Source organism: Streptococcus sp. 2018WUSS126 (assembly GCF_044427425.1).
Classification (GTDB): Bacteria; Bacillota; Bacilli; order Lactobacillales; family Streptococcaceae; genus Streptococcus; species Streptococcus hashimotonensis.
The window spans coordinates 1-57,671 of record NZ_JAOTGB010000013.1; the positions used below are offsets into that span (position 1 = coordinate 1).

At 42.2% G+C, this 57,671-nt stretch carries 56 protein-coding genes and 1 pseudogene (1 of these 57 running past the window's edge); 45 read left to right on the forward strand and 12 right to left on the reverse strand.

What is annotated here, in order from left to right; genetic code table 11:
- Positions 1–280 precede the first annotated feature (280 nt).
- A complete protein-coding gene (locus ODU34_RS05965; protein WP_398578410.1) occupies positions 281–1,549 on the forward strand; it encodes an MFS transporter in 1,269 nt (422 codons plus the stop codon).
- A gap of 10 nt (positions 1,550–1,559) precedes the next feature.
- Positions 1,560–2,600, forward strand: coding sequence for a helix-turn-helix transcriptional regulator (locus tag ODU34_RS05970; protein ID WP_136671350.1), 1,041 nt, complete (start codon positions 1,560–1,562; stop codon positions 2,598–2,600).
- A 682-nt stretch (positions 2,601–3,282) separates the two neighbouring features.
- Here the strand turns inward: ODU34_RS05970 and ODU34_RS05975 are convergent.
- The gene (locus ODU34_RS05975; protein ID WP_398578411.1) at positions 3,283–3,783 is read right to left on the reverse strand and encodes an acyltransferase family protein; all 501 of its coding nucleotides are present in this window, start codon (positions 3,781–3,783) and stop codon (positions 3,283–3,285) included.
- A gap of 188 nt (positions 3,784–3,971) precedes the next feature.
- On the opposite strand from ODU34_RS05975, the gene rnc reads away from it, so the two are divergent.
- From rnc to ftsY, 5 genes are read left to right on the forward strand one after another with little or no spacing between them, the layout of a single operon-like run.
- Entirely contained in the window at positions 3,972–4,658 is a 687-nt protein-coding gene (gene rnc, locus ODU34_RS05980; protein WP_012028264.1) for a ribonuclease III, read from the forward strand.
- 2 nt (positions 4,659–4,660) lie between these two features.
- The gene (gene smc / locus ODU34_RS05985) at positions 4,661–8,194 is read left to right on the forward strand and encodes a chromosome segregation protein SMC (RefSeq protein WP_398578412.1); all 3,534 of its coding nucleotides are present in this window, start codon (positions 4,661–4,663) and stop codon (positions 8,192–8,194) included.
- Positions 8,191–9,000 (forward strand): Cof-type HAD-IIB family hydrolase, encoded by an 810-nt coding sequence (locus tag ODU34_RS05990; RefSeq protein ID WP_398578413.1) that lies wholly within the window; start codon positions 8,191–8,193, stop codon positions 8,998–9,000. The genes smc and ODU34_RS05990 overlap by 4 nt, the downstream gene beginning before the upstream one ends.
- Positions 8,990–9,802: a Cof-type HAD-IIB family hydrolase gene (locus ODU34_RS05995; protein ID WP_398578414.1), complete on the forward strand. Its 813-nt coding sequence runs from the start codon at positions 8,990–8,992 to the stop codon at positions 9,800–9,802. Before ODU34_RS05990 ends, ODU34_RS05995 begins: the two co-directional genes overlap by 11 nt.
- Position 9,803: 1 nt before the next feature.
- Complete coding sequence (gene ftsY / locus ODU34_RS06000; protein WP_398578415.1) at positions 9,804–11,078, forward strand: signal recognition particle-docking protein FtsY; 1,275 nt, start codon at positions 9,804–9,806, stop codon at positions 11,076–11,078.
- Positions 11,079–11,120: 42 nt separating this feature from the next.
- Here the strand turns inward: ftsY and ODU34_RS06005 are convergent, their stop codons facing one another.
- The 5 genes from ODU34_RS06005 to ODU34_RS06025 form a co-directional block, all read right to left on the reverse strand.
- A complete protein-coding gene (locus tag ODU34_RS06005; RefSeq protein WP_136646952.1) occupies positions 11,121–11,795 on the reverse strand; it encodes a DNA alkylation repair protein in 675 nt (224 codons plus the stop codon).
- Positions 11,796–11,838: 43 nt separating this feature from the next.
- Positions 11,839–13,326, reverse strand: coding sequence for a glucose-6-phosphate dehydrogenase (gene zwf, locus ODU34_RS06010; RefSeq protein WP_044668739.1), 1,488 nt, complete (start codon positions 13,324–13,326; stop codon positions 11,839–11,841).
- A 78-nt stretch (positions 13,327–13,404) separates the two neighbouring features.
- Positions 13,405–14,220, reverse strand: coding sequence for a TIGR03943 family putative permease subunit (locus tag ODU34_RS06015; RefSeq protein WP_136646951.1), 816 nt, complete (start codon positions 14,218–14,220; stop codon positions 13,405–13,407).
- Positions 14,217–15,122: a permease gene (locus ODU34_RS06020; protein WP_136646950.1), complete on the reverse strand. Its 906-nt coding sequence runs from the start codon at positions 15,120–15,122 to the stop codon at positions 14,217–14,219. Before ODU34_RS06020 ends, ODU34_RS06015 begins: the two co-directional genes overlap by 4 nt.
- 1 nt (position 15,123) lies before the next feature.
- Positions 15,124–15,270 (reverse strand): SPJ_0845 family protein, encoded by a 147-nt coding sequence (locus tag ODU34_RS06025; protein ID WP_002936026.1) that lies wholly within the window; start codon positions 15,268–15,270, stop codon positions 15,124–15,126.
- A 122-nt stretch (positions 15,271–15,392) separates the two neighbouring features.
- Here ODU34_RS06025 and ligA point away from each other — a divergent pair, with 122 nt between their 5' ends.
- From ligA to ODU34_RS06170, 29 genes and pseudogenes are all read left to right on the forward strand, one after another.
- Positions 15,393–17,351 (forward strand): NAD-dependent DNA ligase LigA, encoded by a 1,959-nt coding sequence (ligA, locus tag ODU34_RS06030; protein WP_136646949.1) that lies wholly within the window; start codon positions 15,393–15,395, stop codon positions 17,349–17,351.
- 10 nt (positions 17,352–17,361) lie between these two features.
- The gene (locus ODU34_RS06035) at positions 17,362–18,405 is read left to right on the forward strand and encodes a diacylglycerol kinase family lipid kinase (RefSeq protein ID WP_136646948.1); all 1,044 of its coding nucleotides are present in this window, start codon (positions 17,362–17,364) and stop codon (positions 18,403–18,405) included.
- A 136-nt stretch (positions 18,406–18,541) separates the two neighbouring features.
- Complete coding sequence (locus tag ODU34_RS06040; protein ID WP_105106247.1) at positions 18,542–18,742, forward strand: F0F1 ATP synthase subunit C; 201 nt, start codon at positions 18,542–18,544, stop codon at positions 18,740–18,742.
- Between the two features lie 36 nt (positions 18,743–18,778).
- Entirely contained in the window at positions 18,779–19,495 is a 717-nt protein-coding gene (atpB, locus tag ODU34_RS06045) for a F0F1 ATP synthase subunit A (protein WP_136646947.1), read from the forward strand.
- 17 nt (positions 19,496–19,512) lie between these two features.
- The gene (gene atpF / locus ODU34_RS06050; protein WP_024407434.1) at positions 19,513–20,019 is read left to right on the forward strand and encodes a F0F1 ATP synthase subunit B; all 507 of its coding nucleotides are present in this window, start codon (positions 19,513–19,515) and stop codon (positions 20,017–20,019) included.
- A complete protein-coding gene (locus tag ODU34_RS06055; RefSeq protein ID WP_024400742.1) occupies positions 20,020–20,553 on the forward strand; it encodes a F0F1 ATP synthase subunit delta in 534 nt (177 codons plus the stop codon).
- 3 nt (positions 20,554–20,556) lie between these two features.
- Positions 20,557–22,077 (forward strand): F0F1 ATP synthase subunit alpha, encoded by a 1,521-nt coding sequence (gene atpA, locus ODU34_RS06060; RefSeq protein ID WP_044761584.1) that lies wholly within the window; start codon positions 20,557–20,559, stop codon positions 22,075–22,077.
- Positions 22,078–22,088: 11 nt separating this feature from the next.
- Positions 22,089–22,967, forward strand: coding sequence for a F0F1 ATP synthase subunit gamma (locus ODU34_RS06065; protein WP_002936012.1), 879 nt, complete (start codon positions 22,089–22,091; stop codon positions 22,965–22,967).
- A 19-nt stretch (positions 22,968–22,986) separates the two neighbouring features.
- On the forward strand, positions 22,987–24,393 hold the full coding sequence (gene atpD / locus ODU34_RS06070) for a F0F1 ATP synthase subunit beta (protein ID WP_024407431.1): 1,407 nt from the start codon (positions 22,987–22,989) through the stop codon (positions 24,391–24,393).
- 9 nt (positions 24,394–24,402) lie between these two features.
- Positions 24,403–24,819: a F0F1 ATP synthase subunit epsilon gene (locus ODU34_RS06075; RefSeq protein WP_002936007.1), complete on the forward strand. Its 417-nt coding sequence runs from the start codon at positions 24,403–24,405 to the stop codon at positions 24,817–24,819.
- 59 nt (positions 24,820–24,878) lie between these two features.
- Positions 24,879–25,103: a DUF1146 family protein gene (locus ODU34_RS06080; protein ID WP_012775178.1), complete on the forward strand. Its 225-nt coding sequence runs from the start codon at positions 24,879–24,881 to the stop codon at positions 25,101–25,103.
- Positions 25,104–25,126: 23 nt separating this feature from the next.
- Entirely contained in the window at positions 25,127–26,410 is a 1,284-nt protein-coding gene (murA, locus tag ODU34_RS06085) for a UDP-N-acetylglucosamine 1-carboxyvinyltransferase (RefSeq protein WP_398578416.1), read from the forward strand.
- The gene (locus tag ODU34_RS06090; protein ID WP_012775177.1) at positions 26,403–26,594 is read left to right on the forward strand and encodes a DNA-directed RNA polymerase subunit beta; all 192 of its coding nucleotides are present in this window, start codon (positions 26,403–26,405) and stop codon (positions 26,592–26,594) included. The genes murA and ODU34_RS06090 overlap by 8 nt, the downstream gene beginning before the upstream one ends.
- 29 nt (positions 26,595–26,623) lie before the next feature.
- The gene (locus tag ODU34_RS06095) at positions 26,624–27,463 is read left to right on the forward strand and encodes a DNA/RNA non-specific endonuclease (RefSeq protein ID WP_105179488.1); all 840 of its coding nucleotides are present in this window, start codon (positions 26,624–26,626) and stop codon (positions 27,461–27,463) included.
- 186 nt (positions 27,464–27,649) lie between these two features.
- On the forward strand, positions 27,650–29,203 hold the full coding sequence (locus tag ODU34_RS06100; RefSeq protein ID WP_205014981.1) for an MFS transporter: 1,554 nt from the start codon (positions 27,650–27,652) through the stop codon (positions 29,201–29,203).
- A 69-nt stretch (positions 29,204–29,272) separates the two neighbouring features.
- A complete protein-coding gene (locus tag ODU34_RS06105; protein WP_105179490.1) occupies positions 29,273–30,301 on the forward strand; it encodes a sugar kinase in 1,029 nt (342 codons plus the stop codon).
- Between the two features lie 15 nt (positions 30,302–30,316).
- Positions 30,317–32,116 carry a beta-glucuronidase gene (gene uidA / locus ODU34_RS06110; protein WP_105179491.1) on the forward strand — a complete coding sequence of 600 codons (1,800 nt, stop codon included), beginning with the start codon at positions 30,317–30,319 and terminating at the stop codon, positions 32,114–32,116.
- Between the two features lie 45 nt (positions 32,117–32,161).
- Complete coding sequence (locus ODU34_RS06115; protein WP_002938037.1) at positions 32,162–32,878, forward strand: FadR/GntR family transcriptional regulator; 717 nt, start codon at positions 32,162–32,164, stop codon at positions 32,876–32,878.
- A 122-nt stretch (positions 32,879–33,000) separates the two neighbouring features.
- Positions 33,001–33,621, forward strand: a complete 621-nt coding sequence (locus ODU34_RS06120) for a bifunctional 4-hydroxy-2-oxoglutarate aldolase/2-dehydro-3-deoxy-phosphogluconate aldolase (protein ID WP_105179492.1) — start codon at positions 33,001–33,003, stop codon at positions 33,619–33,621.
- A 1-nt stretch (position 33,622) separates the two neighbouring features.
- On the forward strand, positions 33,623–35,023 hold the full coding sequence (uxaC, locus tag ODU34_RS06125) for a glucuronate isomerase (RefSeq protein ID WP_105179493.1): 1,401 nt from the start codon (positions 33,623–33,625) through the stop codon (positions 35,021–35,023).
- Between the two features lie 13 nt (positions 35,024–35,036).
- Entirely contained in the window at positions 35,037–36,137 is a 1,101-nt protein-coding gene (locus tag ODU34_RS06130) for a mannonate dehydratase (protein ID WP_136646911.1), read from the forward strand.
- A 1-nt stretch (position 36,138) separates the two neighbouring features.
- Positions 36,139–36,978 carry an SDR family oxidoreductase gene (locus ODU34_RS06135; protein WP_136646910.1) on the forward strand — a complete coding sequence of 280 codons (840 nt, stop codon included), beginning with the start codon at positions 36,139–36,141 and terminating at the stop codon, positions 36,976–36,978.
- A complete protein-coding gene (locus tag ODU34_RS06140) occupies positions 36,978–37,778 on the forward strand; it encodes an HAD family hydrolase (RefSeq protein ID WP_136646909.1) in 801 nt (266 codons plus the stop codon). Before ODU34_RS06135 ends, ODU34_RS06140 begins: the two co-directional genes overlap by 1 nt.
- 310 nt (positions 37,779–38,088) lie before the next feature.
- A complete protein-coding gene (locus tag ODU34_RS06145; protein WP_136646908.1) occupies positions 38,089–39,879 on the forward strand; it encodes a glycoside hydrolase family 3 protein in 1,791 nt (596 codons plus the stop codon).
- A gap of 10 nt (positions 39,880–39,889) precedes the next feature.
- On the forward strand, positions 39,890–41,614 hold the full coding sequence (locus ODU34_RS06150; protein WP_136646907.1) for a glycoside hydrolase family 3 protein: 1,725 nt from the start codon (positions 39,890–39,892) through the stop codon (positions 41,612–41,614).
- A 481-nt stretch (positions 41,615–42,095) separates the two neighbouring features.
- Positions 42,096–43,139 (forward strand): phenylalanine--tRNA ligase subunit alpha, encoded by a 1,044-nt coding sequence (gene pheS / locus ODU34_RS06155; RefSeq protein WP_002939760.1) that lies wholly within the window; start codon positions 42,096–42,098, stop codon positions 43,137–43,139.
- Positions 43,140–43,582: 443 nt separating this feature from the next.
- Positions 43,583–44,104 (forward strand): GNAT family N-acetyltransferase, encoded by a 522-nt coding sequence (locus ODU34_RS06160; RefSeq protein ID WP_105179518.1) that lies wholly within the window; start codon positions 43,583–43,585, stop codon positions 44,102–44,104.
- A gap of 1 nt (position 44,105) precedes the next feature.
- Positions 44,106–46,505 (forward strand): phenylalanine--tRNA ligase subunit beta, encoded by a 2,400-nt coding sequence (gene pheT, locus ODU34_RS06165; RefSeq protein WP_105179497.1) that lies wholly within the window; start codon positions 44,106–44,108, stop codon positions 46,503–46,505.
- A 199-nt stretch (positions 46,506–46,704) separates the two neighbouring features.
- Positions 46,705–46,878, forward strand: a pseudogene (locus ODU34_RS06170) (DUF2087 domain-containing protein); the annotation flags it as partial.
- Positions 46,879–46,898: 20 nt separating this feature from the next.
- On the opposite strand, the gene ODU34_RS06175 reads toward ODU34_RS06170, so the two are convergent.
- Entirely contained in the window at positions 46,899–47,201 is a 303-nt protein-coding gene (locus tag ODU34_RS06175; RefSeq protein WP_023369992.1) for a hypothetical protein, read from the reverse strand.
- Positions 47,202–47,388: 187 nt separating this feature from the next.
- Between ODU34_RS06175 and ODU34_RS06180 the strand changes: the two genes are divergently transcribed.
- On the forward strand, positions 47,389–48,132 hold the full coding sequence (locus ODU34_RS06180) for a polyphosphate polymerase domain-containing protein (protein WP_398578417.1): 744 nt from the start codon (positions 47,389–47,391) through the stop codon (positions 48,130–48,132).
- Positions 48,119–48,796: a DUF4956 domain-containing protein gene (locus ODU34_RS06185; RefSeq protein ID WP_398578418.1), complete on the forward strand. Its 678-nt coding sequence runs from the start codon at positions 48,119–48,121 to the stop codon at positions 48,794–48,796. Before ODU34_RS06180 ends, ODU34_RS06185 begins: the two co-directional genes overlap by 14 nt.
- 47 nt (positions 48,797–48,843) lie before the next feature.
- Here the strand turns inward: ODU34_RS06185 and ODU34_RS06190 are convergent, their stop codons facing one another.
- Positions 48,844–49,326 (reverse strand): 8-oxo-dGTP diphosphatase, encoded by a 483-nt coding sequence (locus ODU34_RS06190; RefSeq protein WP_044754615.1) that lies wholly within the window; start codon positions 49,324–49,326, stop codon positions 48,844–48,846.
- A gap of 157 nt (positions 49,327–49,483) precedes the next feature.
- Between ODU34_RS06190 and folE the strand changes: the two genes are divergently transcribed.
- The 5 genes from folE to ODU34_RS06215 are packed head-to-tail and all read left to right on the forward strand — an operon-like array spanning position 49,484 to position 53,069.
- Positions 49,484–50,047 carry a GTP cyclohydrolase I FolE gene (gene folE, locus ODU34_RS06195; RefSeq protein ID WP_002938082.1) on the forward strand — a complete coding sequence of 188 codons (564 nt, stop codon included), beginning with the start codon at positions 49,484–49,486 and terminating at the stop codon, positions 50,045–50,047.
- 8 nt (positions 50,048–50,055) lie between these two features.
- Positions 50,056–50,868 carry a dihydropteroate synthase gene (folP, locus tag ODU34_RS06200; protein ID WP_398578419.1) on the forward strand — a complete coding sequence of 271 codons (813 nt, stop codon included), beginning with the start codon at positions 50,056–50,058 and terminating at the stop codon, positions 50,866–50,868.
- Positions 50,861–51,223: a dihydroneopterin aldolase gene (gene folB, locus ODU34_RS06205; protein ID WP_002938086.1), complete on the forward strand. Its 363-nt coding sequence runs from the start codon at positions 50,861–50,863 to the stop codon at positions 51,221–51,223. The genes folP and folB overlap by 8 nt, the downstream gene beginning before the upstream one ends.
- Positions 51,220–51,708, forward strand: coding sequence for a 2-amino-4-hydroxy-6-hydroxymethyldihydropteridine diphosphokinase (gene folK / locus ODU34_RS06210; RefSeq protein ID WP_318806767.1), 489 nt, complete (start codon positions 51,220–51,222; stop codon positions 51,706–51,708). Before folB ends, folK begins: the two co-directional genes overlap by 4 nt.
- Positions 51,709–51,758: 50 nt before the next feature.
- Complete coding sequence (locus ODU34_RS06215) at positions 51,759–53,069, forward strand: GntP family permease (RefSeq protein ID WP_398578420.1); 1,311 nt, start codon at positions 51,759–51,761, stop codon at positions 53,067–53,069.
- Positions 53,070–53,351: 282 nt separating this feature from the next.
- Here ODU34_RS06215 and ODU34_RS06220 read toward each other — a convergent pair whose 3' ends face one another.
- From ODU34_RS06220 to ODU34_RS06230, 3 genes are read right to left on the reverse strand one after another with little or no spacing between them, the layout of a single operon-like run.
- A complete protein-coding gene (locus ODU34_RS06220) occupies positions 53,352–54,590 on the reverse strand; it encodes a cation diffusion facilitator family transporter (protein WP_398578421.1) in 1,239 nt (412 codons plus the stop codon).
- 56 nt (positions 54,591–54,646) lie between these two features.
- Entirely contained in the window at positions 54,647–55,099 is a 453-nt protein-coding gene (locus tag ODU34_RS06225; protein ID WP_002937711.1) for a threonine/serine exporter family protein, read from the reverse strand.
- A gap of 3 nt (positions 55,100–55,102) precedes the next feature.
- Positions 55,103–55,861, reverse strand: coding sequence for a threonine/serine exporter family protein (locus ODU34_RS06230; protein WP_105140219.1), 759 nt, complete (start codon positions 55,859–55,861; stop codon positions 55,103–55,105).
- Between the two features lie 161 nt (positions 55,862–56,022).
- On the opposite strand from ODU34_RS06230, the gene ODU34_RS06235 reads away from it, so the two are divergent.
- On the forward strand, positions 56,023–56,448 hold the full coding sequence (locus ODU34_RS06235; protein ID WP_002937706.1) for a MarR family winged helix-turn-helix transcriptional regulator: 426 nt from the start codon (positions 56,023–56,025) through the stop codon (positions 56,446–56,448).
- Positions 56,449–56,467: 19 nt separating this feature from the next.
- Positions 56,468–56,827, forward strand: coding sequence for a DUF1304 domain-containing protein (locus ODU34_RS06240; protein ID WP_023369971.1), 360 nt, complete (start codon positions 56,468–56,470; stop codon positions 56,825–56,827).
- A gap of 35 nt (positions 56,828–56,862) precedes the next feature.
- Here the strand turns inward: ODU34_RS06240 and ODU34_RS06245 are convergent, their stop codons facing one another.
- Positions 56,863–57,671, reverse strand: partial view of a DUF4097 family beta strand repeat-containing protein gene (locus tag ODU34_RS06245; RefSeq protein ID WP_172011240.1) — the 3' portion only. The gene runs 46 nt beyond the window's last position; 809 of the gene's 855 nt are visible here — the last part of the coding sequence; its start codon lies beyond the right edge, outside the window; it ends in the stop codon at positions 56,863–56,865.

Here is a 57,671-nt window from a genome sequence, read left to right on the forward strand (position 1 = left end):
GCCAGTAACTTTAGTGTACTCTTTTTTTCAACATTTTCAACCCTAAAAATTCCTTGAATCTGCAGCTTTAGGCAAAAACAGAACTTAGTCTGAGACTAAATTCTGTTGGTGTTATGCAGTTTTCTCAGAGTAACTTCTGGAAGGACGGGAACTAGAACTTACTTTGAGAATTTACCGTTTAAAAAATATTTAATTTTTATAAAATTAAGTATTGACTTTATCAAAATAAAGTGTAAAATAATATTAAACAAATATTTAATCTATGTTTAAGGAGATGTTTATGAAAAAACTAGTCAACAATAAATTATTTCTATCTAGCTTTGTGGCAGACTTGATTTCCAACTTTGGAGATACGCTTTACTATCTAGCTTTGATGAACTATGTCCTGTTTCTACCAGATACCAAGTTTGCCTTGGCTATGATTACGGCTTCTGAAACTTTGCCGATTTTGGCAGGTCTCTTTATCGGGATTTGGGCAGATAAGACGAAAAATAAATTGGATACCATTCTTGCAACCCTGCTGGTTCGTGTCGGCCTGTATGCCCTTGTTGGCTTCCTAATGGGATTTGCCCCAGCCCTCTGGATTGTAGCAGTCGTATGTGTCATCAATTTCCTGTCTGATTTGGCAGGTCAATATGAAAATGGTCTTTATCTGCCTGTCAGCCTGCGGGTTGTGGCAGCAGAGGATCGCGAAACAGCCATGGCCTTCAAAATGACAGTCAAATCGCTCTTGCAAATTGCCTTTCAAGCCAGCGGAGCCATCCTGATTGGTTTTATGTCCTATCAACAACTTGCCTTCTTAAACGCTGGGACCTTCTTGGCTAGTCTTGCTATTATGCTAGTGATTCGTCCTGCTATCGCTAAACTATTGAAGGAAAATCCAATCCAGCAGGCCGAGCAAGTAGAAACTGAAGCTGGGATTATCAAGGGAATGCGTCAAAGTATAAAAGAATCTTATAAGGTTATCCAAAATATTCCTGTACTAAAGGCTTCTATCATTACCATTGCCAGCTTGAATGCGATTTTTACCGCCCTCTCACCATTAGCGATTCTTAATATGAAGGAGTTTCCAGATTTTGTTATCGCCAATGCGGGGACAACGGTGGCTTTGATTTCCATTCTCTTCTCAGTTGGGAGCATTCTTGGTTCCAGTCTAGGGATGGCTCTTTTCAAAAATGTTAGCTTGGTCAACCTCCTCAAGTTTTCGACTCTTATGCCTGTTTTACTTTTCCTAGGATTCTTTCTCCACAATATCTATGTGGTATTGACAGTTCTTTTTGTGACGGCTATGACTTTGGGCGTTTTTAATCCGAAAATGAATGCCTTGGTCTTAAATGAATTGCCAGAAGATAAATTGGCAACAGTTGGAGGGGGAATTGATAGTTTTTGCCAGATTGGTATGGTAGCTGGTCAAGCCTTGGTAGCTCTGCTGGTGACTGTGCTTTCTGCGACAAGTATTTCTCTCATCTTCCTCTTGCTTTCTGTAGGGTTGTTGGGCTATACTGTTCTTACAGGGATTAAGCCTGTAAAGTCATTAGTGAATACTTAGAAAGAAAACTATGAAATTAGATTACCGAGATTATAGAAGCGAGATTGTTGAAAAGTTTTTTATTCCTTTAATTGTCACGGAACGTGAGGAACCGATTGAGGCGGATTTTTCACAGAAAGAAAAAGACATTCTCAAAGATGCTTTGGAAATTCGAGATGAAATAGAGGAAAAACTGGCCGATTTTCGTCAGGAAGTCAACGAGGTCTTTGTTTGGGGGCATATCTTTAACATTTTGCATAGTCTTTATTTCTATCTCTTGAATGATGGGCAGGATCCAAAGACGGTTGAAGAAGCCTGTCAAATGATTGTAAAGCTGTCTCAAGAAGAAGTAGAAGAGACCATGCGGACCATGTTGGCATCAGAAAATGAAGGTCATCGCGAGAAGGACCTCAGCCTCATGGAACTTTTGGAAAAAATGGATAAAAAGCCAGCAGATAAGTGGTACTGGTCACTGGCTATTCGCAATCCTTTGGAAACTGTTGAGCGGTCTGTCCATCTCTTGGATAAGATGCTTCCAATCTATCAACCTTATTTTGAGCAGGCAAGAGCGGAGCGTGAAGCCTTTGCGCAAGAGTTTGATATTGAAAAACTCTATCGAGAATCCAAGCAGTTAGCCATGACCAGCCTGGATACTCTGGGTGTGGAAAATGCCCCATTCTTCGTCCTCAGTCCTTGGAATTATTGGTTTGCCTATTACGGCAATGAGCAGTTTGACACTATGAAAGTCGCTCTTTTGGCTTCCTGTCGAATTGATCAGATTATGCTGTCAAATGACGAGCTGGATCTGGATGATTTGACAACGGTTCTCAAGGTTATCAGCGATAGTACGCGTTATCAGGTCTTGGTGGAGTTGACCAAGCCCCATGCCAAGAGCAAGGATATTGCAGAACGTCTGGCTATTACAGGGGCAGCGGTATCCTTCCACACCCAAAAGCTGATTAACGGCGACCTGCTTCTCTTTAATGCCAAAGACAAGAATGTCAAATACAGTGTCAATCGGGATTTACTCCAACAGGTGATTGATAAGTTGAAAGAGGATTTTGATTTGTAAAAAAGCCTTGTAAGTTAGATCTTACAAGGTTCTTTTGTGCTTATACTCTTCGAAAATCAAAATCAGACGTTGTTGACTTGATTTGATGAACTTCAGATCTATCCGCATCTTACGGTCACGAACCAAGTTCGTCTAATTTCCGACCTCCAACAGTCTATTCCCAGACTGTTGGAGCTAGTCTGTTTTTGATTTTCATTGAGTATTAATGATTAACCAGCTGAGCAGTTGGCAAGTGATGATGGTGATAAGGAAGACTAACCAACCTTGCTGTATTTTGGTCAGGGCACTAGTTTCTAGGAAGAAAAAGCTGATTTCGACTGGGATAACATGGATAAAATAATAATAGCTGGCGTATTCTTTGAGAAATTGGAATTTTTTTTGGCGGAAGAGGTCTGTGGTCAGGGTCCAGGCGACTAGATAGGCTGTGAATGGAATCAGGCTAAATAGAAAGTTCTTATCGTAGCCCTGATTGAGATAGATGATTGTAGCCTCAACAGTTAAAAGAGCTATGCAGACAAGTAGTTTGTTTTTTTTGTCTGTATTGGAAAATGGGTTGATTGAGTTTGTCGGCTAGATAAAAGCCTGTCAGGACAAAAATCGGTGCGTAGAAGAGGCCGTTGCGGCTGGTGAAAAAGAAGGTTTTGTAGCTGTCAAATGCGGTCAGGAAAATCGATTCTGCCAGTTAGGAGGAGTAGGTTTCGACTGAGCCTAGAAGATATAGAAGGCAGGCTAGACAAGCTGTGATGCGCCAGCCCCATTTCTCCAAGGAAAAATGAACGAGGACAAGACCTAGCAAGAAGGCGGGCATGTACCAGAGTTGGTAGCTGGTGCCGGTGTAGGTTAGTCCGACTAGGAGTGCGAGGGGATAGTAGGGGAAGGGGATTTCTTGGAGTGTTAGGTAGATGAGGTAGAAGGGGAGGTAGAGGATGGACCAGGTCAGGTATTGCTTGCTGTAGCGGATCAGGTATTGTTTGGAGAGGCTAGGGTAGTTGCGTCGGAGGAAGAAGCTGGCTGTGACCATGAAGTAGGGAACGACTATGCGGCTAAAGATGGATTTTTGGATAAAGTGGAGCTGGTCTGCTTCAAATAGTCTGCGACAATGGAGGGCGATGACTAAAATAGCTCCGATGAACTGGATGAGGGAGAGCAGGGATGTATTGAGTGGTTTTGTCTTATTTTGCATGTTAATATTTTTCTTTTTTCTTTCATTTTATCGAAATCTGATGAATATGTAAATGTTTGCAAAAAGATGTGGAGAGGTGCTGGCTGAAACTTAGTTGACAAGAGAAGTCCAGTGGAAAATATGGTATAATGTTAGGACGGAGTAAATGTAAACCATCTATTTCGTTTAAGTTAGAAAGGAGCATATAGATGAAAGATTTACATGCAAAATTATTGGCTGATTTTGGGATTGATTTTTCGGATTTGAATTTATTAGAAACGGCTTTTACCCATACTTCTTATGCCAATGAGCATCGCCTTCTAAAAATTTCACATAATGAGCGCTTGGAATTTTTAGGAGACGCTGTTCTCCAGTTGATGATTTCCAAATATCTCTATCAAAAATATCCTGATAGACCCGAAGGTGAGATGTCCAAGTTGCGTTCGACCTTTGTACGTGAGGAGTCTTTGGCTGGTTTTTCACGTGCTTGTGGTTTTGATCGGTTTCTTCGTCTTGGTAAGGGGGAAGAGAAGTCTGGAGGGCGAAATCGCGATACTATTTTAGGAGATGCTTTCGAGGCGTTCTTAGGAGCTCTGCTATTGGACAAGGGTGAAAAGACCGTGGAGGAATTTATCCATAAGGTCATGATTCCTCGCTTGGAAAAAGGAAACTTTGAGCGCGTGACCGACTATAAGACTGCTTTGCAGGAAATTTTGCAGGTCAATGGTGAGATTGCTATTTCGTATCAAGTAATAGCTGAGTCTGGTCCTGCCCATGATAAGACCTTTGAAGTGGAGGTATCTGCTGATCAGCGTGTGATTGGTCGTGGTCGTGGTCGCTCTAAGAAATTAGCTGAACAAGCCGCCGCCAAAAATGCTGTGGAGGCTAGAGGATAGGTATGTATCTAAAATCAATTGAAATGCAGGGCTTTAAGTCCTTTGCGGATAAGACCAAAGTCGTCTTTGACCGTGGAGTGACTGCTGTTGTAGGGCCGAATGGTTCTGGTAAGTCCAATATTACAGAAAGTCTACGTTGGGCCTTGGGAGAGTCGTCTGCTAAAAGCCTACGTGGAGGTAAGATGCCCGATGTTATCTTTGCAGGAACGGAAAGCCGTAAGGCTCTTAACTATGCCTCGGTAGTGGTGACCTTGGATAATTCTAGCGGATTTATCGCGGATAAGGCTAAGGAAATTAAGGTTGAACGCCACATTTATCGATCTGGTGATAGTGAGTACCTGATTGATGGGAAAAAGGTTCGCTTACGGGATATTCATGACCTTTTCATGGATACTGGCTTGGGTCGGGATTCTTTCTCTATTATTTCTCAAGGGCGGGTTGAGGCCATTTTTAATTCCAAACCTGAGGAACGCCGTGCAATTTTTGAAGAGGCGGCAGGGGTCTTAAAATACAAGACTCGTAAGAAAGAAACAGAAAGTAAGCTGGCTCAGGCTCAAGGGAATTTGGACCGCTTGGATGATATTATCTATGAACTGGATAATCAGGTCAAGCCATTGGAGAAACAGGCACAAACTGCTAAGAAATTTCTAGAATTAGATGGTCAACGTAAGGAATTATACTTAGATGTTTTGGTGGCTCAGTTGTCGCTTGGTAAGGAAAAGTTATCGGAAAAAGAAGCCGAACTAGAGTCTGTCAAAACTGAATTGACTAGCTACTACAAACAGCGTTCTGAGCTGGAGCAAGAAAATCAGAACTTGAAAGAGAAGCGCCACCGCCTGTCAGAACAATTGGAGCGTGAACAGGCAGTTCTGTTGGATTTGACCAAGTTAATCAGTGATTTAGAGCGAAAAATTGAGGTCCATAAACTGGAATCTAGTCAAAACGAATCAAGTCGTCAAGAAGCGCAGGCGCGTTTGGAAAACTTGTTGACTAGACGAGAGCAGTTGACAGAACAGATTGAGCAAAAGCAAGAAACACTTGCGCAATTAGATAGTTCCTTGTCTAGCTTGAAAGAAGATATTGCTGCGGTAGACAAAGAAATTTCCTACTTTTCAGAAGATCCTGATCAGGTTTTAGATCATCTGCGTGAACAGTATGTTGCTCTGATGCAGGAAGAGGCAGAAGCTTCAAACCGTCTGACCAAGATTCAGCAGGATATTGCCAATCAAATCAGTCTTTCTGAGAGTAAATCTGAAGATTTGGCACGCCTGCAGACGGAAAAACAAACAGCTCAAGAAGTACTTGATAAGAGTCGGAAAAGTTTAGAAGAAGCTGATCACGTTTTACGCCAGTTACTTGAGAGCTATCAGACCCAAAAAACAGAATTAGATCAAGCCCAGACTGCTTATCAGGCTGAGCAAGGTCGCTTGTTTGATTTGCTGGATCAGTTGAAAGGCAAACAGGCTCGCCAATCTAGTTTAGAAGCTATCTTGAAAAATCACTCCAATTTCTACGCGGGGGTTAAGGCTGTCTTACAGGCGGCACCAAGCTTAGGAGGAATTATTGGGGCAGTCAGTGAACAACTGACCTTCGATACTCGCTACCAGACAGCCCTGGAAATTGCTCTTGGTGGTGCTAGTCAAAACGTCATTGTTGAAGATGAAGCGACTGCTAAACGAGCTATCGCATTTTTGAAAGAAAAACGGCAAGGGCGGGCAACCTTCTTACCTCTGACAACTATCAAACCACGTCAGCTTTCGGGACAGCAAGTCTCCTTACTAGAATCTTCCGATGGATTTTTGGGGCTTGCAAGTGAATTGGTGACTTATCAGCCAAATTTAGATGCGATTTTCCAAAATTTGCTAGGCACTATCGCGATTTTTGATACCATTGACCATGCCAATCAGGCAGCGCGGGCAACCAAGTTTCAAGTGCGTATGGTGACCATGGATGGAGCGGAAATCCGTCCTGGTGGAGCCTTTGCTGGTGGTAGCAATCGAAATAACAGCACGACCTTTATCAAACCAGAACTCGATGCTCTTTTAGGAGAAATAGCAGAGCTGTCCAGCCAGTTGCAGGAGCAAGAAAGCTTGGTTGCAGCTAAGAAAACTAGCTTAGACCAGACCAGAGAAGCCTTGGAAACGATTAAGGCTGAGGGGGAAGAAGCTAGATTGAACCAGCAGAGCGCAAGGATTCATCAGGATCAGGCAGAAAATAGACTGGCTCAGCTATCAGCCCAGTATGACCTGCAAATGAGTCAGGTTAGTCCGACCATTTTGACTGAGCTAGAAGAGGCTGCTGCTAAGGAAGAAGTAAATGTCCAAGCCTTGAATGAGAAAAAACTAGCCTTGGATCAACAAATCAATCAAGTCCGTGATAATCGCGACAGTATTCAAGAAAGCTTGCAGAAACTACAGACTCAGAAGAGTCAACTAACTTTGGAACAGGCTGAACTCACTAGCCAACTTCGTTTTGAACAGACAGATCTGAGACGCTTGCAAGAAGAAAAAGTGGTTGCAGATAAGGAAATTTCTCTTTTAGAGGATATGATTGACCAGAAGTTAGAAGCTCTTGAAGATACTAGTATTGAGATTCTTGAAGAACAATTGCAGGCCGCATCTGATAAGCAAAACCAGACCAATCAGATTCTAATTCGCTTAAAGTTTGAATTGGAAGATATTGATGGGCAGTTTGAAGACTTGGAAGAAAGATTGCAACAAGCTCGGACTAAGAATGATGATTTGATTCGTAAGCAGGCTAAGTTAGAGGCAGATTGTGAGCAAGCGGGCGATAAATTACGGACTTTACTTGGTAATTTGACTGAGCATTTTAAATTGAGTTTTGAAGCTGCCCAGTCTCAGGCCAAGAAAGTTGAGAATCTTGCAGTTGCTGAACAAAGCCTCAAAGATCTAGAAAGAGCTATTCGTGCTTTGGGGCCAGTCAATTTGGATGCTATTGAGCAGTATGATGAGGTTAATAATCGCCTTACCTTCCTCAATGAGCAACGGACAGATATTTTGTCGGCACGTGATTTACTACTAGATACTATCCATGAGATGGATGATGAAGTCAAAGAGCGCTTCAAGGTTACTTTTGAAGCTATTCGTGAAAGCTTTAAGCAGACATTCAAACAAATGTTTGGCGGTGGTTCAGCGGATTTGATTTTGACAGAAGGTGACCTATTGACTGCGGGTGTGGAGATTTCAGTTCAGCCTCCGGGTAAGAAAATTCAATCTCTCAATCTTATGTCAGGTGGCGAAAAAGCCCTTTCGGCCCTCGCTCTGCTATTTTCCATTATCCGTGTTAAGACCATTCCTTTTGTAATTCTCGATGAGGTGGAGGCAGCCTTGGATGAGGCGAATGTCAAACGTTTTGGTGACTACCTCAACCGTTTTGATAAGGAGAGTCAGTTTATCGTCGTGACCCACCGTAAAGGGACCATGGCGGCAGCGGATGCCATGTATGGGGTGACCATGCAGGAATCTGGCGTGTCCAAGATTGTTTCCGTTAAGCTGAAAGATGTGGAGAAATTATGATTAACAAAATTTACGCCAGTGATATGGATGGTACCTTTTTACGAGAAGACCATAGTTTTGATAAGGACCGGTTTCGTCGTATACTGAATCAGTTTAAAGAAAAAGGTTATTTATTTGTGGCAGCAAGTGGGCGATCTATGCAAAGCCTGAAACTTGTTTTTGAAGATTTTGTAGATGAAATCGGTTTTGTGGCAGAAAATGGTTCAATCGTTGAATATCAGGGGCAGACTATCTTTATGGATGATCCAATTAGTCCTGAAATCTATCTGCCGATTATCGCGGGTATTGATGCAGGTCCCTTTGGTAGCAGTCGGTCCATGGTGCTGTCTGGTCTCGAAAACTTTTATTTATTAAAAAATGCTGAGTCTCAGTTTTTAGAAGCGATGACGAATTATTACGCACATTTTCGATTGGTAGACACATTTGAAGAAGTTGGAGAAGAGATTATAAAAATCAATGCCAAATTTTCTCCTGAGGAAATGGACGATGCCAGACGATGGTTAAATGATACATTTGAAGGTGTAACGGCCATGACAACTGGTTTTGACAATATTGATATAATTCCAAATGGTTCAAATAAATCAGTTGGATTGAGTCATCTCTGTGCTCATTTTGGAATTGCCCGTCAGGATGTAGTGGTATTTGGTGATAATCAAAATGATTTGGATATGTTTGACTTTGCAGGTCTGGCTCTTGCGACAGAAAATGCAAGAGAGGAGGTGAAAGCTCGGGCGGATTTGATGATTGGTCATTGCAATGATGGAGCAGTATTAGCCTATTTAGAGGAGGAAGTAAATGGCAATTAAGTTGATTGCATTAGATTTAGATGGAACGCTTCTGACATCAGATAAACGGATTTCAGAAGCTAATAAAAAGGCCTTGCAGGCAGCGCGTGAGCGTGGAGTTTATGTAGTTCTGACAACAGGGCGTCCTTTACAAGCTATCGGTACTTTTCTAGAAGAACTAGATCTGCTAGGGGAGAATCAATATTCGATTACATTTAACGGTGGTCTAGTCCAGGAAAATACAGGTCGGGTTTTGGATAAGGTTGGCTTCACTATTGAAGATGTGCGCACCATCCGTCGTGTGACAAATGATTTGGACCTGCCTCTGGATGTTCTCTATGGTGGTGATGTCTATTCGCTACCATCAGCTCATGAATCACTTTATCTAACTTGTAATCCATTGCTTAATAAAATTGTGGCAAGTGATGAGGAAATGCCAGAAGATTTTGTCTACAATAAGGCAGTCTCAGCAGTAGATGCAGCATTTCTAGATGGACAAATTCCAAAAATTCCTGCAGAACTTCACGAGCGCTTCGAGATTTTCAAATCGCGTGATATCTTGCTCGAATGGAGTCCAAAAGGTGCCCACAAGGCAAATGGTTTGGCTAAGTTGATTGGACATCTGGGGATTGATCAGTCAGAAGTTATGGCCTGTGGCGATGAAGGAAATGATCTTTCCATGATTGAATGGGCTGGTCTGGGAGTTGCCATGGCTAATGCAACTGATGAGATCAAGTCTGCGGCCAACCTTGTCCTGCCAAAAACCAATGATGAAGATGGCATTGCTTGGGCCATCGAGCACTATGTATTGAATGAGGACTAGTATGGGATTATTTGATCGATTATTTGGACAAGAAAAACAAGAGGAGCAAGTCGCTCTTGTTGAAGAAGTGGAAAGGGAGCAGTCGGCTTCTAGCGAAGATACTGTAACTATTGAGGTTGAGTCAGCTAGTCAAGAAATGGAAGAGATCCAGTCTGAAGTAGTAGAGTCTGAATTGACTGCCGAGCAAGAAGCTCAGAAACAACGGACCTTAGACATGATGGCTCAATATTATGCAGCCAAAGAAGCCGCTGCGGCTCGAGTGAAGGAAGCGCAGGAACAAGGCTTTGACCCTGCTATTCAAACCAAGGTCAAGGAAGAGCCTGTTGAGGAAGTTGTTCCAGTAGAGCAAGAAAGTGAGCAGGACAAGTACCAGCGGACCTTGAAAAAGACCCGTACAGGCTTTGGGGCAAGGCTCAACGAATTCTTTGCCAATTTCCGTTCGGTTGATGAAGAATTTTTCGAAGAGTTGGAAGAAATGCTGATTTTGTCAGACGTAGGTGTGCAGGTTGCTTCTACTCTGACAGAGGAGCTCCGCTATGAAGCCAAGCTACAAAATGCCAAGAAGACAGATGAACTCCGTCGTGTTATCATCGAAAAATTGGTGGATATTTACGAAAAAGATGGTCAATTCAGCGAGCAGATCAATTTCCAGGATGATTTGACGGTCATGCTCTTTGTCGGTGTCAACGGCGTTGGGAAGACGACCTCTATCGGTAAGTTGGCCTACAAATACAAGCAGGCTGGTAAGAAGGTCATGTTGGTCGCAGCGGACACCTTCCGTGCGGGTGCGGTAGCCCAGCTGGTCGAGTGGGGGCGCCGTGTCGATGTGCCTGTGGTCACAGGACCTGAAAAATCAGACCCAGCCAGCGTGGTCTTTGATGGGGTAAAACGTGCCGTGGCAGAAGGCGTGGATATTCTCATGATTGACACAGCAGGTCGTTTGCAAAATAAAGAAAACCTCATGGCAGAGCTGGAAAAAATCGTTCGCATCATTAAACGGACTCTGCCTGATGCACCGCATGAAACCCTCTTAGCATTGGATGCTTCCACAGGTCAAAATGCCCTCAGTCAAGCCAAGGAATTTGCAAAAATTACCCCATTGACAGGCTTGGTCTTGACCAAACTGGACGGTACAGCAAAAGGTGGTGTCGTCCTTGCCATCCGTCAGGAACTGGATATTCCAGTCAAGCTGATTGGTTTCGGTGAGAAAATTGATGACATCGGAGAATTCAAATCCGAAGAGTTCATGCGTGGGCTCTTGGAAGGATTGGTATAGAAAAAAAGTCGTTAGTTCAATGAACTAGCGACTTTTGTGTTTTCATTTTTTCCGCAATAATGCTTCTATCCATTCGGGTGCGTAGGCAGAAGTACAGCCTTTTGGTACTTTCATGTCCACATAGACAGCTAAATCCTGACCGATTGCAAGGCCTTGTTCTAGATAGTCGGGATAGGCAACGGCAATCTCCACCAAGCACTGGTTCATGGTCCATTGGACAAGCGGTTCTGCATTCTGTAAATGCTGGCGAATATGGTCTAGAGTTTCTTCAATTTCTTGGTTTGAGGTCGTTTTCTTCTCAAAGTATTTGGCGCGAAGGAACCAACCAAGTCGCTGAAAAATAGCTTGGTCTTGGATGAGTAAGTATTCTTCCCAGTCTTTGCTATCCTTGCGTTTGCTAAGAATGATGGAAGCCAGCTTATCGAGGACGTTGACCGAAACTTGTTCATTGAGGCAAGTTTCTAAAGCAGTAGAAGTCAGCTGGTCAGGTTTTGTTTTGACAATTTGAATAGCTAAATATTGTGCCTCAAGGACACCTGTTTGCCAGAGTGGAGCAAACAAGTCCAGTCGATTTTTATAGGCCTTGGCGATAGCAGAAATAGCTCCCATCGGAACGCCGTAGTAGGGCTTAGTTTCGCCAATTTTTTCATAACGCTTGAGGGTGCCAGCATGGCTGGCTGCTTCAAGTTGGGTGAGAATAGTGTTTAATTCAGTCATAAATATCTCCGAAAAAAACTGGATTGCTCCAGTTTTCATATTTTTATTTCAACAAACCACGTTCACGATACCAGACGTCTGGAGTCCAAACCCACTTGCAACCGTAGCTTTCTAGCAAATCAAAGGCAGCCTCAGGTCCCATAGTTCCAGCTGGATAGGTGTGGAGTGGGACTTGGTTGCTTGCCCACAAATCAACAATGCGGTCAATCAAGCTCCAGCTTGCTTTAACTTCTTCCCAATGGCTAAAGTTAGTAGAATCACCATTTAGGACATCGAAAAATAGTTTTTCGTAGGCTTCAGGTGAATTTCCAAGAGCAGTTGCATTGTGGCGGAAGTTGAGTTTGGCAGGAGTAAGTGCAAAGTGAGAACCAACTTCCTTACCGTTGATAGAGAGCATGAAGCCTTCAGTTGGTTGGATGAAAATGGTCAAGACATTGGCCTCAGAAGGTTGACCAAAAATATCTTCCGCATGCTTGAAGGTGATGGTCACGCGTGTGCCCTTTTCTGTCAGGCGTTTACCTGTACGGAAGAAGAAAGGGACATCACGGAAACGGTCAGTATCAACGAAGAAGACACCTCCTGCAAAGGTTTCTGTCTGAGAAGCTTCGGCAATATTTGGTTCATCCAAGTAGCTAACGTAGTCTTTTCCGTCGATGGAACCTGCTGCATATTGACCACGGATAAAGTTGCGTTTGAGGTCCTCATCAGAAGGCTGACGAAGGTGTTGGAAGACCTTGATTTTTTCAGCGCGGACATCTTCCTCCTTAAAGCTGGCTGGCTTATCCATTGCTAGAAGGGAAAGAACTTGAAGGGCATGGTTTTGCACCATGTCTTTTAAGGCGCCAGAATGATCGTAGTAGCCCCCACGATCCTCAACACCAATCGCTTCAGCAAATGTAATTTGGACGTTATCAATGTAATCGCGGTTCCAAATATGCTCAAAAATGATATTGGCAAAGCGAACCGCAAAGATATTTTGCACCATTTCCTTGCCTAGGTAATGGTCGATACGATAGATTTGGTCTTCATTGAAGGCTGCTGCCAATTCATCATTGAGTTTGGTAGCTGTAGCAAGGCTAGTTCCGAAAGGTTTTTCAATAATCAAGCGTTCAAAACCTTGTCCATCAACGATTTGCTCAGATTTGAGGTGTTTGGCAATGGTTCCGAAAAATTCAGGTGCCATAGAGAGGAAGAAGACCTTGTTGTGCTGGGTATCGTATTTTTCACACAAGTCGTCCTGTAATTTACGAAGAGCTACATAATGTTCCGTGTCATTGACATCGTGGCTTTGGTAGTAGAAATGACTAGCAAATTCATGAGCTTGACGTGGTGTGTCAGGCAGATCACCCAGTGATTCAATGACGGTTTGCTCAAAAAATTCCTTGGTCCAGGGTCTGCGAGCTGTACCAATGACTGCAAAGTTTTCCTTGATGTGCCCAGCCTTATAGAGGCGGAATAAAGATGGGTAAAGTTTGCGTTTGGCAAGGTCGCCACTAGCACCAAAAATTGTAAACAATACATGTGATGACATAATTTCATTCCTATCTGTTGAGTATAGACACTATTATAGCATAAATTGTCAGAAAATTCACTTTTTGAATTGGAATTATTAGAAAACACGGTAAACATACGGGGAATCTGGCTGTTCAATCTGAACCATCGATTGCAATTCAAGTGTTGGGAGATTTTGTTTCAACGATGTGTGGTAGGAAATCTTGATTGTTCCTCTGGCTTTTACCCAAGTATTGTTAGTAAATTCTGTGGTAGCCCCCGTAGAGAGTAAGCCATATACCCCAGAATCAGCGATGCAGTGAATAATACCAAAGCGGAAAAGGAAAAATTGCTGGCTATTGTCAGGGTCATTGTAGACAAATCCAATCATTTCAATCGTTTTTCCTGAAAATTCCGTAGGATAGTCGTAGATTGCTTCCATCACTTCCATATAGTTTTCATTAGTAACGATAATGGTTTCTTCAGCCAAGTATTTATCAGCAATTTCACGCATCTGGTTTTGATAGGCAGATTTCGTAAAATAAATAGAAGTATCAGGCTTGAGATACTGAACAGTCGTCCCTTCTTGGTTTTGTGTGTTAGCATCGTTTTCTGCTGCTAGTGGGAAATGATAGCCCTTGGCAGCAACAGTTGTTGAATCCAGGCTTACCGTGGGAAAGAGCCAGGCTATAGCAAGAGGAATGAGCAATAGTCCAATGCTTGATAGTTTGGCAATTTTGCTTTTTAAATGGCTATGTATTCGAATTTCTTTTACCCAGACATACAATTGTACGATGGCAAGTATGAAAGATAAAACCATGGATAGATAGGCTAGATAGCTATAGTGCAGATTGATGTATTGGTCTAATTTTCCAGAGACATAAAGATACATGGTCATTTCAAAGTAACCTGCAAGAATTAAAAAACGAATCATACTACACCTCCAAGTATCAGACTATATCCCAAAATAACGAGAGTAATAGTAATGATAAAACCGGCTATAAATTTCCCCTTGAAATAATGTTTCATCATGAGCAAGTTTTTAACATCCACCATGGGTCCGATAACTAAGAAAGCCATTACTGGGGCAAATCCGAAGCTGGATAGTAGTGATGCACCAATAAAGGCATCGGCTTCAGAACATAGGGAAAGAAGAAAGGCCAGCAACATCATCAGTAAAATAGCTGTTAATGGACTGTGACCGATGGTAGTCAGGACAGCAGTTGGAATATAGACTTGTACGAGACTTGCAAAGAGACAACCAAAGACTAGGTAACGTCCCGTATCAAAAAATTCATCAATAGCATGAATAAGTGCGAAGCCAACTTTTTGCCAGCTGGTTTTATCTGAATAATCATGCTGGTGATGGTCAAACTTGCTTTCTTTAAGAATTGGTCCTTTTATGAAAAAACCAAGAATGATTCCCAATACTAGGGATACAATGATGGCTCCTAGGGCTCTATAGAAGGCAAAAAGTAAGGAATTGCCAAAAGCAGTAAAGGTTGCAAAAAGGACGATGGGATTAATCACAGGAGCCGTTACTAAAAAGGGAACAGCAGTATAACTAGGTACTTTTTTCTCTAATAGCCGATTGACAATAGGGACAATACCACATTCGCAAGACGGAAAAATGAAGCCGATAAAGGTTCCAAATAGAATGGCAAGAAACTTGTTCTTGGGAAGGAGTTTATGGACTTTTTCAGGGGTGATAAACACATCAATAAAGCCAGAAATCAATGCTCCAATCAACACAAAGGGCAAGGCTTCAATCATGATAGACAAGAAAATAGCCCCTGCCTGTAGGACGGAGGTAGGTAATTGATCAAGACCGAACATATTATTTTTTATCCTGATTCAAGTTGTTTTTCTCGGAATTTTCTTTTGATTTTGGATCAGGATACTCAATTTCTTCCAGTTTTTCAAATGAAGCAAATTCTTCCAGCATCTTTTCTAAATCATCTTGTCGTTTATAGGTTACAGCCATGGGGCACCTCCAAAAATTTTATATACACATTATACATTTTTTACTAAAAATTATCTAAAGGAATCTGTTTTTATTGAAGCGCAAATATAGTTCGCACCTTCAAATCATGATATAATATTCTTATGAAAACAAGAATATCAGAATTAGTTAGCGTGCTCAATCAATACGCTAAAGAGTATTATCAATTGGACAAACCTAGCGTATCAGATGCAGAATATGATACGCTTTATCGTGAATTAGTAGAACTGGAAACAGCTCATCCAGAACTGATTTTACCAGATAGTCCTACCCATCGAGTCGGGGGAAAGGTGCTAGAGGGATTTGAAAAATATAGTCATGTTTATCCTCTTTTTAGTTTGCAGGATGCCTTTTCTCGTGAAGAATTAGAAGCTTTTGACCAGCGAGTTCGCAAGGAATTTCCTCAAGCAACTTATATCTGTGAATTGAAGATTGATGGTCTATCTATTTCCCTGACCTATGAAGCGGGAAATTTAGTCGTGGGTGCTACACGTGGTGACGGTAGTGTCGGTGAAAATATCACAGAAAATCTCAAACGAGTGGCTGATATTCCTTTAACCCTACCCGAAGCTGTGGACATCACTGTCCGAGGTGAGTGTTATATGCCAAAGGCTTCCTTTGACCGTGTTAACAAACAGCGTCAGGAGGCTGGTGAAGCTGAATTTGCTAATCCGCGTAACGCAGCGGCAGGAACTCTTCGCCAATTAGACACAGGTGTCGTGGCCCAGCGTGGACTTGCAACATTCCTTTACCAAGAGGCTAGTCCATCTGAAGCGACTAGTCAGTCCGATGTGCTTCGCAAGTTAGATGCTCTGGGATTTGTGACCAACCACGAATATTGCTTGGCGGAGTCGATTGATGACACGTGGGATTTTATTGAAAAAATAGCAGAGCGTAGAGATGATTTACCCTATGAGATAGATGGTGTTGTCATCAAGGTAAATGATTTAGCTATACAAGAAGAACTAGGATTTACAGTAAAAGCGCCACGATGGGCAGTAGCTTACAAGTTTCCAGCTGAGGAAAAAGAAGCAGAAATCTTATCGGTTGATTGGACTGTTGGCCGGACAGGTGTTGTGACACCAACTGCCAACCTTAGTCCTGTTCAACTGGCAGGAACGACTGTCAGTCGAGCGACCTTGCACAACGTAGACTATATCGCCGAAAAAGATATTCGTATTGGCGATACGGTCATTGTTTATAAGGCGGGAGATATTATTCCAGCAGTTCTGAAAGTGGTGGATAAATATCGAAAAGAGCAAGAAATCATGCCTATTCCTAGTCATTGTCCGTCTTGTCAGAGCGACCTACAACACTATGAGGATGAAGTTGCCCTCCGCTGTATCAACCCTATTTGTCCTAGTCAGCTGATGAGTAAGTTGGAACATTTTGCAAGTCGGGATGCCATGAACATTGCGGGACTGGGTAGTTCAATCGTTGAAAAACTCTTTGGAGCAGGTTTGGTACACGATGTTGCTGATATTTATAAATTAACTGTTGATGACCTATTGACCTTGGAAGGTTTCAAAGAAAAATCGGCTGACAAGCTCTATCAAGCCATTCAAACTTCTAAGAGCAACTCAGCAGAACGCCTCCTGTTTGGACTAGGAATTCGCCATGTCGGCAGTAAGGCAAGTAAGATTTTAGTAGAAAAATTTGGCGATTTAGAAACCTTAGCATTTGCTGAACAAGAAGCAATTGCTTCGCTAGAAGGTCTTGGTCAGGTTATTGCTAAGTCCTTGACAACTTTTTTTGCTAGTGAAGGTGCGCAGCAACTTTTAGCTGAACTTAAGGAAGCTAAGGTAAACTTGACCTATCTCGGACAAGTAGTAGATGAAAATGCTGCGCTATCGGGTATGACAGTTGTACTGACTGGTAAATTGGAGCGAATGAAACGAAACGAAGCCAAAGCCAAATTAGAAGCTTTAGGGGCAAATGTAGCAGGATCAGTTTCTAAAAAAACTAATCTTGTGGTTGCTGGAACAGATGCTGGTAGTAAATTGACCAAAGCACAGGAACTAGGTATCGAAATAAAAGATGAGGCTTGGTTGGAGAGCTTGTAAAGGTAAAACGATGGAAGAAAGAAAACGTGCTAGACTAATATATAATCCGACCTCAGGTCAAGAAATCATGAAGAAAAATGTAGCCGAAGTATTGGAAATTTTGGAAGGTTACGGTTATGAAACTTCAGCTTTCCAAACAACTGCTGAGAAAGACTCTGCAAAAAATGAGGCTACACGTGCGGCACTTGCAGGCTTTGACTTGATTATTGCGGCTGGTGGAGATGGAACGATTAATGAAGTCGTCAATGGAATTGCTCCGCTTGAAAAACGTCCGCAGATGGCCATCATACCGACTGGCACCACCAATGACTATGCGCGTGCATTAAAAGTGCCCAGGGGAAATCCTGTAGAAGCAGCTAAGGTTATTGGTAAGCAGCAGACCATTTTAATGGATATTGGTTTAGCCAAAAATCAAAAAAATGGTTTTTATCAAGAACATTATTTTATCAACATTGCTGCGGCAGGTACACTTACGGAATTGACCTACAGTGTTCCAAGTCAACTTAAGACCATGTTTGGCTATTTGGCCTATGTGGTAAAAGGAGCAGAACTCCTGCCACAAGTACAATTTACACCTGTTCGTGTAGAGCATGACGAGGGCGTGTTTGAAGGCTCGGTTTCAATGATTTTTGTTGCCTTAACCAATTCAATTGGAGGGTTTGAACAGATCGTTCCAGATGCTAAGTTAGATGATGGTAATTTTACCTTATTGATGGTTAAAACAGGGAATTTATTTGAAATTCTGCATCTGATTCGTCAAGTCTTAGACGGTGGCAAACACATTGATAGTGATCTAGTTGAATACATAAAAACCAAGAGCCTATCCATCGAAAATCTGAACCCAGATAACCGTCTACTGCTCAATTTAGATGGAGAGTTTGGTGGGGAAGCCCCTGTACGTCTGTACAACCTATCAAACCATATAGAGTTTTTCGCAGATACAGATCTGGTTTCTGACCATGCAATCACTCTTGATACTGATCAGATGAATCGAGAAGATATGGCCAAACGATTCATTGAAGAAACAGACCATATCGATGAAGCTATTAAATAGGAAGAAAAGATGAAACAGTCTTTTCTTTTTATTTTGTAAAAATGAATTAAACGCTTACAATGGCGGTATTTTCTTGACAAATAGATGTTTTAGGAGTATCCTTACATGGTATTAAATTTTAAAAGGAGAATTCGTTATGAGTTTAGGCGCATTGGCCCTTGGATTGGCCTGTCTTGGTGTAAGTATCGGTGAGGGACTGTTGGTGGCTTCATACCTTAGTTCGACTGCACGTCAACCAGAAATGCAAAGTAAATTGATGGCTGGTGTATTTTTGGGTGTTGCCTTTATCGAGGGAACTTTCTTCGTAACCTTGGCTATGACATTTGTCTTGAATTAGTAGAAAATAGAGAAATAGAAAAGGGGGGAACCTCCATTGGAAGAACATTTAAGTCCAACCCTTACCCTTGGTCCCGTAACCTTTGACCTGACCATGGTATTGGTTTCTGTCATTACCATTTCCATTATTTTCTTACTTGTTTTTTGGGCTAGTCGTCGGATGGAGCTCAAGCCAAAAGGGAAACAGAATGTTTTGGAGTACGTTTACGAATTGACCATCAATTTTACAAAAGGGAATCTTGGCGATGCGGAAGCAAAGCGGTATTCCTTGTTCTTCTTTACAGTCTTTACTTTTCTTTTGGTTGCCAATAATCTAGGTTTGATGACCAAATTGGAAACAGCAGAAGGACATAATTTGTGGACTTCTCCAACGGCCAATATGGCTTACGATTTCGGTTTGGCAACAATTGCAACAATATTTTGTCATGTTGAAGGTATTCGTCGTCGCGGTTTCAAGGCGTACCTCAAATCTTTTGTGACACCCTGGGCTATGGCTCCAATGAACATTTTGGAAGAAGTGACCAACCTTGTGTCGCTTGCTCTTCGTCTGTACGGTAATATTTATGCTGGTGAAGTGCTTGTCTCTCTTCTTCTACAATTATCTCAACAAAGTGCACTTGCATATCCAATTGCCTTTGCTCTAAACGTTGTTTGGACAGCATTTTCTGTATTCATTTCATGCTTGCAGGGATATGTATTTATCATGTTGGTATCTATGTACTTAAATAAAAAAATTAGTGGTGAGAGTGAATAGGAAAGGGAAAGACAACTATGGCAACAACTATTACAATGCAATCTAGTACCATTCTTGGAAACTTTATCTTGGTAACAGCCTCATTTGCAATACTTATTATTCTTATTCGTGTTTTTGCATGGGATAAAATTACAGGTATTTTTGAAGAACGTGCCAATAAGATTGCGAACGATATTGATGCTGCAGAAGAAAAACTAACAGCAGCAGCGAACCTTGTTCAACAACGTGAAGATGAGTTGGTACAGGGACGTATTGAAAGTCAAAAGATTATTCAAGACGCGGTTGAACGCGCAAAACTAGAGAAAAAACGTATTCTTGAGCAAGCAGACGTTGAAATTCAAGGATTGAAGCAAAAAGCTCAATTGGAAATTGAAGCTGAAAAACGTGAAGCACAAGAAAACTTGCGTGTTCAAGTTGCTGAATTGGCAGTTGATCTTGCAAGCAAAATTATTTTGGAAGATTTGGACCAACAAGCTCATAGTAACTTGATTGACCGTTATTTGGACAAACTAGGAGACAAGTAGATGAACGCTAGAGAAAATGCCATCGTGCAAAAATATGCTCTATCATTTGTTGAAAAAGTCAGTGATCATGCAGATATTTGGGATATGTATGACCAGATTTCTGACTTGATTTCCATCATTCATGATAGTAAGCTGAATCGACTCTTGCTGTCAGCAACAGTGTCGAGAGAAGAAAAGGCTGACTTTGTAAGGACGGTACGTCAATCTAGTTTCTGGCAAATCAATGACTTGATTGAAGATGTTATTCGTGATGGTCATGCAGACTTGCTTCTTGAAACCCTTGAGCGTGTCCAATTACAAATCAGTAAATTTAAAAATGAATTTGAAGCCCGTGTGGTTTCGGTCTATCCGTTGACAGAAGCTCAAAAAGAGCGTCTCCGTCACTTGGTAGAACAACGATTTTCCTTGCGTGTACGCAATATCACGGAAGAACTTGATCAAAGTCTCCTCGGTGGTTTTATTGTAACGGTTAACCATAAGGTAATCGATGCAAGCGTTCGGACACAGTTGAAGGACGTTAGAAAAAAACTTTAGAAAATAGAAAGTGGTGTTCTTTTGATTAATGCACAAGAAATTAGCGCTTTACTAAAACAACAAATTGAAGGCTTTCAGCCTGACTTTGACTACACAGAGACTGGTGTCGTAACCTATATCGGTGACGGTATCGCCCGTGCGCAAGGTCTTGACAATGCCATGAGTGGAGAGCTTTTGGTATTTGAAAATGGCACCATTGGTATGGCACAAAACTTAGAAACCAACGATGTTGGTATCATTATTCTCGGACAATTTACCGATATTCGTGAAGGGTCAGTTGTTCGTCGTACTGGTAAAATTATGGAAGTACCAGTTGGTTCGGCTTTGATTGGTCGTGTCATCAACCCACTTGGTCAACCTGTGGATGGTCTTGGTGAAATTCGTACTAGTAAGACTCGTCCGATTGAATATCCAGCACCAGGTGTTATGCAACGTAAGTCGGTTAATGAACCGCTTCAAACTGGTCTTAAGGCGATTGACGCTTTGGTTCCGATTGGTCGTGGTCAGCGTGAATTGATTATCGGTGACCGTCAGACAGGGAAGACATCTGTAGCTATTGATGCTATTCTCAACCAAAAAGGCCAAGACATGATTTGTATCTATGTGGCTATCGGTCAGAAAGAGTCAACTGTTCGTACTCAGGTTGAAACGCTTCGTCAATACGGTGCTTTGGATTACACAATCGTAGTAACTGCATCTGCTTCACAACCGTCTCCATTGCTTTTCTTGGCTCCTTATGCTGGTGTTGCAATGGCAGAAGAGTTCATGTACGAAGGCAAACACGTCTTGATTGTTTACGATGATTTGTCAAAACAAGCGGTAGCTTACCGTGAATTGTCCCTTTTGCTTCGTCGTCCTCCGGGTCGTGAAGCCTATCCAGGGGATGTATTCTACTTGCACAGTCGTTTGCTAGAGCGTTCAGCAAAGGTTTCAGATGAATTGGGCGGTGGCTCTATTACAGCTCTACCATTTATCGAAACACAAGCGGGAGATATTTCAGCTTACATCGCTACCAACGTGATTTCAATCACGGATGGACAAATCTTCTTGAAGGACGATTTATTCAACTCTGGTATCCGTCCAGCCATTGATGCGGGTTCTTCTGTATCACGTGTAGGTGGTTCTGCACAGATTAAGGCCATGAAAAAGGTTGCAGGTACCCTTCGTATCGACTTAGCTTCTTATCGTGAATTAGAGGCCTTTACGCAGTTCGGTTCAGATTTGGATGCGGCAACTCAGGCAAAACTCAACCGCGGTCGTCGAACTGTGGAAGTCTTGAAACAGCCATTGCATAAGCCACTTCCAGTTGAAAAACAAGTTTTGATTTTGTATGCTTTGACAAATGGCTATCTTGACTCAGTGCCGATTGATGATATCTTGGCATTTGAAGAAGAGTTGTATGCTTATTTTGATTTGCATTATGATAATCTTTTGGATGTCATTCGTACAACCAAAGATCTACCTGATACAGATGAGTTGAACGCTGCAATTCAAGCTTTCAAAGACCAGTCTGTCTTTAAGTAAAGGAGTGAATAATGGCAGGTTCTCTCAATGAAATCAAGTCAAAAATTGCATCAACTAAGAAAACCAGTCAAATCACCGGTGCCATGCAGATGGTTTCGGCTTCTAAATTAGCCAAATCAGAGCAATTAGCGCAATCCTTTCAGATCTACGCTAGTAAGGTTCGTCAGATTACAACGGATCTCTTGCGTGGAGAATTGATGGCTTCAGATACAAGCAATCCAATGCTGATTCGCCGTCCAGTTCAAAAATCTGGTTATATTGTCATTACCTCTGACAGTGGACTAAAAGGTTCATATAATTCCAGTATTTTGAAGGCTGTGATGGGGATGATTGAACAGGACCATGACTCGAAAGATGAGTATGAGATTATTGCTATTGGTAGTATGGGAGCAGATTTTTTCCGTGCTCGTGGTATCAATCCTGTCTTTGAATTGCGCGGTTTAGCAGATAACCCAAGCTTTGAAGAGGTTCAAAAAATCATTTCTAAGTCTGTTGAGATGTACAAGAATGAACTCTTTGATGAGTTGTATGTTTGTTATAACCACCATGTCAATAGTTTGACCAGTCAGGTGCGTGTACAACAGATGCTTCCTGTAGAAGATTTGGACCACAATGAAGCAGATGGTTATACAGCTACCTTTGAGTTGGAACCAAACCGTGAGGTTATTTTGGAACAACTCTTGACTCAATATGCAGAATCAACTATTTATGGAGCGATTTTGGATGCTAAAACTGCTGAAAATGCAGCAGGTATGACAGCCATGCAGACAGCGACGGATAATGCTAAGAATGTCATTAACGATTTGACAATCCAATACAATAGGGCTCGTCAGGCAGCGATTACTCAGGAAATTACTGAGATTGTAGCTGGTGCCTCAGCCCTTGAGTAATAGAAATAGAGGAAATAGAATGAGTTCAGGCAAAATTACTCAGGTTGTCGGACCAGTTGTAGACGTTGCGTTTGCAGCAGAAGATAAACTTCCTGAGATTAACAACGCACTCGTTGTATATAAAAATGATGATTCCAAACAAAAAGTCGTGCTTGAAGTGGCTTTGGAACTTGGTGATGGCGTTGTACGGACCATTGCCATGGAATCAACGGATGGATTGACACGTGGGATGGAAGTTCTCGATACAGGTCGTCCCATCTCTGTTCCAGTCGGTAAAGAAACGCTGGGTCGTGTCTTCAATGTGTTGGGAGATACCATTGACCTTGAAGAGTCTTTTCCGGCAGATTTTGAACGTGAGCCTATCCATAAGAAAGCGCCAGCTTTTGACGAATTATCTACTTCAAGCGAAATTTTGGAAACAGGGATTAAGGTTATCGACCTCCTAGCACCTTATCTAAAAGGTGGTAAGGTTGGTCTCTTCGGTGGTGCCGGTGTTGGTAAAACCGTTCTTATCCAAGAATTGATTCACAATATTGCCCAAGAACACGGTGGTATCTCTGTGTTTACCGGAGTTGGCGAGCGTACCCGTGAAGGGAACGATCTTTACTGGGAAATGAAAGAATCAGGTGTTATTGAAAAAACGGCCATGGTATTTGGTCAGATGAATGAGCCACCAGGAGCCCGTATGCGTGTTGCTCTTACTGGTTTGACCATTGCGGAATACTTCCGTGATGTGGAAGGGCAGGATGTTCTTCTGTTCATCGACAATATCTTCCGTTTCACTCAGGCTGGTTCAGAAGTGTCTGCCCTCTTGGGCCGTATGCCATCAGCCGTTGGTTATCAGCCAACACTTGCAACTGAGATGGGACAATTGCAGGAGCGTATTACCTCAACCAAGAAGGGTTCAGTTACATCTATTCAGGCTATTTACGTACCTGCGGATGACTATACAGACCCAGCTCCAGCGACAGCTTTCGCTCACTTGGATTCAACAACCAACTTGGAACGTAAGTTGACTCAGCTTGGTATCTACCCTGCGGTGGATCCATTGGCATCATCATCTCGTGCGCTTTCTCCACAAATCGTTGGTGAAGAGCACTATGCAGTGGCTATGGAAGTAAAACGTGTTCTTCAACGTTACCAAGAATTGCAAGATATTATTGCCATTCTCGGTATGGATGAATTGTCAGATGAAGAGAAGACCTTGGTTGGTCGCGCTCGTCGTATCCAATTCTTCCTCTCTCAAAACTTCAATGTTGCGGAGCAATTTACAGGAATGCCGGGTTCTTATGTGCCAGTAGCTGAAACGGTGAAAGGCTTTAAGGAAATCTTGGACGGCAAACACGACCATCTACCAGAAGATGCCTTCCGAAATGTTGGTTCAATTGAGGATGTGGTCGCTAAAGCTGCTAAAATGAAATTCTAGAGGTGGCTTATGGGACAAATGACTGTACAAATCGTAACACCAGACGGTATCAAATATGACCATCATGCAGCATTTGTTTTGGTCAAAACGGTTGATGGTGAGATGGGTGTCTATTCTGGACATGAAGAACTGATTGCAGTTTTGGAAATCGGTGAAATGAAAGTACGTCGTGTTGATGATGAAAACCATGTAGACTGGATTGCGGTCAATGGTGGAATCATTGAAGTCAACAAGGATATTATTACGGTCATTTCTGATTCCGCTGAGCGGGAACGGGATATTGATATTAGTCGTGCGGAACGTGCCAAATTGCGCGCGGAACGTGAATTGGAAGAAGCACAGACTGCTCGTAATATTGATATGGAGATGCGTGCAACAGTCGCCCTCCAACGTGCGATAAATCGTATCCGTGTTGGGAAACATTAATCTATATGGGATTGAACTTGGTTCAGTTCCATTTTTTAATTTCATGGTATAATGGAAACATGGTAATTTCAATTTTACAGTTTTTTAGTCATATATTGTTTATCTATCTGGCTCATCATCTCTTGGTTACAACAGTTGATTGGTCACGGTGGTTGAAGGTAACGGGGGACAATCAGCGTAAAATCAATTTGCTGATTCTCTTTCTGGCAATAGCACTGGGGTACTTGGTCTCGACTTTCTTTTTAGAATTGTTGATGATGGGACGCTCTTTTGCAAATATGTGATTTAAGTAAGAAAAGGATAAGAAATGGATACAATTATTGTTACAGCTAGTAAAAACGGTTTGAAAGGACAGGTTGAGATTGAGGGGGCGAAGAATGCCGTTCTGCCTTTATTGGCAGCAACAGTTCTAGCAAGTCAAGGGCAAACCAAATTGACTCAGGTTCCTATTTTGTCTGATGTCTATACAATGAATAATGTTGTACGTGGTCTGGGAGTTCGTGTGAAATTTGACGAGGAAACAAAGACTATCGATATTGACGCAACAGGTAAACTTGGTAGCGAAACTCCTTATAAGTATGTGAGTCAAATGCGCGCCTCTATTGTTATTCTTGGTCCGATTTTGGCACGCAATGGTTATGCTAAGGTTTCTATGCCAGGAGGTTGTACAATTGGTAGTCGTCCAATAGATTTGCACTTAAAAGGTTTGCAAGCTATGGGGGCTAAAATTAAACAACGAGCTGGTTATATTGAAGCGAGTGCAGAGAACTTGCAGGGAGCTCATATCTATCTTGATTTCCCAAGTGTTGGGGCAACGCAAAATTTGATGATGGCTGCAACTCTGGCGCAGGGCACAACGGTATTGGAAAATGCAGCGCGCGAACCTGAAATTGTTGACTTGGCTATTTTCCTAAACAAAATGGGGGCTAAAGTTAAGGGGGCAGGCACAGAGACGATTACGGTTACTGGTGTAGAAGAATTGACTGGCGCAGAACACCAAGTGGTGCAAGATCGTATCGAAGCGGGTACCTTTATGGTGGCAGCAGCAATGACTGGTGGCGATGTCTTGGTGAAGGATGCTGTCTGGGAGCACAATCGTCCACTCATTTCTAAGATGTTGGAAATGGGAGTTGAGGTGACGGAAGAAGCTGAAGGGATTCGAGTTCGTTCGCAAGTGGATAAGCTTAAACCTGTAACAGTAAAAACCTTGCCACACCCAGGCTTCCCAACAGATATGCAGGCTCAATTTACAGCCCTAATGGCAGTTGCAAAGGGTGAATCTACCATGATTGAAACGGTATTTGAGAATCGTTTCCAGCATTTGGAAGAAATGCGTCGGATGGATTTGCATTCGGAAATTTTACGAGATACAGCTATCATCACGGGAGGACAAGCTCTGCAAGGTGCTCAGGTTATGTCTACTGATTTACGAGCAAGTGCCGCTTTGATTCTGGCTGGTTTGGTTGCTGAAGGTGAGACGATTGTAGGTAAATTAACGCACTTAGACCGAGGTTACTATCGTTTTCATGAGAAATTAGCTGCTTTAGGTGCAACGATTGAACGTGTGAGTGGAGAAGATGAAAATGGATAAGGATAATCTTAGCTATGTTGGTAAAAATTTAATCTTAGTAGCAGTTGTTTTGTTGATTGCTATTTTGGTGTTTATTTTAGGATTAATGGTTGGTTACGGTGTCATAGGAGATGGAGACAATGTATTTGCGGTGTTGTCACCAGCTAAGTGGCAAGAACTAATCGGTAAATTTACAGGAAAGTAGGCTGGACCTGCTTTTTTGATGGAGAGAAAATGGCGAAGAAAAATGTAAAAAAACAAGCAATGAGTCTGCTCAGCTTATTGGCTACGATTGTTGTAGTAGCGGGTGGCTATCTTTTAAGTGATAACAAGAGCAGTAACGCTGCTGAATATTCCTATTATGTCAATCAGTCTAAGGCAAGTGAGAGCACACCTAGTCAGGAACTGGCTAGTTCGGTATTGACAGAAGATGTAAAAAAGCAACTGGGGAATTCGATTGAATGGAATGGTGCTGGAGCATTTATTATTAACGGGAATCAAACGGATTTAGATGCATCGGTTGCCAGTGTTCCTTATGGTGATAATAAGACAAAAACAGTCCAGGGAGAAATGGTTCCAACAGTAGCCAATGCGCTTTTAGCCAAATCTACACGTCAGTATAAGGACCGTGAAGAAACAGGAAATGGTCGAACTTCTTGGACACCTGCGGGTTGGCATCAGATTCATGATTTAACTGGAGAATATGACCATGCAGTGGACCGTGGTCACCTCCTAGGTTATGCTTTGATTGGTGGATTGTCTGGTTTCGATGCTTCAACCAGCAATCCTAAGAATATTGCAGTTCAAACAGCTTGGTCCAACCAAGCTAATGACCAAACTTCAACTGGGCAGAATTATTTTGAAAGTCAGATTCGGCGGGCCTTGGATAAAAATAAGCGTGTCCGCTATCGTGTGACCTTGGTGTATGCTGAGAGTGAAGACCTTGTTCCTGTCGGAAGCCATCTAGAGGCAAAAGCAGCAGATGGTAGCCTAGAGTTCAATGTGTTCGTTCCAAATGTGCAGAGTGGTCTCAGTATCAACTATCATAGTGGGGAAATTGCAGTAAATCAATAAATGGTCAGACGAATTCTCCCTCACTAAATCAAATATATCAGACGATTTTCACGTAAAATCGTCTTTTTTTACGTATAATTAAAAATATTTACAAAAACAGTTGACAAATCATCTGATGAATATTAGAATATAGTTAAAGAAAACGCTTACGACTTTGTCGTAGAAAACATTTAGGAGGAATTTCCAATGGAAAAACATGTTGAGCAACGTGTCGAAGACGTTACTTATAACAAAGCCAAGTTATGGCAAATCATATTATTTGCGATGAACAATTCATCGACGAATATTTACTTGGTTTCCTTTACTTTCGTGACTTATTTATCGACAGGTGTGCTTGGTCTTGCAGCCCTGTTTGTTAGTCAACTCATGGGCTATATTCGTATCTTTGATGGTTTCATTGATCCTACAATCGGAGTTATCATTGATAAAACGGATACTAAGTTTGGTAAATATCGTCCTATCTTGGTTTTGGGGAATATCATTACAGCAGCTTCTCTTTTTATGATGTTAGGTTTAAGTGGAGTTAGTGAGAGTCTCCGGCTTCCTCTATTCATCCTTGTTTTGATTATCCATAAAATTGGTTATTCATTGCAACAGACTATTACAAAAGCAGGACAAGTTGCGCTTACCAATGATCCAAAGCAACGTCCAATCTTTAATATTGTTGATGGTATTGCCACAACTGTGTTGATGACTGGTAGTCAGGTTGTTGTATCAGGGACATTGGTTCCGAAACATGGTGGTTTTACTCCAAGTTTCTTCCAAGAATTGTTCCTCGGTGTAGTAGTAATTTCAGCTGTTCTGGGTATTCTTGCTATTATCGGTATTTGGGAGAAAGACAACAAGAAATACTTTGGTCTTGGTGAGAAGACACAGGAAACTAAGTTGAAAGACTACTGGAAAGTTATCAAAGGAAACAAACCTTTGCAGGTTCTTTCAATCTCTGCAGCCTTTGTAAAATTTGTTGCTCAACTGTTTGGAGATTCCGTTATCGGAGTTATGCTGTATGGTATTATCTTCGGTGACTATGCTCTTTCTGGAAAAATGTCTATGCTTTTGATTTTGCCAGGTATTCTTGTAACAGTTGGTGCTGCGCAATTGGCTCGTCGTAAAGGTTTACGTTTTGCTTATATTACAGCGCTTCAACTTGGGATTGCTGGTCTTGTGACCTTGGCAGCAATGCTCTTTTCAGCTAAACCAGGTATGTTGGATTTGACAAATTGGAATCTCTACACAATTGGTTTCTTTGTTGTTTATATCATTGCTCGCTACGCATCTAGTGCTCCATCTGGTTTGGTATTGACCATGGGTGCGGATATTACAGACTATGAAACATCAGTATCTGGTCGTTACTTGTCAGGTATGATTGGGACTATCTTCTCATTGACAGACTCAATTGCTTCTTCATTTGCCCCAATGGTTGTTGGATTTGTATTAGCAGGTATCGGTTTTGGTAAAGAGTACCCAACTGTTGAAACAGCATTCTCAACAGATTTGAGAATGGCACTGATTGTCCTGTTGACAGTGATTCCAGCAGCGGTATTGAGCGTATCCTTGTTCTTGATGAAATTCTACAAACTAGACCGTGAAGAAATGGCTCGTATTCAAGAAAAAATCCATGTTATGAAAGCGGCAAAAGACGAAGAACGTGTGCGTGCGATTGCGAAAAATGTTCCATTATCTGATATGGATTATGTTGATGTAACCCAATATAAGGTTGATCAATACGACGATAAGTAACTAATTACGAATAACAAATAACTGACCTAGTTGGCGGATTCCAGCTGGGTCTTTCATCTAGGAGGCGGTATGAAAAAAATCTTAGCATTTGGAGAAGTTTTATTGCGGCTATCTCCTCCTCATTATCAGACCTTAACACAGGCCACGAGTTTAGATTGTCAGTTTGGTGGTTCGGAGTTGAATGTGTTAGCCAGCTTGGCTCAGCTTGGTCACTCAGTCGAGTTGGTGACGGCACTGCCTAAGAATGAAGTGGGAAAAATGGCAGAACACTTTCTCTTTGCACGGCAGATTGGACAGAAATATGTGATTCGAAAAGAGGGAAGGCTGGGGCTTTATTATTATCAAAAGGGTTTCTCCCTTAGACCTAGCCAGGTGACCTACGACCGTGATTATTCTGCTTTCAGCTTATCCAAGGAAGAAGATTATGATTTGGAAGGTATGTTTGACGGTGTCGATTGGTTTCATGTGAGTGGTATAACGGTCGCTTTGAATCCAGATATTTATCGACTGGCCTTTCGTTTGATGGAAATGGCAAAGGGGCAGGGTGTTAAGGTTTCCTTTGACTTGAATTATCGAGAAAGTTTGTGGTCTTCTTTTGAAGAAGCGAGGGAGAAATTATCTCCTTTTGTAGGTTTAGCAGATATTTGCTTTGGTCTAGAGCCTATTCAACTCTTCAATGAATCTGGTAAAGATGTGAAGGATGAATTGGGGTTGAAGCGCCCTTATGAAAATAAAGAAGTCTTGTTGGCGGTGGTCAAAGGTCTGGCGGAGACTTATTCTTTGCAAAGTCTTGCTTTTACCCAGAGGGAAATGACCTACAATAATGAATATTTGCTGAAAGCATACTTGTATCAAGATGGTATTCTTTATGAAACGGAAAAAGAATCCATTCAAGTTTTGGACCGAGTTGGGACAGGGGATGCCTTTACAGCAGGAATTATTTTGGGTTATTTGCAGGAAAAAATGCCACAGGAAATAGTCGACTTGGGGATAGCTAGTTTTCAATTCAAACATACCATTGAAGGGGACATTAATGTCATCAGTCAATCAGATATTGATTTGCTATTGAAAAAGGGGTCACGTGAAATAAAACGATAGAAAGAAGGAAAAAGTATGTTGTATCCTATACAAACAAAAACACGCTCAGTTTATTCTTTAAATGGAATATGGGCTTTTAAGCAAGGGAGCAATGATGTTCATAGTCTATTAGATACAGATGAAGTAATGGTTGTACCGAGTTCCTTTAATGATGTTGTTGTCGATAAAGCAAAGCGTCGTTTTGTCGGAGATAATTGGTATGAACTCACGGTGGCTCTCCCTGTCGTATCAGCTGATGAGGAGTTGGTTGTGCGTTTTGGTTCGGTGACGCATCAGGCCAAAGTCTATGCAGATGGCCAGCTAATCGGAGAGCATAAGGGTGGTTTCACACCTTTTGAATGCTTGATTCCATCAAACTTATACAACGCTGACCAATTCCGTTTGACAGTCTGTGCCAATAATGAGTTGAATTACACAACCCTTCCAATAGGGAATTATAGCGAAGAAGTGGATGAGAATGGTCAAATTGTGAAGACCGTCAAAGAAAATTTTGACTTTTTCAACTATGCTGGTATCCAGCGGACAGTCCATCTCTATAAACGTCCAAAAAATAGGATTGAGGATATTGTTATTCGGACGGAGCTAAATCAAGATTTGACTCAAGCGGTAGTGAATGTTGATGTGAAGACAGTTGGGCAGTACGATTCCATCTGTATGTCTATTTTAGATCAAGAGGGACAGGAAGTAGGTCTTCTTGAAAACGGACAAATGGTCATTGAACATCCACGCCTTTGGGAGGTCTTGGATGCCTATCTCTATACTGCTAAAGTTGAATTATTTGACGGAGAAAACTTGCTAGATACCTACTCAGAACAATTCGGCATTCGTAGTGTTGCGGTTGAAAATGGGCAGTTTTTCATCAATGGAAAACCGTTCTATTTCAAGGGATTTGGTAAACATGAAGATACCTTTATTAATGGTCGTGGTTTCAATGAAGCAGCCAATCTGATGGATTTGAATTTACTGAAGGATATTGGAGCAAATTCTTTTAGGACTTCCCATTATCCCTATTCTGAGGAAATGATGCGGCTGGCAGATCGTTTGGGAATCGTCGTTATTGATGAAGTGCCAGCAGTTGGCCTGTTCCAGCTTTTCAATGCAGCCTTGAATTTGACAGGTGATTCTGAAGAAGTAAAAAATACTTGGGAAGTTATGCAAACCAAGGAGGCTCATGAGCTGGTGATTGATGAATTGATAGCGCGTGATAAGAATCATCCTTCTGTAGTGATGTGGGTTGTTGCCAATGAACCGGCAGGGCATGAAAAGGGAGCACGTGCTTACTTTGAACCTCTGATTCAGCGCATGAGGGACAGGGATCCTTCTAAGCGTCCTGTGACCTTGGTCAATATTATGACAGCAACGCCTGATAAGGATGAGGTTATGGATTTGGTCGATGTTGTCTGTCTCAATCGTTACTATGGTTGGTATGTTGCTCATGGTGACTTGAAGGCGGCAGAGAAAGGGCTCCGTCAAGAGTTGGAGGCTTGGCAAAAACTTTATCCTGACAAGCCGATTTTGATTACGGAATATGGTGCAGATACTCTTCCAGGTTTGCATTCGATGTGGGATATTCCTTATACAGAGGAATTTCAGGTGGATTACTATGAGATGAACCATCGAGTCTTTGATTCTATTCCTAATTTAGTTGGTGAGCAGGTTTGGAATTTTGCTGATTTTGAAACCACGGTTGGTATTATTCGGATTCAAGGAAATCATAAGGGGTTATTCTCACGGAATCGTCAACCGAAGCAAATTGTTAGAGAAATAAAGAAACGTTGGACTGCCATTCCAAACTACCATTATAAGAGGAAATGAGCTATAATAGTAGCAAATAGAAAGTTGTATTGGAGGACCAAGCACATGGCGAAACCCTTGGTAGAAAAAGCATCGGAACGCTTATTGGAATTGATTTTGGAAAGAGGATATGAAGTTGGTGACAAGCTTCCAAATGAGTATGAATTGGCCCAAGATTTAGAAGTTGGACGTTCGACTGTTCGTGAAGCTGTTCGAAGTTTAGCTACTCGAAATATTCTGGAGGTGCGCCAAGGGTCGGGAACCTATATCAGCTCTAAAAAAGGAGTATCAGAGGATCCCCTAGGTTTTTCTTTGGTAAGAGACCGTGTAAAGTTGACGACAGATTTATTTGAAGTGCGGTATTTGCTTGAACCGAGAATTGCGGAGCGTGTCGCTCAGTTTGCCTCGGACGAAGATATTGCTCGACTAGAAGAAATTGTCCTTGCTATTGAAGAGGCCGTTGCTGCTGGAGACACGAAGCATCTGGAGTTGGATGTGAAATTCCACTGTATGCTGGCTGAGATGAGTGGGAATCTGGCAATGACTAGTCTGATGCCTGTCATTAATCAATCTATTCATCTGATCAATGAAAACTATTCAAATCGTCAGATGAAATCGGATAGTTTACAGGCCCACAGGAATATCTTAATGGCTATCAAGCAACGCCATCCTGTTGCAGCATATGATAGCATGTTAGCACATATTATATCAGTAAGACAGGTTGTTTTAAGCGAATGGTTCGATAAAGATATGACCTTGCATGGTCTCAATGATCATAAATAGAAATACAAAATATACTGCCCAGAAGAATTCTTCTGGGTATTTTTTGCTTTTTCATTGACAAATCATCTGATGAATTGTATACTATAGCTATAAATGACAACGCTTTCTAATTGGAGGTCAAGATGTTAAAGCAATTAAAAGAAAATTACTTTTTTGCAGTGATTCGCGGAAAAGATGAAGAAGATGCGAAAGAAATCGCTCGCCATGCGATTTTGGGAGGTATTCGAAATATTGAAATTACATTTTCGACTCCAAATGCTGCGACAGTGATCAAAGAATTACAAGAAGAGTTCTCAGACGATTCTTCCGTAGTCATCGGGGCGGGAACAGTAATGAATCTTAAGCTGGCACAAGAGGCCATTGACGCAGGGGCTAGTTTCCTGGTCAGTCCTCATTTTGATAAAGAAATTCAAGACTTGGCTCAAGAGGCTGAGGTATTCTACTTCCCAGGCTGTGCAACTGCAACAGAGATTGTCACAGCTAGTCAGGCGGGATGTCCTATTATTAAGCTTTTCCCTGGTGGCGTGTTGGGGCCTGGATTTATCAAGGATATTCACGGTCCTGTACCCCAAGTGGATTTGATGCCTTCTGGTGGCGTATCGGTTGAAAATGTTGCAGATTGGAAAAAGGCAGGTGCTTGTGCTGTTGGAGTCGGTTCGGCTCTGGCAAGTCGAGTGCAGGCTGAAGGCTATGAAAGTGTAACGACGATTGCTCGCAGTTTTGTTGCAGCTTTGGAGGGATGAAATGAGTTTTAATGATACAAACTTTATGCTAAAAAATGAGCCTGCTAAGGAGCTTTATGGGAAAATAGCAGAGCTTCCTATCTATGATTTCCATTGCCACTTGGATCCTAAGGAAATTTTTGAAGATAAGGTTTATGAAGATATTGTTGATCTGTGGCTGGGGGGTGACCATTATAAGTGGCGCTTGATGCGGGCTAATGGTATCTCAGAAGAAGAAATCACAGGTTCAGCAAGTAAACTAGATAAGTTTAAGGCTTGGGCAAGCACCTTGGAACGGGCTTTCGGAAATCCTCTCTATCATTGGAGTCATTTGGAATTGCGACAGGTTTTCGGTGTTGAGGAATTGTTGACCGAAGAAAATGCAGAGCGACTCTATCATCAGCTCAATGCCTATTTGCAAGACCATCAAGTTAGTCCACGAAAGCTAATTGCGGATGCTAGGGTGACCTTTATTGGGACAACTGACCATCCACTAGATAGCTTGGAATGGCATAAGCGCTTGGCTGCGGACCCAACTATAGATACTGTAGTGGCACCAACTTTCCGTCCAGATGAAGCCTTTATAGAACATCGAAATTTCAATCCATTTATTAAACGCATGGAAGAAGTAACAGGGGTAGCGGTAAAAGACTTTGCAAGTTTTGTAGAGGCACTTGGTCAGCGCGTTTCCTATTTTGCTCAACACGGTTGCCGAGCAAGTGACATCAGTTTTACGGCTATTTCATACGAAGAAGCAAGCCTTGAAGAGCTTGATGATATTTTACTAGCAAGACTTGCAGGTAAAGAGGCTGGCCAATCCAGTATCAATAAATGGCAGACTGCCATCTTTAGAGAATTGTGCCGATTGTACAAGAAACATGGTTTTGTGACACAAGTTCACTTTGGTGCCCTACGGAACAACCATACCGGACTGTTTGAAAAACTTGGAGCAGATGTAGGTGTGGATTCGATTGGAGACCAGACATGTCTGACTGTGAATTTGAATCGTTTGTTAGATAACTTGGTCAAGGAAAATGCCCTTCCAAAAATGATTTGGTACAATCTCAATCCAAGTTACAACATTGCTCTAGCCAATACTTTGGCGAATTTCCAGTCCAATGAGGAAGGGCTTCGTAGCCAGCTACAATTTGGTGCTGGTTGGTGGTTCAATGACACCAAGTTGGGCATGATTGACCAGATGAATGCCTATGCAGAACAGGGCATGCTTGCTAATTTTGTTGGTATGTTGACTGATTCGCGTAGCTTCCTGTCCTATCAACGGCATGATTATTTCAGACGCATTTTAGCGACCTATGTTGGTCAATGGATTGTTGATGAAGAAGTGCCTGAAGATTATGAACGTCTAGGTCAGTTCGTAGAAGCCATATCCTATTACAATGCCAAAGAATTTTTTGAACAATAAAGGAGAGTAAATCATGAAAATGTCATTTCGATGGTACGGGAAAAAGGATCCTGTCACCCTTGACCAGATTAAGGCAATTCCTGGAATGCAGGGAATTGTGACTGCTGTCTATGATGTACCGGTTGGTCAGGCTTGGCCCTTGGAAAATATTCTAGAGCTGAAAAAAATGGTAGAAGAAGCAGGACTTGAAATTACTGTTATTGAATCCATTCCTGTCCATGAAGACATCAAACAAGGGAAGCCAAATCGTGATGCGTTAATCGAAAACTATAAAACGTCCATCCGTAATGTCGGGGCTGCAGGTATTCCAGTTGTATGCTACAATTTCATGCCTGTGTTTGACTGGACTCGTTCAGACTTGCACCACCCACTTCCAGATGGTTCAACTTCCTTAGCTTTCCTCAAGTCTGATTTGGCAGGTGTTGATCCTGTGGCGGATGATTTGAACTTACCAGGTTGGGATTCATCCTATTCCAAGGAAGAAATGAAGGCTATTATCGAAAATTATCGTCAGAATATTTCTGAAGAGGATTTATGGGCGAATTTGGAGTATTTTATCAAAGCGATTATGCCAACGGCTGAGGAGGCTGGCGTCAAAATGGCCATTCACCCTGATGATCCTCCCTACGGAATCTTTGGTTTACCGCGCATCATCACTGGTCAAGAAGCCGTTGAACGATTTTTGAATCTCTATGATTCAGAGCACAATGGAATTACCATGTGTGTCGGATCTTATGCTTCTGATCCGAAAAATGATGTCCTTGCCATGACAGAATATGCTCTCAAACGCAATCGCATCAATTTTATGCATACGCGCAATGTGACGGCAGGTGCTTGGGGCTTCCAAGAAACTGCACATTTGTCACAGGCTGGTGACATTGACATGAACGCTGTTGTTAAATTATTGGTAGACTATGACTGGACTGGTGCCTTGCGTCCAGACCACGGTCGTCGTATCTGGGGAGACCAGACCAAGACACCTGGTTATGGTCTGTATGACCGAGCCCTTGGTGCAACCTACTTTAACGGTCTCTATGAAGCCAATATGCGAGCAGCAGGCAAGACGCCAGATTTTGGAATTACAGTCAAAACAGTTGGAAATAAGGAGAGCTAATATGTCACGTGTTATTGAGTTTAAGGATAAGGTTGTTGTTATTACAGGTGCAGGAGGCGTTCTTTGTGGCTATTTGGCAAAAGAATTTGCTAAGGCAGGTGCAAAGGTTGCGCTTTTGGACTTGAATGAGGTTGCGGCTCAGATCTTTGTTGATGAGATTGTAGCAGCAGGAGGCGTTGCGAAAGCCTATAAATCTAATGTTCTTTCTAAGGAAAATTTGGAAGAAGTTCGTCAGCAAGTCCTAGCAGATTTTGGTCCTGTAGACATATTAATCAATGGTGCAGGAGGCAATAATCCCAAAGCGACAACGGATAATGAGTTCCATGAGATTGGGTTGCCAGCTGATACCAAAACTTTCTTCGACTTGGATGAGGCAGGTATCAACTTTGTATTCAATTTGAACTATTTGGGAACCTTATTGCCAACACAGGTCTTTGCACAGGATATGATTGGTCGCTCGGGAGCAAATATTATCAATATTTCCAGCATGAATGCCTTTACTCCTTTGACAAAAATTCCAGCCTATTCAGGTGCCAAGGCTGCTATTAGTAATTTTACCCAATGGTTAGCAGTCCATTTTTCAAAAGTTGGCATCCGCTGTAATGCGATTGCGCCTGGATTCTTGGTTACCAACCAAAACCGTGGTTTGCTATTTGACGAGTCAGGTCAACCGACCGCACGTGCCAACAAGATTTTGACCAATACACCAATGGGACGGTTTGGTGAAGCCGAAGAGTTGGTCGGAGGAGTCTTCTTCTTGGCAGATGAGAAGTTGGCAAGTTTTGTCAACGGTGTTGTTTTACCGATTGACGGTGGCTTCTCAGCCTATTCAGGAGTCTGATGATGAAGATGGAATACGTATTTTGTGTGGACTCTGATGGCTGTGCCATGGATACCATGACCTACAAACATAAACTTTTTTTCGGCCCCTTGGCTGCAAATGTTTTTGATGTCAAAGATAAGGAACCGTTTTTAGCTGAATGGAATCGAGTCAATCTCTACTCCCGAGAACGTGGCATTAACCGTTTTGTAGGCTTAGTTAAAGGCCTAGAATTTGCAGGTGTGACTGGTATAGACAACTTGAAAAATTGGGTCGCGACCACAGATTCTTTGTCAAATGCTTCTCTGGAAAGATTGATAGAGGAGCAGCCGTCAAAAGACTTGGAATTAGCCTTAAAATGGTCCACTCAAGTCAATCAAGCCATTAAGCAGTATAGCGGTCCTGTTTTAGCCTTCATCGGCGTTCACAAGGGCTTGGAAAAATTGAGCCAGTTAGGAAAAGTCTACGTGGTTTCTTCTGCTAATAAGGAAGCAGTAGAAGAAGAGTGGACAGACCAAGGTTTGATGGACTTTGTTACAGAATTGTACTGTCAAGACCGTGGTAAGAAAGAAGATGTCATCAAACTGTTAATAGAGGAAGGGTATTGTCCTGATAAGATTATGATGATTGGTGACTCGCCTGGTGATTTGAAGGCGGCGGAATTGAACGGTGTCCATTTCTATCCTATTTTAGTAGGACGAGAGATGCAATCTTGGGCAGATTTGACAGAAACGATTGCAGATGAATTTGCTCATCAAGCATTCACAGGTGAGAAAGAAACAGAATTGATACAGGCATTTTGGAATAATTTAGACGACTAGAGAGAAGGGGGAGCAGGAAAGAACTCGACCATTCAAAGAAGAGTTCGTCAACAAGTCTTTATTTCTAGTTGTTGAGCTGAAACAGTCTATCCCCAGACTGTTTCACTCCCACCCCAGCACAGCTCAAACTGTCTGGGAGACAGTTTGAGGTTGGAAATGAAGCGAACTCTGTTCGCAACAGTCGTAGAGGTCAGATTTGGAGTGTAGTACACGAACAAATCTGCCAATCAACCACTGCGCTGAGATGTTGACACTAACTTTGAGAAGTAGTGTTAGGACTTTTTACTCAGTTTCTTTTTTGGAGGCAAATATGACACATTTAGTAGATTTACGGAAGAAACCTTACAGCCTTGATGAAGAGGCTATTTCTTGGATTGAAGAAACCATTGCTCAGATGACCTTGGATGAAAAAATCGGTCATCTCTTTGTCAACATGGGTAGCCAGCGGACGGAAGAATATCTGACTGGAGTATTAAATGATTATAAGATTGCTGCTGTTCGTTACAATCCTGGACCTGCTGCAGATATTTGGGAGCAAAACTATATTTTGCAGACCAAGTCTAAAATTCCTCTCTTGATTGCAGCCAATACCGAATCTGGTGGGAATGGTGCTGTTACGGACGGAACGAAAATCGGGGATGAAATCAAGATTGCTGCGACAGCCGATCCCCGCTATGCTTATGAAATGGGAAAAGTTGCAGGTCTTGAAGCAGCTGCGGTAGGCTGCAATGCCTCCTTTGCACCGATTATGGACCTAAGCCGTAATTGGCGCAATCCAATCATTGCAAACCGCACTTGGGGAGCTAATGTAGACCAAGTCATTGAATTATCCAAAGAATACATGCGTGGCATTATGGAACACGGCATTGTGCCGTTTGCTAAGCATTTCCCAGGCGATGGTATTGATGAACGTGACCATCATCTCTCTTTTGCTTCGAATCCCATGACCAAGTCTGAATGGATGGAAACATTTGGACGGATTTACGGTGAGATGGCTGACGCAGGTCTTCCAGGTATTATGGCGGGGCACATTCATTTGCCAAATGTTGAGAAAGAAATGCATCCAGAACGTGAATTGGATGACATGTTGCCAGCTTCGCTGAATAAAACCCTCTTGGATGAATTGCTTCGTGGAGAGTTAGGTTACAATGGAGCCATCGTCACGGATGCCAGTCATATGATTGGTATGACAGCCTCTATGCCGCGTCGTGAGCTATTGCCTACAGCTATTGAGGCAGGATGTGATCTCTTCCTTTTCTTTAATGATCCAGAAGAAGATTTGCAATGGATGAAAGAAGGATTGGAAAATGGTCTGCTTTCTGAGGAACGCCTCCATGATGCCCTTCGTCGTACCTTGGGCTTGAAAGCTAAACTCGGTCTTCACTTGTTTGAAGGACGTCGTCAGGAAATCATGTTGCCAAAAGAAGAAGCACTGGCTTTGATTGGTAGAGATGAGGCGAAACAGCTTGCAAAAGAAGTAGCTGACAAGGCGATTACCTTGGTAAAAGCCAAACAAGAAGGAATTTTCCCAGTCAATCCAGACAGCTACAAACGTATTTTGTTGGTAGAAGTAGATGGCTATAAGGGTGGTTTTGGCGCCATGATCAATGCTGGCAAGAAGAGAGCAGCCGATACGTTGAAAGAACTATTAGACGCTCGAGGTCACCAAGTATCTATCTGGGAAAATACAGAAGCACGGATTGCCAAATTGCCAGAAGAAGAAAGACCGGCTGCGATTGCAAATGTCTATGCTTCCAAGCGTCCTATTGCAGAAATCACAGATAACTATGATTTGATTATCAATTTGGTGGATGTAAATTCTGGCGGGACAACTCAGCGGATTATTTGGCCGGCTGCCAAAGGAACACCAGACCAGCCTTTCTATGTTCACGAAATTCCAACCATTGTTGTCTCTGTTCAGCACCCATTTGCACTTGCAGATATGCCACAGGTTGCAACCTATATCAATGCCTATGATGGCTTGCCTGTCACTTTAGAAGCCTTGGTTGCCAAACTAGCAGGAGAGTCAGCCTTTACAGGAGTATCGCCTGTTGATGCCTACTGTGGTTTGGTAGATACACGTATTTGGCGAGGAAAATAAGGAGGAAATAATGCCTAGATTGGTTGATTTGCGGAAGAAACCCTATTGTTTGGATGAAGAGCAGATTGCTTGGGTGGAAAATACCTTGGCTCATCTGACTGATGAAGAAAAAATCGGTCAATTGTTTGTTAATCTATTCTTCTTCGGAGGAGATGCTTTTAGCGGAAATAATCTGAGTAATCAGGAATTGATGAATCGATACCACATAGGTGGCGCCCGCTATATGAATGGCAGTCCAGAACAGGTACAAGGACTGATTAACGACTTGCAAAGCTATTCAAAAGTGCCTCTCTTGGTTGCAGCGAACTGCGACTCAGGTGGAGATGGAGCTGTGAAAGGAGGAACCTATATTTCCTCAGGTGCTCAATCTGAAGCCAGTCGGGATCCTCGTATCCCCTACCTAGCAGGTCTCGTATCTGCGCGCGAGGAGACTGCATTAGGTGTAAATGTCAACTTTGACCCTTGCGTGGACATTGTTCAGAATTGGCGCAATACTATTGTCAATACCAGAGCCTACGGCACAAATGCGGATGATGTGATTGCCTACACCAGTGCCTATTTAGAAGGTTTGAGGGCTGAAAGAGATGTGATTCAATGTATCAAACATTTCCCAGGAGATGGTACAGAAGAACGTGATCAGCACCTAGTCCTTGGTGTCAATGAGCTCTCTCCAGAAGAATGGGACAAGAGTTTTGGTCGTGTCTATCGTCATCATATTGAAGCTGGTGTTGAGATGATTATGGCGGGTCATATAGCTCTGCCCTACTATCAACAAACATTGAATCCAAGTTTGAAAGACGAAGATATTTTGCCTGCAACACTAGCTCCCGAATTGATTCAAGATTTATTGAAAGAAAAACTGGAATTCAATGGCTTGGTCATAACAGATGCCAGCCACATGTTGGGGATGACAGCAGCGATGCGTCGTGAAGATTATGTACCTGCAGCCATTGCTGCGGGTTGCGATATGTTCTTATTCTTCAATAACTTAGAAGAAGATTTTGAATTTATGCTCAATGGCTACCGCAAGGGAGTGATTACTGAAGAACGCCTTCATGATGCTCTCCGTCGCATTTTAGGTCTGAAAGCCAAACTCAATCTGCATATCAAGCAAGCAGAAGGAACCTTACTAAAATCAGCTGATGAATTGGCTATTATTGGCTGTGAAGAACACTTGGCTTGGCAACGTGAAGCAGCAGACAAAGCAATTACGCTGTTGAAAGATACACAGAAAAATCTTCCAATCAGTCCAGAAACCCATCGCAGAATCCGTTTGTATTACCTAGAAGGCGAAAAAGAAGGGATTATGGCGGCAAGTACAGAAGTGGTTGATAACCTTAAAGCTGCCTTGGAAGCGCGTGGTTATGAAGTGACCGTCAATGATGGTACGACTCGGATCAAAGGAAAAACGCTGCAATACCGAGAAGAAGTTGATTTAGCTTTGACTGTTGCCAATGTCATTGGATATGGAGCGCAGAATAATTACCGCATCCAGTGGAAAACTGCCATGTCCAATGAAGTTCCTTGGTATGTACACGAAGTTCCGACCATTTTCGTTTCACTAAACTATACAACTCACCTTCACGATGTTACCATGGTCAAAACTGCTATCAATGCCTACCATCATAATAAAAACACGATCGAGTCCCTCCTTGATAAATTAGAAGGAAAAGATGCATTCTATGGTGTGCCAAATGAGAATGTTTGGGCCAATAAATGGCAGGCAAAACTATAAGAATCTGTATCAACAGTTTAGCACTTTCATCTAAGGCTAGTTTTTTTCAAAATACAGTCAGAATTCCTTCAAAAAACTACCTTGATGAGCAAAAAACTAGTTCTTATTTAAAAGTACTTCGCTTGTGAATACATATTCTAAATGTAAACTCCTTTCTATCCTAGATAGAGGGAGTTTTCTAGGAAGATTTCTTGCCAAACTTTCTTATTTTTGATAGAATATTCTTAATTGAATAGAAGTCTGTGAGACTAGTACACCTATGGAAACTGCCCAGGGAGTTGAGCCGTGACTGTAAGCTCAATCAGTGAAAGTTGGTCGAATTCACTCACGCAAGGACTTAGAACCTTTATTCACAGTGCGGCACATCACTTGTGAATAAAGGTTCATGGAACTAAGGTCTGCCTAGCAGATGAAAACGGATGGTACCGCGTGACAACGCTCCGATACGAGTGGTGTCATGCGTTTTTTTATTGGAGGAATTATGTCAAACATTGAACAACAGTTGGCTGAATTAAGCCAAACTACACTTGAAAAGTTAAAAGAAATCCAGCACCAAGGAGAAAAAGAACTACAAGACCTGCGTGTTGCGGTTTTGGGTAAAAAAGGGTCCTTGACTGACTTGTTGAAAGGCTTGAAAGACCTCTCTAACGACATGAAACCAATTGTTGGTAAGCAGGTCAATGAGGTGCGTGATGTACTGACGGCTGCCTTTGAAGAAACCGCTCAGAAGGTTGCAGCCGCAAAAATTCAACAGCAATTAGCGTCAGAAACCATTGATGTAACCTTGCCAGGTCGTCAGGTTAAGGTCGGAAAACGCCATGTCTTGACTCAGACTTCTGAAGAAATCGAAGATATTTTCTTGGGCATGGGCTTCCAAATCGTTGACGGATTTGAAGTGGAAAAAGATTACTACAACTTTGAGCGCATGAATTTGCCAAAAGACCACCCAGCACGTGATATGCAAGATACCTTCTATATCACAGAAGAAATCCTCATGCGGACCCATACGTCACCTGTTCAGGCACGGACCATGGACCAGCATGATTTCTCAAAAGGTGCCTTGAAGATGATTTCGCCAGGCCGTGTTTTCCGTCGTGATACGGACGATGCGACCCACAGCCACCAGTTCCACCAGATTGAAGGCTTGGTTGTCGGTGAAAATGTATCCATGGGTGATCTCAAAGGTACGCTTGAAATGATCATCAAGAAAATGTTTGGTGAAGAGCGTCAAATTCGCCTCCGTCCATCATACTTTCCATTCACAGAGCCTTCTGTTGAGGTGGATGTTTCCTGCTTCAAGTGCGGTGGTGACGGCTGTAACGTATGTAAGAAAACAGGCTGGATTGAAATCCTTGGTGCCGGCATGGTCCACCCGCAAGTATTGGAAATGAGTGGCATTGACTCAACCAAGTACTCTGGCTTTGCCTTCGGTCTTGGTCAGGAACGCATTGCCATGCTCCGCTACGGTATCAACGATATTCGTGGATTCTATCAAGGCGATGTACGATTCTCGGAGCAATTTTAATCCGATACTCATAAATGGTGCTAAGGCACCTATTTATGAGACGACAGTCGCTTTGGCGAACTGTCTAATCGTCTCACTAGCTCTAATGTTGAAAAAATATCGTTTTCAACATTAGAGCGTCGTAATCCGCTAAAGTTAGTAAATTGTTGTTTGAGAGAAACGGTAGCTGCTATAGCGGTCTTCCTACTCACCTCACTAGGTTTAGAGTTGAAAAAGTATCGTTTTCAACTCTAAACCGTCGGACTCCGATACTCATAAATGGTGCTAAGGCACCTATTTATGAGACGACAGTCGCTATGGCGAACTGTCTAATCGTCTCACTAGCTCTAAGGTTGAAAAAATGTCGTTTTCAACCTTAGAGCGTCGTAACCACGGACGAGTAAGTGAAGGGAAATCGCTATTCTGCGACTTTCCAGGCATATATAGAAAAGGGAGGTGCCAAAGTGCAGATTGATCCTATACGTTTAGAAGAAGTTTCTCTTCTACAAGACCTTGCTAAGCAGACTTTTGCCGAAACCTTTGCTCACGATAATGATACAAATGAACTGGAGGCATTCTTCGAGGAGGCCTATTCGCTGGAAGTCTTGACGCGTGAGTTATCTGATCCCAACTGCCAGCACTATTTTCTAAGAGTAGATCATCAGATAGCTGGTTATCTCAAGCTCAACCAGGGTCCTGCTCAGACAGAACAAGAGCTGGAAAATGCCTTTGAAATCCAGCGTATCTATCTCTTGCGGGCTTTTCAAGGTAGCGGTCTTGGGAAAGTCTTGTTTGAATTTGCTTTGGAAAAAGCAGAGCAGTCTAACTGTGATTGGGTCTGGCTTGGAGTTTGGGAACATAATTACAAGGCTCAGAAATTCTATTCCAAATATGGATTTGAAAAATTTGGCCAGCATGAATTTGCGGTCGGTGATAAGATAGATGTGGATTGGCTACTAAAACGGCCTTTGCACCAGAAAGGATAATATGTTAGTAAGTTACAAATGGTTAAAAGAACTCGTTGACTTTGATGCGACAAGCCATGACTTGTCTGAAAAAATGTCAACAACAGGGATTGAGGTAGAAGGGGTTGAGCAAAAGAGTGCTGGCCTTTCTAAGTTGGTTGTTGGTCAGGTTGTGGCTGCTGAGCCAATTCCTGATACCCACCTCAACATCTGCCAGGTCAATGTCGGTGAGGAAGTTACGCAAATCGTTTGCGGTGCTCCAAATGTCAAGCCAGGCATCAAGGTGATCGTCGCTCTGCCAGGAGCTCGTATCGCTGGAAACTACAAGATCAAGAAAGGCAAAATCCGCGGCGTTGAGTCCTTGGGTATGCTCTGCTCATTGAGCGAAATCGGCGTGTCCGACTCTGTGGTGCCAAAAGTATATGCGGACGGAATCTACCACCTTCCTGAAGATGCAGTCGTGGGTGAGCCAGTCTTTTCATACCTTGACCTCGACGACGAGATTATCGAGCTGTCTATCACGCCAAACCGTGCCGACGCCCTCTCCATGCGTGGTGTGGCTCACGAAGTGGCGGCTATCTATGACAGCAAGGTCAACTTCAAGCCTGTAGCCTTGGAGGAAAGCGACAAGAAGGCCAGCGATGTGATTGAAGTGGACATTGAGTCAGACAAGGTGACTGCCTACACGGCCCGTGTCATTGAAAATGTGACTATCGCACCGAGCCCACAGTGGTTGCAAAATCTGCTCATGAACGCAGGTATCCGCCCGCACAACAACGTGGTGGATATCACTAACTACATCTTGCTTTACTTCGGTCAGCCAATGCATGCCTTTGACTTTGGCAAGTTTGATTGCAAGAAAATCGTGGCTCGCCAGGCAAAAGAGGGTGAGAACTTGGTAACTCTTGACGGCGAAGAGCGTGACTTGATTACTGATGACATCGTCATTTCCGTTGCGGACAAGGCAGTTGCCCTCGGTGGTGTCATGGGTGGTGCCAACACAGAAATTGACAACAACTCTAAGACGGTTGTGCTGGAAGCTGCCCTCTTTGACGGCAAGTCTATCCGCAAGACCTCTGGTCGCCTCAACCTTCGCTCTGAGTCCTCTTCTCGTTTTGAAAAAGGCATCAACGTGGCGACCTTGACGGAGGCTATAGACACAGCAGCTGCTATGATTGCGGAACTGGCTGGCGGTCAGGTCTTGTCTGGCATCGTTTCTGCGGGTAGCGTGGACACTTCTGATGTCCCAGTCACAGCGACCATTGATTACGTTAACCGCTCGCTTGGTACCAACCTTGACTATGCCCAAATCGCAGACATTTTCCGTCGTTTAGGTATGGAAACAACTGGCGATGCAAGTCAGTTTACAGTAGCAGTACCGCGTCGTCGTTGGGACATTCGCATTCCAGCAGACTTGGTAGAAGAAATCGCACGTATTTATGGCTATAATAATCTACCGACCACTCTTCCAAAAGAGGACGGAACAGCGGGTGAGTTGACCCTGACCCAGAACATCCGTCGTCAAGTGCGTAGCCTGGCAGAAGGTGCAGGACTGACAGAAATTATTTCTTATGCCCTGACAACACCTGAAAAGGCAGTGGAGTTTGCGGCTCGTCCAACCACAGTGACCGAACTCATGTGGCCGATGACCGTTGACCGCTCTGCCCTTCGTCAGAACATGGTATCTGGTATGCTGGAAACGGTAGCCTACAACGTGGCTCGTAAGAACAAGAACTTGGCCCTCTATGAAATCGGTAAAATCTTTGAACAGTCTGGCAATCCAAAAGAGGACCTGCCGCAAGAAATCAATAAGTTTGCCCTTGTCTTGACTGGCTTGGTGGCTGAGAAAGACTTCCAGACACCAGCAGTACCTGTTGATTTCTTCCATGCCAAAGGTATCTTGGAAGCTATCTTTGGTCATTATAAGTTGGCAGTTGACTTTGTGGCAACCAGTGAGATTGCTGCCCTGCACCCAGGTCGTACAGCTGAAATTCATTTGAATGGGGCGGTAATCGGCTTTGTCGGTCAGGTACACCCTCAAACGGCTAAGGACTACGGTATTCCTGAAACATATGTGGCTGAAATCAATCTGGATGCGATTGAAGAAGCTCTCCAGCCTGCTCAGCCATTTACCGAAATCTCCAAATTCCCAGCGGTTAGCCGTGATATTGCTCTACTTTTGAGCAGTGATGTCAAGCATCAGGATGTCCTGGATGCGATTGCTGGTGCCGGTGTCAAACGTTTGACCAAGGTGACCCTCTTTGACGTTTACGCGGGTAGCAATATTGAGGCTGGTAAAAAGTCTATGGCTTACAACCTGACCTTCCAAAATCCTGCGGACAGCCTGACGGATGAAGAAGTGGCGAAGTACATGGAGAAAATCAGTAAGTCGCTCGAAGCACTTGGTGCTGAGATTCGTTAATTTGTATATATTATGAAATCCTAGCCTGCGGGCTAGGATTTTTGGGAGCGGGACAGAACTCAGAGAAGTAAGGGAGTTCGTCGTCCCGCCCCCGCACAGTTGATTAGGTCAGATTTGGAGTGCGTAGCACGAACAAAACTGCCAATCAACCACTGCGCTGAGATGTTGACACAAGTCTTGAGAAGTGGAGGGGGCTATCTATTTACAAGAAGAATTAGCTAAGAAAGGCTCAACATTCATTGAAAAAGAGGTTAATGCCTTTCTAGCTGAGTTTTATGATGACTATGCTATATTGAGACGCTACTTGGTGGATTATGGCTACTTATCGCGTGATCAGTATGGTTTGGAATACAGAATAGAAGAAAAGAGATGATTGCGGTCATCTCTTTTGTCTTACAAAATAAAGGGTTCAATCTTCAACTCTATCTGGTTGCCATACTTGGCTAGTAAATCGTCTGCTAGGGGATGATAGAGTGTTCGTAGTTGTTCAATCTTGTCAGGGAATTGTTTCCCGATATAGTCAAACTTGCATTCGATGGTTAAGAAAAGTTGGTGGAAGAGTTCGTTGATCTCGTTCAAGCGGGCAATCATTTCTTCGTCTTCTTTGAGAAAATCAGGAATTTCTGAGCGATTGTTGACAAAACCGTCAATGAGTTTTACAGGGAATGAGCCGTATTCTAAGACAAATTCGTACATAGTTTTCTCCTTTGTTATCATTATGCTAATTGTAACACAGATCGAAATGTGACAAAAGAATTTCAACTTTATTGCAGTTTAAGTTTTGTTTAATTTTATTTTCAGTTTCATTTAAAGCTAGGTCGGTAAACTATATCTTGTAAACAAGACAGGGACCTGTCAAAATTTAGATAGAAGAGGCACAATAATGAAAACAATAATCGTACAAAAGCAGTTTAAGCGTAAAGAGACTAAATATATCGTTGATAAAAAAACTTTTGAACTTTTAGAAAAGGAACTTCGTCAGTACATGATGGCAGATGAGTTTGCGACATCAACGATTACCAATATCTACTTTGATAATGAAGATTTTGATATGATTCAAGATTCACTTGCCAAAAAGAATGGACGTGAGAAAATTCGGATGCGTGTCTATGATGCGACACCATCTGAATCGAGTCAAGCCTTTCTTGAAATTAAGAAAAAAGAAAATAAAATTGGCTATAAATACCGTTTAACTTCAAACCCTGTTTCTGTAGCAAATTATATCGAAAATGGAGTGATTGATTCCACAATCAAGGATGATAAGGTAACCTCAGAACTCGAAATGTTGAGAGAACGCTACGGTACTATTAAGCCGAAGATGTATATCTACTATGATCGCGTATCCTACAAAGGAATCGAAGACAAAAAAGTTCGTCTCACAATCGATAAGAACTTACTTTATCGAGATTACGATGTAGATGCCATGGAGGGCAAATTTGGTAAGGACCTATTGGATCCAACAAAAGTCATCATGGAAGTAAAAGTTCCAGAAGAACGACCAGACTGGTTGGTAGCCCTGCTCGAAAAATACCAGATCGAAAAGCAATCATTTTCAAAATATGGCAATGCCTATAAGCTTGCCCACAACATCACTGGAGAGGAAGTAAGCAAACATGCAGCTGTTTAATAGTATCTTTTCAACGGGCAATAGCAATATTACCTTAGCGCAAATGTCCATGGTTTTTGGAGTTAGTCTATCCATGGGGGTACTCTTAGCGGCTGTTTATAAATATAAATCTAATTATACAAAGGAATTTGTCATCACACTAAGTTTAATGCCAGCTTTGATTGCTGTTATCATTGCATTAGTTAATGGTAACTTAGGAGCGGGAGTTGCGGTAGCAGGGACCTTTAGTCTTATTAAATTCCGCTCAGCGGCAGGTTCTTCGAAGGAAATGCTTGCAGTCCTCTTAGCGATGGCTATCGGTCTAGCGACAGGAATGGGCTTTCTAGGTTTGGCTGTCTTTATGACGGTCATCCTATCTGCTTGTATTTTGATTTTTGAGAACATCAGCTTTGCCCAAGTCAATCAAAATCGTCGTCATCTCTTGGTAACAGTGCCAATGAATTTTGACTACGATCAATTTTTTGAAAATCAATTTGGTAAATCTTGCAAGCAAGCCGACTTAATTTCCCTCAAATACAAGAAGAAAAAAGAAGCGCTGATCTTAGAATATCAAGTTCTCCTCGATAAAAAAATTACAGATAAACGTTTGGTAGATACAGTATTGTCAGCCGGTCCTTTGGATGTCGTATTGAACAAGCAAATGCCGAAGAAGAAGTATTTGTAATATCAAAGAAGCCCTGGATTTCCAAGGCTTTTTCGTTTTTTATTAGCTTATTCTTCATAAAAATCAACACTGTAATCAAGCAGTTTGTCCCCATCATAGCGGAAGCAAGCGGAAAAAAATGGTTTGTCCTCTAATAGCCATTCTTGAAAATGCCGGTCGCCCTCCCAAGTTGGTTTGGACAAGACTTGGTCATAGGGAACCCACTCTAAGTCACCTTCATTGCAGTCAATAAGACTTCCTTCAAAACCAGTTATCTTAAAGACATAGGTGTACCAGTCAGTGTTTGGGGTGAAGTCTGGAAAGGTGATGACTCCTTTTAGAGCATGCTTCGTTACAGTAAGCCCAGTTTCCTCAAAGACTTCTCGAATGGCACAGGCTTGTGGGGTTTCACCAGCTTCCAGTTTGCCACCAACTCCAATCCATTTACCTTGATGGACGTCATTTTCTTTCTTGTTTCGATGAAGGAGAAGAAATTCCTTACCATTATCAATGTAGCAAATCGTAGCCAGTTGGACAGGTTTCTTGGTCATATTAGCTCCTTGTAGTTAGTTTGTTCCTATTATATCACAAAGGTGAGAGTGTCTGGCATTCTGAACGGGGACAGTTTGTTGTTTAGAATGTTGAAAGCCCTTTTCTGAAAATAGTTTTTAGGGTATAATAAGAACATCAAACTATTTAGGAAGTATTATGTCAAAACAAGAACAAATCGAACAAACAATTTATCAATTATTGGAATTATTGGGCGAGGACCCGAATCGTGAAGGTTTATTAGATACGCCTAAACGGGTCGCTAAGATGTATTTAGAAATGTTTAACGGCCTAGAAGAGGATCCCAAAGACCAATTTACAGCTGTCTTTTCAGAAGGTCATGAAGAGGTTGTTTTGGTCAAGGATATTCCTTTTCATTCTATGTGTGAACACCATTTGGTACCCTTTTATGGCATTGCCCATGTAGCCTATATTCCGAGTAAGGGGCGTGTGACAGGTCTTAGCAAATTGGCGCGTGCAGTGGAGGTAGCAAGTCGTCGCCCTCAATTGCAGGAGCGTTTAACTCATCAAGTTGCTCATGCACTTCAAGATGCCCTTGAACCAGAAGGCGTTTTTGTCATGGTCGAAGCAGAGCATATGTGCATGAGTATGCGTGGTATTCGCAAGCCAGGTAGTAAGACAGTGACCACAGTTGCCCTTGGAAAATACAAGGAAGATGCCATCTTGCGCCGTGAACTCTTGTCCATGATTCACAATAAATAGGAGGTTCTATGTCAATCGAACAGTTAGCGAATCAAGTAACCATTATGGGGATTCTCAATGTGACGCCAGATTCATTTTCAGATGGTGGTCACTATAATGAAGTAGAAGCAGCCCTGGTACAAGTAGAAAAGATGTTGGCTGACGGTGCGACCGTCATTGATGTTGGTGGTGAGTCCACTCGTCCAGGTGCAACATTTGTGTCTGAAGAAGACGAGATTGCTCGCGTGGTTCCGATTATCCGCGCTATCAAAGAAAACTATGACTGTCTTGTCAGCGTCGATACCTATAAAACAGGAACTGCACGTGCAGCCTTGGAAGCAGGCGCAGATATTTTAAATGATGTCTGGGCAGGACTTTATGATGGAGATATGTTGGCCCTGGCTGCGGAGTACAAGGTACCAATTATTCTCATGCACAACCAGAAAGACGAAAGCTATGCGGATGTTGTTGGAGAGGTCAAAAACTTTCTAGCTGAGCGTGCCCAAGCAGCACTTGATGCTGGTGTTTCCGCAGACCAGATTTGGTTGGATCCAGGATTTGGCTTTTCAAAGAATGTCCAACATAACCTTGATCTCTTACAAGGTTTGGAACAGATTACTGCTCTTGGTTATCCCGTTCTATTTGGAATATCTCGTAAGCGCGTGGTGGATTATCTGCTTGGGGGCAATAGCTTACCGACTGACCGCGATCAAGCAACGGCAGCCTTATCTGCCTGGGCAGTCCAAAAAGGCTGTAAAATGGTCCGTGTCCACAATGTCGCTGCCAACCGTGATATCGTTAAGGTTTGGGACCAATTGATTTCTGGAGGTCAACATGGATAAGATTTCTCTCAATAAATGCCGCTTTTACGGCTACCATGGTGCCTTCAAAGAAGAACAAGTTCTTGGTCAAATTTTCACAGTTGACTGTGATTTGTTTGTTGACCTGACAGCAGCTTCACAAACTGACAATTTAGAAGACACAGTTCACTATGGTATGGTCTTTGAAACCATTAAAGCAGTTGTGGAAGGCAAGCCCTACATCCTTATAGAAAAGGTAGCAGGTGTTATTTGTCAGGAGCTTTTTGATCAATTTCCAAAGGTGGAGAAGATTCGCTTGGCCATTTACAAGGAAAATCCGCCCATTGCTGGACACTATGATTCTGTCGGAATTGAATTGGAGCGTGAACGACCATGAAGCATCTAGCCTATCTCAGTATCGGAGGGAACATGGGCAATCGACAGGCCTATTTACAGGCAGCCCTAGACAAATTAGCCAGTCATCCAGGTTGTCAGCTTGGCTTAGTTTCCAACATTTATGAAACTCCAGCTTGGGGCAAGACAGATCAGGCTGATTTCCTCAATCTAGTCTGTCAAGTGTATACTGATTTGTCTGCTCAGGATTTTCTAAGCGTTTGCCAGAACATCGAACAAGAGTTGGACCGAGTACGGATTGAAAAATGGGGACAACGGACCATTGATTTGGATATTATTTTTTGGGATGAGGAGAAGATTCAAGAAGAGAATCTGATTGTTCCCCATCCCTACGCCCATGAAAGAGCATTTGTTCTCAAACCTCTTGCTGAGATTGCTTCTGATTACTGTCACCCAATTTTGAAAAAAGTGGTATCGGACTTGCTTGCAGAACTAGGGGAACAAAAAGATATAAACATTTTCAAATAGTTGCCTCTGATACTAGGTTTATTAGAGGATAGATTAGATAAAGGAGTTTTATGACAATTTTAGCAACTTTAGGAGTTTTATTGGCTATTGTAGCCATTATTTATTGGACATCAAAAAATTTACATGTTATCATTGCTGCACCACTCGCTAGTTTAATCATCATTCTGACCAATCAGATGAATGTTTTGGAAGTTATGTTGGGCAAAGAGCAGTCTTATATGGCGGGCTTAGCAGGTTTTTTGATTAATAATTTTGCCATCTTTATGTTGGGGTCTATCTTGGCACGTTATATGGAGGCAAGTGGAGCTACGCAGGCGATCGCCAATAGCATTTTGAAGGTAATGGGAAAGGATAGTCCCTATAAGGGCTTGTTAGCTATCACTTTGATTGCTTCCATTCTGACCTATGGTGGTGTGAGTATTTTTGTAGTTATTTTTACCTTGCTTCCCCTTTCACGCCCCCTCTTTAAAGAGTTGAATATCAACTGGGCACTTTTTCCGATTCCTGTCTTTTTGGGAGCAGGTACCTATACGATGACAACTCTTCCTGGGGCACCTTCCATCCAGAATGTCATACCGACAAAAGTTTTGGGAACTAGCTTGACCGCGGCACCCGTTATCAGTTTGGCAGCCAGCTTGACGTTATTAGTATTTGGCTTGCTCTACATGGCCTACTGCCTCAAGAAAAGTCTAGCAAATGGAGAGACGTATACGGAAGAAGAGGATGAAACTGCAGTAGTGGTAGCTGATAAGACACCAAATCTATTTTTATCAGTCTTGCCTCTATTCAGTCTTATTGGGACGATTTTCCTAATGAGTAAAACTCCGAATGTCCTGGCAATCGGATTGTTGGTCTCTATCCTTCTATCAGCTTTGATTTTTTATCCATATCTGCCAAATCAAAAAGAAATTTTAAATGCTGCGACAACAGCATCTATAGTGCCTGCTTTTGCAACTTCTAGTACAGTAGCATTTGGGACGGTGTTAACCTTGTCAGCGGGTTTTGCAGTCATTCAAGAATGGATTCAACAAATACCAGGATCACCTCTAATCAGTTTATCTGTTTCGACAGCATTGGTTAGTGGTATTATCGGTTCATCTTCTGGTGCGATAGGTATTGCTTCAAGTAATTTCCTTCCTTCCTATTTGGAAATGGGGATTAATCCGGAGTTGCTGCATCGTGTAGTAGTAGTTGCATCGGCTATTTTGACAGTTATGCCTCAGTCTGGTGTGATGATTACCTTCCACAATCTTTCGAAATTAAGTATGAAACGTGGCCTTAAGTATTCGTTTATCCTAGTGACAGTTGGGCATTTGTTAGCCTTATTTGTGATTTTACTGTTGGCACCTTTGCTATATTAGGATTGATTAACAAACAAATAAAAGCCCTGCCAATGGGCAATATCATTCAGTTAAAACCTCTACTCAAATATTTATTCGGGTAGAGGCTTTTTCTTTATAATATAATAATCAATGAAATCCCAAAACAGTAAGCTCTAATCTTCTATAGTTATTTAGCTTTTATCATATACTAAACAAAAACTAAATAACTACAAATTGAGTATAAAAGACTGATAATAGCTCAAAGGGAAGGTTAAAAAATAGGAATTCTCCCTATAATCCAGGGAAAATTCCTATTTTTAATTATGGATTATGCAAATCAGAGATTTTTTCAGTAGCTTCGATCTGAGAGGTTTGTTTCTTTGAAATTTGATGGAAAATAACAGTCCAATTTTCATGACGGCGCCAAAGTGATGTATGAACATATTCGCCAATTTCAAACGTAACTAATTTTGATTTATGGCTAATAGATGTCATTTGGTAATTTGATAAATACGTCGTTTGGATGGGGTGGTCGGCAAGCATCTGAGTTTTATTTCGGTAGTGGCCTTTGGCATCAATTAAGAGATACTGGTCGTCAATCAATTCTTCATACCCATTAGCATGTGCTTGTATCTCTGTTTCAAAACGGAAGAGTTTGTCGTACACATGCTCATACATCTCATCGTGTGGAATTTCAGATGGTTCTACGTGAATATCCACATCAAAAACTCCATGTTTGAGTGTTAGGAGTTGCTCAACCTGCTCAGTCACTTCATGACTTTCATAAACGGATAAGTCTGGATTCATTTCTAAAACAACATCAAGGTAGATATTGGCTCCATAAGTCCGACCACGTTGTGATTTGACAGAAACGATTTTTGGGAGTTTGAGAATATCTTCCTCGTACTTTTTCAATAAGTTTTCATCAAATCCATCAGATAGGGTAAAGAAGCTTTCCAGAAAAATATCGTAGGCTGTTTTTAGGATAAAGAAGGTAATGATGATGGCTGCAATTTTATCGACAATAGGGAAGTTGAAAGCCGCAGCAAAGATTGCGATAGAAGTTCCTATGGAAGTGACTGCATCGGATAGATTATCCTTGGCAGCTGCTTCTAAGGCCTTGGAACGTACTTTTTTTGCCAAGCGGTTATTATATAAATAAACAGCTAACATAACTAGTGCGGAAAAAATTCCGACAATGGCCCCCATAATGTCTACTTCGATAGAAGAATTGCTGATTAGTTTTTGGAGGGTATCATAGAGTACTTGGAAACCAACGACAAACATGATGAAGGATGTAATCAAGCTTGCCAAGTCTTCCATTTTCCAGTGTCCAAATTTATGATCGGTATCAGCTGGTTTCTGTGCCATTTTTAGTCCAACAAGTACAGCGATATTACCGATAATATCAGAAATATTATTGAAGGCATCTGCTCGTAAGGCATCCGAATGAAAGAGCTGTCCTGCAACGAGTTTGATACCTGATAAGACAATATAGGCACCGATAGATAGCAAGGCACCACGTTCAGCAAGTTTTAGATTGGTTACGTTTTGGTTCATAGCATCTCCTTTGATAAGTTTTCATTTTAACAAAAAGGCCCCTTATTTTCAAGGGGTTAGGCTGCTTTTTTGCCTGTTCGAAGAACCTTATAAAGGCGTAATAATATTGTTCCGCTGGCCATACCGATGGGAATGACTAAGGCTAAAGTTAAGACGGTAGTGATATTGGTTAGGGCTTGAGCGTGGTCCCCAGAAACGAAATAAGTCGTGGTCATGTAGGCTCGATAGCCTGGAACAAGTGGTGCAAGTATAGCCAATGAAAAGATGACGGAGGGTGTTTTTAACCAAATACTCATGATTTGACTGACACAGGATCCGATAATTGCCGCGAAAAAGGTAGCAATCAAGACATTTGTTGGTTCCAATAGTAAAAGATAAATAAGCCAAACAAGCATGCCTAGGAGTCCACCAGGGACCAGCATTTTTCTTTGAACATTGAGAACAATTAAGAAGGCTGCGATAGCGATATAAGAGGCGAGTGCCTGTAATAAGAAGTGAACTGGTGTCATAGATTACCTCACAAGCATAAAGGCCACAGTTGTACCTGCACCGAGCGATAAGATAATAAGCGCAGTTTGGAAAAATTTGGTCATCCCTGTATTGATATGATTGGTCATGAGGTCTCTTACAGCATTTGTAAAAGCAATCCCTGGTACAAAAGGCATGACTGCCCCCGCATTAATCAGGTTAGGATTAATGGGGAGAGTAGTGGTTGCGCTTAATAAATAAGAGGTGAGTGAGAAGACAAAGGCGCCAACGAAGGTGGTGACAAAATCAATTCCAATATAGCGCTCGACAATTAGTGAGATAGGGAAAGCTAAAGCTGTTGCGAGGACAGCACCTGCTGCATCTAAAAGAGAACCTCCGAACATGATGGTAAAAAATGGTGCGGCTACTACGGCAGCTAAGGTTATTTGGATATTGTTATAAGGTGGCTTTTGTTGTTTGATTGCATTTAATTGGCTCCAAGTTTCTTCTAGGCTGATTTCTTCATTGGCTAGGGAACGGGAGATTTGGTTGACGTCACAAACTTTCTGCATGTCGTAATTTGAATTTACGATGCGTTTCATACGCGAAATATTCGTATGGTCGATGGAGAAAAAGATAGCAGCAGGGATGGCAAGGACATTGGCCTGTTCAATTCCTTGTGAATGTGCAATCCGAATCATGGTATCTTCAACTCGGTGAATTTCTGCACCGCTTTGTGCCAAAATGGCACCAGCGAGCATGAGCACGTCTATGACCAAGTTTAGTCTAGGAGTGTTTTCCATAAGTAAGTCCCATCCCTCTGCTAGTTATTTTCTTAATTATAACAAAATATAGGTGTAGGCAACATATTTTTTTAATAGATAGGCAAAATAGTTGAAAATTGTTCGGATTGTAGTATAATTGACTTATCAATGATTGATCAATCAATCAAAAGAGGTAGATAATGCAAGAAATGGAAGATTTGTTATACAGGTTGAAAGTGGCAGATGAGACGATTTCCAATCTTTTTGAAAAGCAGTTGGGAATCAGTTTGACACGCTATTCAATATTGCAAACATTACTAAAAGATGCACCCCTGCATCAGTTGGCTTTGCAGGAGCGGCTTCAGATAGACCGCGCAGCGGTTACGCGTCATCTCAAATTGTTAGAGGAGAGCGGCTATATCATTCGCAAGCGAAATCCTGACAATCAGAGAGAAGTACTTGTCTGGCCAACTGAGCAGGCTAGAGAAGCGCTAATCACGAATCCTTCTGCCCACCACCAAGCTATCAAAACTTCGATGAATCAGATTCTAACTGTTGAGGAGAGCGAGCAATTCCTAGCCACTCTTGATAAACTATTGATTGGCTTGCAAAATCTACCTATATAATTTTTTGAGAGGAGACATTATGTCTATTTTTACCACTATTCTAGCTAGTATCGTAGCTATTGAGCACCTATATATCATGTATTTGGAAACCTTTGCGACCCATTCAGACTCTACTAGTCGCGTATTCAATATGGAGAAGGAAGAATTACAACGTAAGTCTGTGACTGCCTTGTTCAAGAATCAAGGAATTTATAATGGCTTGTTGGCGGTTTTCTTGCTCTACGGTATTTTTACTGGTAATCTAGAAATTACAAGCATTTTTGTTCTATATGTTATTGCTGCAGCAGCTTATGGCGCTATTACAGCAAGTCCAAAAATCATCTTAACCCAAGGTGGACCAGCTATCTTGGCATTAATTTCTATTTTGTTGTTTAAATAAATAGAAAAGCCTTCCGTGAGGAGGGCTTTTTGCAATTACTGAATATTCAGTTCTCCATCTAGTGTAGAGATATAGAGGTAATTAGTGGCGTGGGGATTGGAATAGGTTGGAAGGTCAATTCCCAGATTATTTTGACTGGCATCTATATGGATGTCAGTTTTTGTTTTGGAATGAAGAGAAATGTCAATCGAACCATTGTAATTACTGATGTTATGTCTTCCTTCTAGTTTTAGGTTTTCTGCTTTAAAATCACCATCCTCAATCGTTAAGCTACTGCCAACAGTATCGGAAATGTCTTTCGGACTTATTAATGTGGAATGATTGATTGCTACTTCTCCATTGAGGTGTGACAAATGAGCAAAGCTGAGTTGACTGTTTTCAATCAACATATCCCCATCTTCTACAGTGAGTTCAAGATTTTGAATAGTTACTTTATCCAGATAAAGGTCTCCTTGAAGGTTGCCTGAGAGTGTTTCGATTGTGCTATTTTTAGGGACCTGTAAGACAGGTTGGTAGTAGGCAACATTCTGGTCATTGACAAGATTTAAGATAGGTTCGAGTAAACCATCATAAGTAACGATGCCTTGATAGGCACTAGAAATGGTTAATTTTCCATCTTGAACTTGGTGGCTGAGTAGGTCGATGTCTTTATGCTGATTTCGATAGTAGTGGAGGTGGAATTGGTTGTCAGGCGAGGGCATAATGGACAGTTTTTCATTGACCTCTATAGAACGAATATCCGTAAAGCTTGCCGTTTGGGGCTGAAAATAGTTTTCTGCAACAGTTTTCATATTTGTCCAACCACCAGCAAAGTAGCCGATTAGGCTGAGAATTGTTCCAAGAG

Excerpts from the sequence above, each read along its gene's own strand:
- ODU34_RS05965 (WP_398578410.1), top strand. The coding sequence starts at position 281 with ATGAAAAAACTAGTCAACAATAAATTATTTCTATCTAGCTTTGTGGCA.
- ODU34_RS05970 (WP_136671350.1), top strand. The coding sequence starts at position 1,560 with ATGAAATTAGATTACCGAGATTATAGAAGCGAGATTGTTGAAAAGTTT.
- ODU34_RS05975 (WP_398578411.1), bottom strand. The coding sequence starts at position 3,783 with ATGCAAAATAAGACAAAACCACTCAATACATCCCTGCTCTCCCTCATC.
- rnc (WP_012028264.1), top strand. The coding sequence starts at position 3,972 with ATGAAAGATTTACATGCAAAATTATTGGCTGATTTTGGGATTGATTTT.
- smc (WP_398578412.1), top strand. The coding sequence starts at position 4,661 with ATGTATCTAAAATCAATTGAAATGCAGGGCTTTAAGTCCTTTGCGGAT.
- ODU34_RS05990 (WP_398578413.1), top strand. The coding sequence starts at position 8,191 with ATGATTAACAAAATTTACGCCAGTGATATGGATGGTACCTTTTTACGA.
- ODU34_RS05995 (WP_398578414.1), top strand. The coding sequence starts at position 8,990 with ATGGCAATTAAGTTGATTGCATTAGATTTAGATGGAACGCTTCTGACA.
- ftsY (WP_398578415.1), top strand. The coding sequence starts at position 9,804 with ATGGGATTATTTGATCGATTATTTGGACAAGAAAAACAAGAGGAGCAA.
- ODU34_RS06005 (WP_136646952.1), bottom strand. The coding sequence starts at position 11,795 with ATGACTGAATTAAACACTATTCTCACCCAACTTGAAGCAGCCAGCCAT.
- zwf (WP_044668739.1), bottom strand. The coding sequence starts at position 13,326 with ATGTCATCACATGTATTGTTTACAATTTTTGGTGCTAGTGGCGACCTT.
- ODU34_RS06015 (WP_136646951.1), bottom strand. The coding sequence starts at position 14,220 with ATGATTCGTTTTTTAATTCTTGCAGGTTACTTTGAAATGACCATGTAT.
- ODU34_RS06020 (WP_136646950.1), bottom strand. The coding sequence starts at position 15,122 with ATGTTCGGTCTTGATCAATTACCTACCTCCGTCCTACAGGCAGGGGCT.
- ODU34_RS06025 (WP_002936026.1), bottom strand. The coding sequence starts at position 15,270 with ATGGCTGTAACCTATAAACGACAAGATGATTTAGAAAAGATGCTGGAA.
- ligA (WP_136646949.1), top strand. The coding sequence starts at position 15,393 with ATGAAAACAAGAATATCAGAATTAGTTAGCGTGCTCAATCAATACGCT.
- ODU34_RS06035 (WP_136646948.1), top strand. The coding sequence starts at position 17,362 with ATGGAAGAAAGAAAACGTGCTAGACTAATATATAATCCGACCTCAGGT.
- ODU34_RS06040 (WP_105106247.1), top strand. The coding sequence starts at position 18,542 with ATGAGTTTAGGCGCATTGGCCCTTGGATTGGCCTGTCTTGGTGTAAGT.
- atpF (WP_024407434.1), top strand. The coding sequence starts at position 19,513 with ATGGCAACAACTATTACAATGCAATCTAGTACCATTCTTGGAAACTTT.
- ODU34_RS06055 (WP_024400742.1), top strand. The coding sequence starts at position 20,020 with ATGAACGCTAGAGAAAATGCCATCGTGCAAAAATATGCTCTATCATTT.
- ODU34_RS06065 (WP_002936012.1), top strand. The coding sequence starts at position 22,089 with ATGGCAGGTTCTCTCAATGAAATCAAGTCAAAAATTGCATCAACTAAG.
- atpD (WP_024407431.1), top strand. The coding sequence starts at position 22,987 with ATGAGTTCAGGCAAAATTACTCAGGTTGTCGGACCAGTTGTAGACGTT.
- ODU34_RS06075 (WP_002936007.1), top strand. The coding sequence starts at position 24,403 with ATGGGACAAATGACTGTACAAATCGTAACACCAGACGGTATCAAATAT.
- ODU34_RS06080 (WP_012775178.1), top strand. The coding sequence starts at position 24,879 with ATGGTAATTTCAATTTTACAGTTTTTTAGTCATATATTGTTTATCTAT.
- murA (WP_398578416.1), top strand. The coding sequence starts at position 25,127 with ATGGATACAATTATTGTTACAGCTAGTAAAAACGGTTTGAAAGGACAG.
- ODU34_RS06090 (WP_012775177.1), top strand. The coding sequence starts at position 26,403 with ATGGATAAGGATAATCTTAGCTATGTTGGTAAAAATTTAATCTTAGTA.
- ODU34_RS06095 (WP_105179488.1), top strand. The coding sequence starts at position 26,624 with ATGGCGAAGAAAAATGTAAAAAAACAAGCAATGAGTCTGCTCAGCTTA.
- ODU34_RS06100 (WP_205014981.1), top strand. The coding sequence starts at position 27,650 with ATGGAAAAACATGTTGAGCAACGTGTCGAAGACGTTACTTATAACAAA.
- ODU34_RS06105 (WP_105179490.1), top strand. The coding sequence starts at position 29,273 with ATGAAAAAAATCTTAGCATTTGGAGAAGTTTTATTGCGGCTATCTCCT.
- uidA (WP_105179491.1), top strand. The coding sequence starts at position 30,317 with ATGTTGTATCCTATACAAACAAAAACACGCTCAGTTTATTCTTTAAAT.
- ODU34_RS06115 (WP_002938037.1), top strand. The coding sequence starts at position 32,162 with ATGGCGAAACCCTTGGTAGAAAAAGCATCGGAACGCTTATTGGAATTG.
- ODU34_RS06120 (WP_105179492.1), top strand. The coding sequence starts at position 33,001 with ATGTTAAAGCAATTAAAAGAAAATTACTTTTTTGCAGTGATTCGCGGA.
- uxaC (WP_105179493.1), top strand. The coding sequence starts at position 33,623 with ATGAGTTTTAATGATACAAACTTTATGCTAAAAAATGAGCCTGCTAAG.
- ODU34_RS06130 (WP_136646911.1), top strand. The coding sequence starts at position 35,037 with ATGAAAATGTCATTTCGATGGTACGGGAAAAAGGATCCTGTCACCCTT.
- ODU34_RS06135 (WP_136646910.1), top strand. The coding sequence starts at position 36,139 with ATGTCACGTGTTATTGAGTTTAAGGATAAGGTTGTTGTTATTACAGGT.
- ODU34_RS06140 (WP_136646909.1), top strand. The coding sequence starts at position 36,978 with ATGATGAAGATGGAATACGTATTTTGTGTGGACTCTGATGGCTGTGCC.
- ODU34_RS06145 (WP_136646908.1), top strand. The coding sequence starts at position 38,089 with ATGACACATTTAGTAGATTTACGGAAGAAACCTTACAGCCTTGATGAA.
- ODU34_RS06150 (WP_136646907.1), top strand. The coding sequence starts at position 39,890 with ATGCCTAGATTGGTTGATTTGCGGAAGAAACCCTATTGTTTGGATGAA.
- pheS (WP_002939760.1), top strand. The coding sequence starts at position 42,096 with ATGTCAAACATTGAACAACAGTTGGCTGAATTAAGCCAAACTACACTT.
- pheT (WP_105179497.1), top strand. The coding sequence starts at position 44,106 with ATGTTAGTAAGTTACAAATGGTTAAAAGAACTCGTTGACTTTGATGCG.
- ODU34_RS06175 (WP_023369992.1), bottom strand. The coding sequence starts at position 47,201 with ATGTACGAATTTGTCTTAGAATACGGCTCATTCCCTGTAAAACTCATT.
- ODU34_RS06180 (WP_398578417.1), top strand. The coding sequence starts at position 47,389 with ATGAAAACAATAATCGTACAAAAGCAGTTTAAGCGTAAAGAGACTAAA.
- ODU34_RS06185 (WP_398578418.1), top strand. The coding sequence starts at position 48,119 with ATGCAGCTGTTTAATAGTATCTTTTCAACGGGCAATAGCAATATTACC.
- ODU34_RS06190 (WP_044754615.1), bottom strand. The coding sequence starts at position 49,326 with ATGACCAAGAAACCTGTCCAACTGGCTACGATTTGCTACATTGATAAT.
- folE (WP_002938082.1), top strand. The coding sequence starts at position 49,484 with ATGTCAAAACAAGAACAAATCGAACAAACAATTTATCAATTATTGGAA.
- folP (WP_398578419.1), top strand. The coding sequence starts at position 50,056 with ATGTCAATCGAACAGTTAGCGAATCAAGTAACCATTATGGGGATTCTC.
- folB (WP_002938086.1), top strand. The coding sequence starts at position 50,861 with ATGGATAAGATTTCTCTCAATAAATGCCGCTTTTACGGCTACCATGGT.
- folK (WP_318806767.1), top strand. The coding sequence starts at position 51,220 with ATGAAGCATCTAGCCTATCTCAGTATCGGAGGGAACATGGGCAATCGA.
- ODU34_RS06215 (WP_398578420.1), top strand. The coding sequence starts at position 51,759 with ATGACAATTTTAGCAACTTTAGGAGTTTTATTGGCTATTGTAGCCATT.
- ODU34_RS06220 (WP_398578421.1), bottom strand. The coding sequence starts at position 54,590 with ATGAACCAAAACGTAACCAATCTAAAACTTGCTGAACGTGGTGCCTTG.
- ODU34_RS06225 (WP_002937711.1), bottom strand. The coding sequence starts at position 55,099 with ATGACACCAGTTCACTTCTTATTACAGGCACTCGCCTCTTATATCGCT.
- ODU34_RS06230 (WP_105140219.1), bottom strand. The coding sequence starts at position 55,861 with ATGGAAAACACTCCTAGACTAAACTTGGTCATAGACGTGCTCATGCTC.
- ODU34_RS06235 (WP_002937706.1), top strand. The coding sequence starts at position 56,023 with ATGCAAGAAATGGAAGATTTGTTATACAGGTTGAAAGTGGCAGATGAG.
- ODU34_RS06240 (WP_023369971.1), top strand. The coding sequence starts at position 56,468 with ATGTCTATTTTTACCACTATTCTAGCTAGTATCGTAGCTATTGAGCAC.